40 protein-coding genes and 1 tRNA gene are annotated in these 46,151 nt (G+C 30.8%); 24 read left to right on the top strand and 17 right to left on the bottom strand.

Going from position 1 to position 46,151, the window contains the following annotated elements:
* From KPL55_RS18700 to larA, 3 genes are all read left to right on the top strand, one after another.
* Positions 1-205, top strand: a 205-nt coding sequence (locus KPL55_RS18700; protein WP_216308264.1) for a hypothetical protein, incomplete at its 5' end; no start/stop codon positions are given.
* 816 nt (positions 206-1,021) lie between these two features.
* Positions 1,022-2,545: an L-lactate permease gene (locus tag KPL55_RS18695; RefSeq protein ID WP_216308263.1), complete on the top strand. Its 1,524-nt coding sequence runs from the start codon at positions 1,022-1,024 to the stop codon at positions 2,543-2,545.
* 11 nt (positions 2,546-2,556) lie between these two features.
* Positions 2,557-3,831, top strand: a complete 1,275-nt coding sequence (gene larA / locus KPL55_RS18690; protein WP_216308262.1) for a nickel-dependent lactate racemase — start codon at positions 2,557-2,559, stop codon at positions 3,829-3,831.
* Between the two features lie 126 nt (positions 3,832-3,957).
* On the opposite strand, the gene KPL55_RS26085 is transcribed toward larA, so the two are convergent.
* Complete coding sequence (locus KPL55_RS26085) at positions 3,958-4,092, bottom strand: iron chelate uptake ABC transporter family permease subunit (protein ID WP_376770472.1); 135 nt, start codon at positions 4,090-4,092, stop codon at positions 3,958-3,960.
* Positions 4,093-4,183: 91 nt separating this feature from the next.
* Between KPL55_RS26085 and KPL55_RS18680 the strand changes: the two genes are divergently transcribed.
* Positions 4,184-5,503, top strand: a complete 1,320-nt coding sequence (locus KPL55_RS18680; RefSeq protein WP_216308261.1) for an MATE family efflux transporter — start codon at positions 4,184-4,186, stop codon at positions 5,501-5,503.
* Positions 5,504-5,563: 60 nt separating this feature from the next.
* Here the strand turns inward: KPL55_RS18680 and KPL55_RS18675 are convergent, their stop codons facing one another.
* From KPL55_RS18675 to KPL55_RS18625, 11 genes are all read right to left on the bottom strand, one after another.
* Positions 5,564-7,375, bottom strand: coding sequence for an urease accessory protein UreH domain-containing protein (locus tag KPL55_RS18675; RefSeq protein WP_216308260.1), 1,812 nt, complete (start codon positions 7,373-7,375; stop codon positions 5,564-5,566).
* A 154-nt stretch (positions 7,376-7,529) separates the two neighbouring features.
* Positions 7,530-9,542, bottom strand: coding sequence for a complex I subunit 5 family protein (locus KPL55_RS18670; RefSeq protein ID WP_216308259.1), 2,013 nt, complete (start codon positions 9,540-9,542; stop codon positions 7,530-7,532).
* Between the two features lie 17 nt (positions 9,543-9,559).
* A complete protein-coding gene (locus KPL55_RS18665) occupies positions 9,560-11,005 on the bottom strand; it encodes a proton-conducting transporter transmembrane domain-containing protein (protein ID WP_216308258.1) in 1,446 nt (481 codons plus the stop codon).
* 16 nt (positions 11,006-11,021) lie between these two features.
* Complete coding sequence (locus KPL55_RS18660; protein WP_216308257.1) at positions 11,022-12,497, bottom strand: complex I subunit 5 family protein; 1,476 nt, start codon at positions 12,495-12,497, stop codon at positions 11,022-11,024.
* Complete coding sequence (locus KPL55_RS18655; protein ID WP_216308256.1) at positions 12,481-12,858, bottom strand: sodium:proton antiporter; 378 nt, start codon at positions 12,856-12,858, stop codon at positions 12,481-12,483. Before KPL55_RS18655 ends, KPL55_RS18660 begins: the two co-directional genes overlap by 17 nt.
* Before the next feature lie 2 nt (positions 12,859-12,860).
* On the bottom strand, positions 12,861-13,583 hold the full coding sequence (gene mbhE, locus KPL55_RS18650) for a hydrogen gas-evolving membrane-bound hydrogenase subunit E (protein WP_216308255.1): 723 nt from the start codon (positions 13,581-13,583) through the stop codon (positions 12,861-12,863).
* Complete coding sequence (locus tag KPL55_RS18645) at positions 13,580-13,819, bottom strand: hydrogenase subunit MbhD domain-containing protein (RefSeq protein WP_216308254.1); 240 nt, start codon at positions 13,817-13,819, stop codon at positions 13,580-13,582. The genes mbhE and KPL55_RS18645 overlap by 4 nt, the downstream gene beginning before the upstream one ends.
* Complete coding sequence (gene mnhG / locus KPL55_RS18640; protein ID WP_216308253.1) at positions 13,806-14,126, bottom strand: monovalent cation/H(+) antiporter subunit G; 321 nt, start codon at positions 14,124-14,126, stop codon at positions 13,806-13,808. The genes KPL55_RS18645 and mnhG overlap by 14 nt, the downstream gene beginning before the upstream one ends.
* Positions 14,123-14,392: an MrpF/PhaF family protein gene (locus KPL55_RS18635; RefSeq protein WP_216308252.1), complete on the bottom strand. Its 270-nt coding sequence runs from the start codon at positions 14,390-14,392 to the stop codon at positions 14,123-14,125. Before KPL55_RS18635 ends, mnhG begins: the two co-directional genes overlap by 4 nt.
* Positions 14,385-14,858: a Na+/H+ antiporter subunit E gene (locus KPL55_RS18630; protein WP_216308251.1), complete on the bottom strand. Its 474-nt coding sequence runs from the start codon at positions 14,856-14,858 to the stop codon at positions 14,385-14,387. The genes KPL55_RS18635 and KPL55_RS18630 overlap by 8 nt, the downstream gene beginning before the upstream one ends.
* A 288-nt stretch (positions 14,859-15,146) precedes the next feature.
* Positions 15,147-17,138, bottom strand: coding sequence for a sigma-54-dependent Fis family transcriptional regulator (locus tag KPL55_RS18625; RefSeq protein WP_216308250.1), 1,992 nt, complete (start codon positions 17,136-17,138; stop codon positions 15,147-15,149).
* A 200-nt stretch (positions 17,139-17,338) separates the two neighbouring features.
* Between KPL55_RS18625 and KPL55_RS18620 the strand changes: the two genes are divergently transcribed.
* From KPL55_RS18620 to KPL55_RS18590, 7 genes are all read left to right on the top strand, one after another.
* Positions 17,339-17,722 (top strand): hypothetical protein, encoded by a 384-nt coding sequence (locus tag KPL55_RS18620; RefSeq protein ID WP_216308249.1) that lies wholly within the window; start codon positions 17,339-17,341, stop codon positions 17,720-17,722.
* Entirely contained in the window at positions 17,715-18,335 is a 621-nt protein-coding gene (locus KPL55_RS18615; RefSeq protein ID WP_216308248.1) for a DedA family protein, read from the top strand. The genes KPL55_RS18620 and KPL55_RS18615 overlap by 8 nt, the downstream gene beginning before the upstream one ends.
* Before the next feature lie 81 nt (positions 18,336-18,416).
* Positions 18,417-18,508 (top strand) — tRNA-Ser (locus KPL55_RS18610).
* 154 nt (positions 18,509-18,662) lie between these two features.
* Positions 18,663-20,669, top strand: a complete 2,007-nt coding sequence (locus KPL55_RS18605; RefSeq protein WP_216308247.1) for a methyl-accepting chemotaxis protein — start codon at positions 18,663-18,665, stop codon at positions 20,667-20,669.
* Between the two features lie 211 nt (positions 20,670-20,880).
* Positions 20,881-21,963, top strand: a complete 1,083-nt coding sequence (locus KPL55_RS18600) for an N-acetylmuramoyl-L-alanine amidase family protein (RefSeq protein WP_216308246.1) — start codon at positions 20,881-20,883, stop codon at positions 21,961-21,963.
* Positions 21,964-22,347: 384 nt separating this feature from the next.
* Positions 22,348-24,063 (top strand): YhjD/YihY/BrkB family envelope integrity protein, encoded by a 1,716-nt coding sequence (locus KPL55_RS18595; RefSeq protein WP_216308245.1) that lies wholly within the window; start codon positions 22,348-22,350, stop codon positions 24,061-24,063.
* 126 nt (positions 24,064-24,189) lie between these two features.
* A complete protein-coding gene (locus KPL55_RS18590) occupies positions 24,190-25,290 on the top strand; it encodes a DNA alkylation repair protein (protein WP_216308244.1) in 1,101 nt (366 codons plus the stop codon).
* A gap of 112 nt (positions 25,291-25,402) precedes the next feature.
* On the opposite strand, the gene KPL55_RS18585 is transcribed toward KPL55_RS18590, so the two are convergent.
* Positions 25,403-25,789: a thioesterase family protein gene (locus KPL55_RS18585; RefSeq protein WP_216308243.1), complete on the bottom strand. Its 387-nt coding sequence runs from the start codon at positions 25,787-25,789 to the stop codon at positions 25,403-25,405.
* Between the two features lie 178 nt (positions 25,790-25,967).
* Here KPL55_RS18585 and KPL55_RS18580 point away from each other — a divergent pair, with 178 nt between their 5' ends.
* Together KPL55_RS18580 and ilvD are read left to right on the top strand one after the other, a co-directional pair.
* Entirely contained in the window at positions 25,968-26,654 is a 687-nt protein-coding gene (locus KPL55_RS18580) for a FadR/GntR family transcriptional regulator (RefSeq protein ID WP_216308242.1), read from the top strand.
* 136 nt (positions 26,655-26,790) lie between these two features.
* Positions 26,791-28,461 carry a dihydroxy-acid dehydratase gene (gene ilvD, locus KPL55_RS18575; protein ID WP_216308241.1) on the top strand — a complete coding sequence of 557 codons (1,671 nt, stop codon included), beginning with the start codon at positions 26,791-26,793 and terminating at the stop codon, positions 28,459-28,461.
* A gap of 44 nt (positions 28,462-28,505) precedes the next feature.
* Here ilvD and KPL55_RS18570 read toward each other — a convergent pair whose 3' ends face one another.
* Positions 28,506-29,060 (bottom strand): flavodoxin family protein, encoded by a 555-nt coding sequence (locus KPL55_RS18570; RefSeq protein ID WP_216308240.1) that lies wholly within the window; start codon positions 29,058-29,060, stop codon positions 28,506-28,508.
* A gap of 197 nt (positions 29,061-29,257) precedes the next feature.
* On the opposite strand from KPL55_RS18570, the gene KPL55_RS18565 reads away from it, so the two are divergent.
* From KPL55_RS18565 to KPL55_RS18555, 3 genes are all read left to right on the top strand, one after another.
* Positions 29,258-29,539 carry a SoxR reducing system RseC family protein gene (locus tag KPL55_RS18565; RefSeq protein WP_216308239.1) on the top strand — a complete coding sequence of 94 codons (282 nt, stop codon included), beginning with the start codon at positions 29,258-29,260 and terminating at the stop codon, positions 29,537-29,539.
* A 70-nt stretch (positions 29,540-29,609) separates the two neighbouring features.
* Positions 29,610-30,527 carry a S66 peptidase family protein gene (locus KPL55_RS18560; protein WP_216308238.1) on the top strand — a complete coding sequence of 306 codons (918 nt, stop codon included), beginning with the start codon at positions 29,610-29,612 and terminating at the stop codon, positions 30,525-30,527.
* Positions 30,528-30,816: 289 nt separating this feature from the next.
* Positions 30,817-32,280, top strand: a complete 1,464-nt coding sequence (locus KPL55_RS18555) for a sensor histidine kinase (protein ID WP_246599643.1) — start codon at positions 30,817-30,819, stop codon at positions 32,278-32,280.
* A gap of 78 nt (positions 32,281-32,358) precedes the next feature.
* Here KPL55_RS18555 and KPL55_RS18550 read toward each other — a convergent pair whose 3' ends face one another.
* Positions 32,359-33,636, bottom strand: a complete 1,278-nt coding sequence (locus tag KPL55_RS18550) for an FAD-dependent oxidoreductase (protein ID WP_216308237.1) — start codon at positions 33,634-33,636, stop codon at positions 32,359-32,361.
* A 181-nt stretch (positions 33,637-33,817) separates the two neighbouring features.
* Complete coding sequence (locus KPL55_RS18545; protein ID WP_216308236.1) at positions 33,818-34,780, bottom strand: flavodoxin family protein; 963 nt, start codon at positions 34,778-34,780, stop codon at positions 33,818-33,820.
* A gap of 236 nt (positions 34,781-35,016) precedes the next feature.
* Here KPL55_RS18545 and KPL55_RS18540 point away from each other — a divergent pair, with 236 nt between their 5' ends.
* The 6 genes from KPL55_RS18540 (at position 35,017) to KPL55_RS18515 (ending at position 42,528) form a co-directional block, all read left to right on the top strand.
* On the top strand, positions 35,017-36,552 hold the full coding sequence (locus KPL55_RS18540; RefSeq protein WP_246599641.1) for a PucR family transcriptional regulator: 1,536 nt from the start codon (positions 35,017-35,019) through the stop codon (positions 36,550-36,552).
* Positions 36,553-36,859: 307 nt separating this feature from the next.
* Positions 36,860-38,599, top strand: coding sequence for a methyl-accepting chemotaxis protein (locus KPL55_RS18535; RefSeq protein ID WP_216308235.1), 1,740 nt, complete (start codon positions 36,860-36,862; stop codon positions 38,597-38,599).
* 115 nt (positions 38,600-38,714) lie between these two features.
* Entirely contained in the window at positions 38,715-39,680 is a 966-nt protein-coding gene (locus KPL55_RS18530) for a helix-turn-helix transcriptional regulator (protein ID WP_216308234.1), read from the top strand.
* Positions 39,681-39,902: 222 nt separating this feature from the next.
* A complete protein-coding gene (gene modA, locus KPL55_RS18525) occupies positions 39,903-40,736 on the top strand; it encodes a molybdate ABC transporter substrate-binding protein (RefSeq protein WP_246599639.1) in 834 nt (277 codons plus the stop codon).
* Between the two features lie 17 nt (positions 40,737-40,753).
* Entirely contained in the window at positions 40,754-41,437 is a 684-nt protein-coding gene (gene modB, locus KPL55_RS18520; RefSeq protein WP_216308233.1) for a molybdate ABC transporter permease subunit, read from the top strand.
* Between the two features lie 2 nt (positions 41,438-41,439).
* On the top strand, positions 41,440-42,528 hold the full coding sequence (locus KPL55_RS18515; RefSeq protein ID WP_216308232.1) for a sulfate/molybdate ABC transporter ATP-binding protein: 1,089 nt from the start codon (positions 41,440-41,442) through the stop codon (positions 42,526-42,528).
* Positions 42,529-42,557: 29 nt separating this feature from the next.
* Here KPL55_RS18515 and KPL55_RS18510 read toward each other — a convergent pair whose 3' ends face one another.
* Entirely contained in the window at positions 42,558-44,114 is a 1,557-nt protein-coding gene (locus KPL55_RS18510; RefSeq protein WP_216308231.1) for a hypothetical protein, read from the bottom strand.
* A 641-nt stretch (positions 44,115-44,755) separates the two neighbouring features.
* On the opposite strand from KPL55_RS18510, the gene nifH reads away from it, so the two are divergent.
* Both nifH and KPL55_RS18500 read left to right on the top strand, forming a co-directional pair.
* Positions 44,756-45,577, top strand: coding sequence for a nitrogenase iron protein (gene nifH, locus KPL55_RS18505; RefSeq protein ID WP_216308230.1), 822 nt, complete (start codon positions 44,756-44,758; stop codon positions 45,575-45,577).
* A 57-nt stretch (positions 45,578-45,634) separates the two neighbouring features.
* A complete protein-coding gene (locus KPL55_RS18500) occupies positions 45,635-45,961 on the top strand; it encodes a P-II family nitrogen regulator (protein ID WP_216308229.1) in 327 nt (108 codons plus the stop codon).
* Positions 45,962-46,151 lie beyond the last annotated feature (190 nt).

Here is a 46,151-nt window from a genome sequence, read left to right as displayed (position 1 = left end):
TCCAGATCTTAAAGAAGCAGGAAAGAATCCGTTTATATTAGATTCTAAAGAACCTACTACTTCATTTAGAGAATACTTAATGGGCGAAGTTAGATATTCTTCACTTGCTAAAAGTTTCCCAGAAGTAGCAGAAGAATTATTTGTTAAAACAGAAAAAGATGCTGTAGAAAGATTAGCAGGATATAAGAAGTTAGCTAACCAATAATAATATAAGAATTGTAACTAAAGGAAACCCTAAGTGGTTTCTTTTAGTTTAAAAAGATACTAGATTAACATGTAGTTCACGTTTAATTGGTATTAATAACAATAATAACAGTGTTAAAATATTATCATTGTCGTCCTTATCATGTAAACGTTTTAAGAAATTTTTACAATATATTAAGTTATATTACTTCCAGTATAAATTTTGTTGCAAAAATACTATAACATTCTGTGAGTAAAAACATTATGTTGTTAGCACTGTATTAGTGTTTTATGAAATTCTTATTATTATGTTAAACATTATAAAAATGAAAAAAATAAATATATAATTTATTAATATTAAGGAATAGCTTATGATAAAGCCGTAGTTAAGGGGCTTGGAGAGATCATAAAGAATAAGATATAGTGATTTTAATAAAGGTATAAAGATATTCTAGTTGTCGAACACTTAGGTAATTGTTATTTCAGTTAAGTTAAAATCATAAAGGTATAAGTAATATTAAAAGTGAGAGTATTAATAAATATAATAATTTTAACAAATTTTAAAAATAAACATTGTTAACTAGTTAACTAATATAGAAATATTCTAAATAGTGTGTTAGTATTAATTAATAAAAGGTCAGACCATGATACCACTAATTAATTTTTAGAATTATATGCATAATGCAGGAGGAAAATTAAAATATATGTATATTGCAAACGTTTAAAGATATTAAATTATATCGCCAATATCGTTAAAGGTGTTGGCTATCTATAATGCTTTCATGTAGTCGATTTCAAAAATGCAACTAATCTTACTAATTAAAGGAGATAATAAGATATGAATATTTATTTATTATTTTTCATTGCACTTATTCCAATTGTATGGCTTATGGTGTCACTAGGTGTTTTAAAAATGCCAGGACATAAAACCTGTACTATTACACTTTTACTTACAATAATACTGGCAATAGTAGTTTGGAAGATGCCGGTAGGACAAGCGCTTACAGCAACTCTTGAGGGCGCAGCACTGGCATTATGGCCAATTATTGTTGTAATAATAGCAGCAGTGTTTACCTACAATCTTTCTATTCATACAAAAAGTATGGATGTTATTAAGAATATGATGACAGGAATTACAACTGACAGGAGAATATTAGTTTTAATTGTTGCTTGGGGTTTCGGAGGCTTTCTTGAAGCCATTGCAGGATTTGGTACAGCAGTTGCAATACCAGCAAGTATATTAGCCGCACTTGGATTTGATCCAATATTTGCTGCAATTATTTGTCTTATTGCAAATACAACACCAACTGCTTTTGGAGCTATTGGGTTACCTGTTACGACACTTGCAAAAGTTGCAGCAATTGATCCAGTTACTTTAAGTTATGCAGTTGGAATTCAATTATTTGTATTAATTGTGATTGTGCCCTTACTTTTAGTAATGCTCACAGGTAAAAGTGTTAAGGCAATTAAGGGAGTAGTACTTATTTCACTTGCATCAGGATTAGCTTTTGCAATACCAGAACTTTTAGTTGCAAAATATATGGGAGCTGAACTTCCAGCTTTAATTGGTTCACTGGTATGTCTTATTGTAACAGTTACAATAGCTAAAGTATTTTATAAAAAAACCGCAGCTAAAGATAAGGTTCTTATATCTACAAAGCAGGCAATAGTAGCGTGGGTACCTTTTATATTAATATTGACTTTTATACTAGTTACAAGCACTTTAGTTCCAGCAATAAATAAACCATTATCAACTATAAAAACTTCTTTTCAAATATACACAGGGCCTCATGCGAAGCTTAGTACCTTTACATGGATTGCAAATCCTGGAACACTTATAATTCTCGCAACATTTATAGGGGGACTTATTCAAGGGGCAAAGGCTAGCGAAATAGTAAAAGTATTTACAGATACATGTAAACAAATGTCTAAATCAGCAGTAACAATACTTGCAATAGTAGCTCTTGCAAAGGTAATGAGTTATAGTGGAATGATAACATCTATAGCTGTAGTTTTAGTTGCAGCAACCGGAAGCTTTTACCCTTTATTTGCTCCAATCATAGGAGCGCTAGGTACATTTGTAACTGGTAGTGATACATCTGCTAATGTATTGTTCGGTCCACTTCAAGTTGAAGTTGCGAAAAATCTGCATATGAGTCCCTATTGGTTAGCGGCTGCTAATACAGGGGGAGCAACAGCCGGAAAAATGATATCACCTCAAAGTATTGCAGTTGCCACAGCAGCCACAGGAATAGTAGGTGCTGAAGGTAAGATATTAAAAGCAACACTTAAATTTTGCCTAGTGTATGTAGCAATCCTAGGATTAATTGTATACTTTGGTGCAAAATACTTTACAATGTAGGAGGAATATAAATGACTAAAATCAAAATACCATATTCGAAGCGATTTTTAGAAATAGACGTTCCAAATAAAAATTTAAGGGCAATACTTGAATCAAAAGCTCATGCGTACAAAGTAGAAATAACTCAAGAAGAAATTGTTAATAAAGCACTTGATAATCCTATTGGTAGTGCAAAACTAGAAGATCTAGTTAAAGGTGTACAAAACTTAGTGTTGATAACTAGTGATCATACTAGACCTGTGCCAAGTAAAGTAACACTACCAATACTTCTTTCAAGAATTAGAAAAGCAAATCCGAACGTTAAAATAACTATATTAATTGCAACTGGTTTCCATAGACCTACTACAAAAGAGGAAATGATCAATAAATTTGGTCAGGAAATTGTAGATAATGAAGTTATTGTAAATCATGTATCAGAGGATTATAGCAGTATGGTCAGCGTTGGTACACTTCCATCTGGTGGAGAACTATTGCTTAATAAGATTGCGATGGATGCTGAGCTTCTAATTTCAGAAGGATTTATAGAGCCACATTTCTTCGCAGGATTTTCAGGAGGACGTAAAAGTGTGCTTCCTGGAGTGGCATCGGCTAAAACAGTTATGGCAAACCATTGCTCGGAATTTATAGCGAGTGAATATGCTAGGTCTGGAGTTATTGAAAATAACCCGATCCACAGAGATATGTTATATGCAGCTAAGGAAGCTAAGCTCGCTTTCATATTGAATGTTGTAATAGACAGTGAGAAGAATGTTATAAATGCATTTGCAGGGGATAGTGAACTTGCACATGTAGAAGGATGCAAATTTGTTATGGAACTAGCATCAGTTAAAGCTGTTAAAGCAGATATAGCTATATCAACTAATGGAGGATATCCACTAGACCAAAATATATATCAGTCTGTAAAAGGTATGACAGCAGCTGAAGCAACATGTAAAGATGGTGGAGTTATAATAATGGTGTCTGCATGTAATGATGGACATGGGGGTCAGTCATTTTATGACAATATAGCAAATGCTAAGAGTCCGAGAGAAGTTCTGGATAGGGTAATTAAAGTAGGAAGAAATGATACAGCACCGGATCAATGGGAATTTCAGATTCTTGCGCGTATACTTGACAAGTTTACAGTAATTCTTGTTACAGATATGTGTGACCCTGAAATGATAAAGAAAATGCATATGCAGCATGCATTTACCTTTGAAGAAGCACTTGAAAGAGCTTTCGAAATAAAAGGAAATGATGCTAGTATATCAGTAATACCAGATGGAGTTTCAGTTATTGTAAGATAACATTGAAACTTATAAGGTGAAAATAAAGTGAAGCAGACGTTAATCTCTGCTTCACTTTATTTTTGTTATTAATATAATTACTAGAGAGAAATATTTATACTAAGTTTAATAATTAAAGTTTAATAATTAGTCCTTCATAATTAAATAAATGAAGAAGAGTACACCTAATAATGCTGTTAGAGCGACAATAGGAGTTTCATGTTGATTTATCATCCTAGCTAATATATCGCTATAACAAGCAAATATGCGCACAAAACTAATGGAAATAATGGTATAATTTAATTCTATGATTACGAATTTTAGTTATAGCTTTTATATCTTTTACATATAAGAATGGATGGTGACTCTCTTAATGACAGACATGACAACTGGTAACATCTCAAAGCAGTTAATTCGGTTTACGATTCCGCTCATATTAGCAAATCTATTTCAGCTAAGTTATAATGCCGCGGATTCTATCATCGTTGGGAGGTTTGCGGGTACTGAGGCTCTAGCGGCAGTTGGTACTGCTAATCCAATTATAAATATCACTATTTTTTTTATAATTGGGATTTGCACCGGTGCTTCTGTTTTAATGAGTGAATATTTTGGAGAAGGCAATATAAAGAAATTTAAACGAGAGGTTTCTACTACTATGATAGCCGGATTTATATTTACGTTGCTACTGATTATCATATGTGTAATTCTAACAAAACCAATTTTAAGATTAATTAATACACCAGAGGAAATCCTTCTTGCGGCTACAAGTTACCTTAGAATTATATTCTTTGGACTAATTTTTACTTTTCTATATAATGTCTTTGCTTCAACACTACGCAGTATTGGAGATTCAAAAACTCCACTAATTTTTCTAAGTATAGCTTCAGTTTTAAACGTTGTAATGGATCTTATGTTTGTAATTATCTTTAAAATGGGGGTAAATGGAGCCGCTATTGCTACAGTAATTGCTGAAATGCTTTCAAGTATATTTTGTTTTATTTATGTTTATAAAAAAGTTCCTATGCTCCATTTTTCAAAGGAAGAAATAGTTCTAGATAGGGCCCTTCTTAACATTACAGCAAAATACAGCTGGGTTAGCGCCATGCAACAAACCTGCCTGTATGTTGGCAAGGTTTTAGTCCAGGGTGCAATTAACCCATTAGGAGTAGATGCTATTGCAACTTTTAACGCAGTTAATCGTGTAGATGATTTCGCTTTCACGCCACAGCAAAGCATAGCGGTTGCAATGACAACATTCCTAGCTCAAAATAGGGGGGCTAAAAAACATAAACGTATTAAACAAGGTTTCTGGATAGGCATGAAATTAGAAACTATATATTGGGGTTTAATTGGGATAGTGGTATACTTTGGAGCTCAAAATCTTATGCAATTATTTGTGCCAAGCAAAGACTCGAAGGTTGTAGAGTTTGGCGTAATATATCTTCAGCTTATGGCTTTTTTCTATATACTACCAAGTTGGACCAATGGAATACAAGGATATTTTAGAGGCATGGGGGATTTAAAAGTTACTTTACGGTCAACTTTCGTACAAATAGTTGCAAGGGTACTATTTGCATATTTACTTATTCCTAAGATGGGAATTGTTGGAGTTGCACTAAGTTGCTTAGCTGGATGGATAGTAATGTTAACATATGAAATTCCGCTTTGCATAAAACATAGAAGCACGTACTAGTAAAAAATAGGCATATGAAACTGAAAATATTATATTTTCAATTTCATATGCCTATAAAATTTAATTGCCTACATAATCTTGTCTAATCTTTTCTAAATCAGCATTTTTTAAATCATCTATAACAAGTACACCACCTACAATATTGCCATCCTTTATAATTGAGTAGATACCAGTTTTAGCAAAAGGAGTGTTTATCTTAACAGTACCTTTTTTACCTTCAAAGGTAGTAATATTTGTACCGGTGTCTGATGAAGCAATTTCAAAGGTTCCTTGCGGATTGTCGAAATCAACTAAATCAAAACTCATGGTTGTATTAACATTTTTGGCTACCACCGCAATTAATGGCTCAAATTCATATCCTGTACCTTTAATTGAAATAGTTTGATTGCTTCCTAAAATCACAGCTTTTTTAATCAACCTACTAGTTTCAACTTTACTAAGGTCTGTACCATAAATGCTTGTGGTTTGGGGAGTGTTATCAGTCGAGGCATCTTCGGTGCAACAAGACATTCCAGAGGATGGGGCAGGCACAGAAGAATCAACTTTTGAAGTATCAACAGTTTCTATATTATCAACCACTTTAATTACTCCGCGGATCATACCCATTCCACAGCTGAAGTTTATATCTTTGTCCTTTGGCGTAAATTCAATTACATTTTCGCCAGGTTTTAAGTTTTTTTGAATATCCAATGAAGGTGCAATTATTTGACTATTACAGGAATTTAATGCTTTGCCATCTATTATCCATTTCACAGGAATGTTTTTTTGAACATATAGGCCATTAGGTGTGTACCCAGCGCCATCGGCTGTCATTCTAATTATTTGAACTCCATTTTCTATAGTTGGTTTGGTAGGGGCAGTTGAAGTTTTCTGTGATGTTTTGTTACCCGAAAGGCTAGCAGCTATAGTAGAAGTTGATGGTACATTTATGCCTGCTAGTGCTAGTCCTCTAGTTCCCATTATGATACCTAGAACTACAACTAATATTCCGCTAAATTTCAATAGAGTTTTTGTATATCCTTTGCTAATGAGACCTGATAAAACACCAAAAGTTAACATTAAAGGTACTGTTCCAAGAGAAAATACTAACATTGATAATGCACCGTTTAGTGCGCTCCCAGTTCCTAAAGCATATAGTTGCATTGTTTGAAGTGGACCACAGGGCATAAGTCCATTTACAACACCTACTAAGAAAGGAGCTTTTGGCTTTTTCTTAATTGAGCAAGATGACCAGGGAAGTTTTATATTTAACTTTCTAAAAATACTATAGCCACCCATATTAAGTCCCATTACTATCATAAAGACCCCAGCAAAGATTTGAAGCCCTGCTTTAATTGATATTGAAAGTGAAAGTACTGAACCTAGAGCACCAACTAGTCCACCGATTATTGTATAAGATATAACTCTACCTGCATTGTATAAAAGGGCAGGTTTTATGGAATCAAATTTACTTTTGCTATCTTTATTTATGCTTTGAGATAGTGCTATTCCTCCACACATACCTACGCAATGTATTGATGTAAGAGCCCCAACAATGAATAGAACGAAATATGTAGCACCATTTAGTTTGGATTCCATATCAATTCCACCAGAGGTATTTCCAATTAATGCAATTGCGGCAACAATTATAAGCATACCTATTATTTTGTAATTATTAGAGCTTTCAGTGCTATAACCGGCCAATTTTATATTAGTTTTAATCTTTTCGGAGCTACATAGAACTGTATCATACTCTACATTTAGAAATTGACCACTGAAATTTGCCTTAGCTGTTTTTACACCGACTATTTTCTTAACGGCTTTTTCAACTCTTGACTCGCAGGATATACACGTCATGCCAAAGACTTTAATTTTTTCTTTTATAATGCTCACACTTTTCCCTCCTAAAACCTTTATTAGAATATTTTATATTTTATTCAATGAATTTTTATCATAAAAGTTTTTTGAATATGTAACTATAATTATTATAGAAAAAAGATGTGTAGATTATATAAAGATAAATGATTTTAATAAATATATAAATTTATTAAGACATTAGAAATATTAAGCAGACTATGAGAACAATTCCAAATATAAATAGAGAATAAGTTAAACTGTTCATGTTATAGCCTATGTCTTCTATTTTTCTTTTTATATTTATTAGTTCTGACGTTTCCTTATGCTCATCAATTTTAAATTTGTTAATATCTCCACGGCTAAATAAGGTAATAAACCGACTTTTCATTTTTATAATAATAGATTTTCCATAATCAATTTCCATTTTGCTAAATGAATCAACACCATTACCTATAAAAGCAACACTGTTAATTACTGCACCATCAACTATATGGAAAATATATGTGCTAATAAAAATTACACTTTTTCCTATTGGTACATATATATGTTTCTCTAGATTTAGCCAGTTTAGTGTTGGGTTAACATAATACCAATTACTTCCTTCACCTTTTTTTAGTACTCGCCTTATAAATACTGTATATATCATGATACCGATTAATATTATAATTATCGAACTTTTAACATTAGTGAAAGTGTAGAAATCAACAGCTATTGGGTGTGCATTCCCAAATGGCTTTAAAGATTTATCCAATACATGTAATATTGTGTTAGGGTTAAATCCAATATAAACACTCAATAAACTTAACATAATCATTGGAAAAAGTGTAATTTTAGTTATCTTTGCCTTTACCTTTTGGATATCATTAGTGCTTTTATCTATAAATACAGCTACAAATAATTTAAGTAAATAAGCTACTGTAAAACTACTACTTATTATAAACACAACTTCACATGATTTGAAAAATATTCCTCCATACATATGCTGAGCCTCAATAAGAGCCTCATGTAACAGAGTTTTGCTAGTGAAACCATTGAAACCAGGCATCCCTATAACTGATAAAACACCTATAAAAAATATCATCTTTAATAAGGGTTTATTAATACCAAAACCACCTATTTTATTTATACTAACCTCATTTAATACCATATAAATGGTGCCTGTACCCATAAATAATAAAGCCTTAAAAATTCCATGATTTATAACATGATACAATGTACCATAAATAGCGATAGTTCTGTGTTCCTTCAAAATGCCTATGAGTCCTATTCCAACAAGAATATAACCAATTTGGCTCATACTACTATATGCGAGAATTCTTTTAATATTTCGTTGCATAATTGCTAGAAAACCACCAATAAACATATTTAGAAAACCCAGAACTAGAATAATAATGGATATTATAAAATCACCACTCATAATTACTTCAATAGTTACTATAATTCCAAATATTCCTGTTTTAGCTAAAATAGCAGATAAAACAATTGTTGCAGGTGTGGGAGCTGCTGTATAGGCCTTTGGCAACCATATATGCAGGGGTACCATACCCGCCTTTACGCCAAATCCTATGATGATCAAAGTTACAATAAGATACTTTATATTGCCTAAATGTCCTACGCTAGAGCTAAGTTCGCTGATGTCCAACGTTTGCGTAGAATTGTATAGCAGGAATAATCCCATAAGTAAAATAAGCCCACCAGTCACGGCCATTACAATGTAAGTATTGCCCGCTTCATGCGAATATTCATCTTCGTCGTTAATTATTAGTGCATATGACGTAAAAGACATAATTTCGAAAAAAGTAAATAAATTTAAAAAATTTTCTGATATGAAAATACCAATAGCGCTTCCTAGGGTTAACATAAAAAACAAATAATACCTATTTCTATTTTTATGATTTACTAAATACTGTGTTGAGTATATCGTAGTTAATAACCAGATTACAGATGTAAGCCAAACAAACACATATCTAAACATGTCTAATTTCAAATGAAGACCCTTACCCATAACATAAGGTATAGATACTTCTATCGTTTGTACTGAAACATATTTATACAACATGCTAGTAACCAAAAATATAATAGTTGTCATAACAACATTAAAGATATCTCTATACTTTTCACTTCTCATTCCTATAGCGAACCCTATAAATGATCCTATTAAAGGGAATAGCAAAATAAATAGTAAATAAATAGTTGAATTCAATATAATACCCTCCTCTCCTAAAGTACATCGCTAGCAATTTCTTGTATAAATGGGATAACCATATTAGGAAATAATCCTAGTAAAACAACTATTACGGTTATCAAAACTATAGGAATTAACATTTTAATTGGTGCATCTTTAACTATAATATCATCCCCTTTTTTAAAAAAGGCTTCTGTTATAATCGGCAGGAGGTATAAGGCAGTTAATAATGCGCTTAAAAGCAATATTGCAGGAAAGATCATTTTCCCTGATGTAAGTCCACCTTGCGCAAGATACCATTTACTAACAAAACCATTTGTTGGGGGGATACCTATTAGTGATATGGAAGCTATGGCAAAACAGCCCATTGTTATTGGCATCTGTTTGCCAATACCTCTGATTTGACTAATATTAGTTTTACCTGTAGTGTACATTATTGCTCCAACACAGAAAAACAGAACAATCTTAATTACTGCATGATTAATTAAATGAAGCAGACTTCCAACAAAGGCGTCTTCATTTAGCAAAACGATACCTAGTAGAATATATCCTAATTGGCTAATAGTTGAGTAAGCTAATCTCTTTTTTAAATTTTCTTGATGCAATGCTAAGAATGATCCCATTAAAATTGAAAGTACAATTAGAATACTTAAAAATATATTTACATGAAGATCCCTAATTATTTCTGCTCCGAATATAAAATAGCTCATACGAAGAATAGCAAAAATACCTGATTTTACAACTGCCACTGCATGAAGAAGTGCACTGACCGGTGTTGGTGCAACCATTGCTGCAGGTAGCCATGAATGAAAGGGAACCAGTGCTGCTTTAACCCCAAATCCTAAAAACATAGCAACATAGCTAACTAAATATAGACCTTTATTATCGCCTGTAAGTGCTGGCAAAATACCATGGGCATTAAATGTTGTATCATTAGTAACACTGAACAATAAAACCATTCCAAGCAAAACCAATGTAGCTCCTACAAAGGAGTATATTAGATATTTTTTACCACTTTTCAAAGCTTCTTTTGAGTCTGCATGGATTACGAGTGGAAAGGTCGATAGTGTAAGAAACTCATAAAAAGCATAAAGAGTTATAAGATTTCCTGAAAAGGCAATTCCCATTGTTACTCCTAGTGTTGCAAGAAAAAAAGTATAGAATCGTCTTTCCTTACCTTCGTGTTTCATATATTCCATGGCGTAGAAGGTAGTAAAAATCCATAAAATTGCGACTAATAAAGAAAATACTATGCTTAATTTATCTATCTTAAAGTAAATATCTAAAAATCCATTTATTTTAATTAGATGAACTCTACTTTTCCCAAATATATAAAATATAGTAACTAGAAAAATAAAATTTAATATAACACCAATGCTAACAAAAACATTTCTTTTTTTTTCACCTAAGTCCATTGTTGCCATAATTATTGCTAATATAAATGGAAACAATATTGGTATTATGATTGCTATATTATTCAATTGATAAGCACCTCCTCTACTGAAATCCTAGACTAATTAAATTTATAATACCGCTAGAGGCGAGCCCTACAGAAATCATAGAAATCACTAGGAAAATTACGGGCATCAATTCTTTTAAAGGTTTGCTCTTAGATTTATATATTTTACCTTTTAAATTGTCTTCTCCAAAATAACCATTTATAACAATTGGGAAGTAATATACAGCATTTAATAAACTGCTTATCAAGATTACTGCAATTAAAATAGTGTTTCCAGCTGATATAGATGCTAAAGATAAGTGCCACTTACTAATAAATCCAGGCAATATTGGAATTCCTATCATAGATAAAGCACCAATAGAAAATAATCCTAATGTAAAGGGCATTTCTTTCCCTATCCCCTTTAGATGATCTAGGCTTTTGTGGCCAGTTTGTTCTATCATTGCACCAACTGATAAAAATAGAGCCGATTTTGTTAGTGCGTGACCAATAATATGAAATATAGCAATTGAAACTCCTATATCACTACCAAGACCTATACCTAAAAATATATAACCCATTTGCGCCACAGTAGAATAAGCTATAACCCGTTTTATATTCTTTTGAAAGATAGCAAAAATCGAGCCCATTATCATGCCTAGACTTCCTAATATAAGGATGATATTTAATACTGAAAAGTGATTAAGTATTTCAATCCCAAAAACTCTATATAATACCTTAATCATAAGTAAAACAAATGCTTTTAGGACTAAGGAAGATAAAATTGCACTTGAAGATGATGGTGCACTTGAATGTGCGTCCGGAAGCCAGTTGTGAAGTGGAAACATAGCACTCTTAACTCCGAGACCAATAATGAATAAAACAATTGCAATTAGTACTGCATTTGGGTAATTAAGGTATGTTTTAATTAGTTCTTTATGGATGTAGTTTATATTCAAATGTCCAGTCATTGAATATAAATAAGCAATTCCCATGAGAACAAGGCCTGATCCTAAACAACTCATAATTAAATATTTTAAAGTTGCTTTTATATTTTCTTTTTTGTCTTTAACGATAATAGTGCCACAGGATGCTAGGGTTCCTACTTCTATAAACACAAAACAATTAAATAAATCATTAGAATATACTACTCCTAATAAGGAACCTATTAAAATGTTTATAAGTAAATAGTATAAAGATACTTTCGATTCTTTAATTTCCTTTTCTATAACATAGACTGAATACCAAATTATCATAAGTGCAACAAATGAAAAAAGTAAACCCATCATAGCCTCAATTATTCCAATACGAAATTCAATTCCATATGGTGCATTAAAATGTCCAATTCTATATAAATATTCACCGTTATTAATAACAAAAACTAAATTTATTAGCGCTAAGATCATTGATAAAGACATTGATATTAAACTAACGCCCTTAACAATCTTTGTTTTTTTTATTAAAGGCATTATAAATGCTGTAATAAATAATATTAGTATAATAATAAGTGGAAAACCTTTAATGAAGCTCATCATACTCACCCCTTGTTTTCATAATTTCATCTAATTCAATGGTACCGTATCCTTCATACAATTTTATTGTTAACGCAAGTGCAAATGCTGTTGTACTAACAGCTACAACTATACCAGTAAGCATTAGGGCGGAAGGGACAGGATTGATATAACCTTGAACTCCTTTATGCACGCCTATAATAATTGGAGCATCGAGTCCTATGATATATCCTTTGGCAATAAAAAATAAAAAAACTGCTGTATCCATTATATTCATTCCAATTATTTTTTTTATTAAATTATTATGCAATAATAGTATTGCAAACCCAATTCCGAATAATATAATTGAGCCAGTTTCATAATAATTATTTATTATACCTTCCATAATTAAATTTCTCCTCCGTCAAATAAAGTGAAAAAAAAGTATATAGTAATTGCAACAATAAGTCCTACTAATATGTTTAATGGTAATAAGAAACCACCACTTAGTATATTACCTGCTGTGCCTAAACCTGGCTGAGGCATGTCAAGATGGTTTCCACCAGTTATAAAACTATATCCTTTTAGTAATCCATAAAAAATAATTGCTCCGCACAGGTAGTTTATTAATATTGAGTATGGTAATTTTTTATCTGTAAATTTTTTTCCATAGACGATTCTATATAAGATAAAACTTGTTCCTATAATTGTTCCACCTGCAAATCCACCTCCTGGGCTTAGATGCCCATAAAAGATTATATAAATGCCAAAAATCTGAATGCAGGGTATTAACACTTTACTTACTTCTTTTAATATAGTACTTTTAATGACAGTAACATCAGAAATAGTATCTGGTGAGGGTTTTTCCTTTTTTAAAAGTAACAAGACTATAATTGAAGCAGTAAACAATACACTTGCTTCAACAAAAGTGTCAAAGGCACGGTAATCCAAAATAATACCTGTAACTATATTCATAGCACCAGTTTCTTCTGGGGTTTTTTCAATATAATAATGAGAAACTTCATTATTAGCAGGGTTATTATATTGTCCAAATTTAGGCAACTCATTAACTCCTAAAAGTAAAATTATAATTAATGTTATTGTAATTCCAATAGATAAAAGTTTTTTCATTTTCTTACTCCTTTAATCCTCTTTAGTGTAAGTATAAATAAAATTGTTGTGATGCCTGCGCCTACTGCGGCTTCTGTTATTGCTAAATCTGGAGCATTTAGCTGTTGCCATAAAATTGTCATTAGTAGGCTGTAAACCATAAATACTATTATTGCACCAAGTAAACTTTTTATAGTAGAAACTGATATTGCAGAGCCTATTAAAAATATCAGCATTATTATACTAAAGACCTTCATGTTTTTTCACCCCGTTTATTTTCCCGATGGATGATTGCCTTGTAAACTCAGCCTTAGCAATTAAGTGCGTAGCTGTTGGACTCGCAATCCAAACAAATATAAGAATTAATATAATTTTTAAGCTAACCATACTAAAACCTTTAAATATTACTAATGAAGATAGGCATAGAATTGCCCCTAAAGTATCACATTTAGAAGCACTGTGGGCTCTTGTAAACACGTCTGGAAATCGTATAATACCTATCGATCCAACCATGAAAAAGAATAACCCGCCCAAAAGAAATATAGTTACAATAATATCTTTCATATATTTTTACCTCCTGATTTTTCAATAAATTTAGCTATTACAATAGAGGACAAAAAACTAATTAAAGCATATACTATAGCTACATCAACAAAATATGTTTCATTAAGTAAAAATGAGACTATAAGAATAAGTACAATAGTTTTAGTACCTATGACATTAATTGCAATTAGTCTATCAGCGGCGCATGGTCCTTTGATTGCTCTGTACATGCATATAAGAATTGTACAGGCTAGAAATAAAATAGAAAAAGTAAATATTTTATTCATAAATGTGTTCCTCAACTTTTAAAATTATTTTCTCAAAGATCGAATTAGGTAGTTCTTTTGCAAATTCCTCTTTCAAACAATGTACAACAATATTATCGTTATCCATTGAAATAGTTAAGGTTCCAGGAGTTAATGTTATTGAATTAGCATAAATTGCTTTATGAAAATTTGATTTTATTTTTGTATTAATCGTTATTATTTGTGGTGTTATTATCATTTTAGGGCTTAAAACTATTTTTGCCACATTCAAATTAGAAACCACTATTTCTTTAATTAGCACGAGTGTGTAAGATATCCACCTCGCAATATTTTTATAATTAAAGAGTTTATGTTTACTCATTAAATCCTTATTTAAACCTCTAACTAATAAACATATTATTATGCCGATAAAAAGAGTTTCAGTTTTTATATTTTCTGATAAAATAATCCAGAATAACAGATATACATATACTATCCAATAATACATTCAAGAAATCCCCCTATAAATTAATAAATTACTTTATTATATATGATAGCAATAACCATGCCAAAAATTATATGAAAAAAAATAAGGTTACAAGCCATTGAATTTCAACGGTTTGCAACCTGTTATTTTTTATTGTGCGTAAATAATTAAAAATAAAAATATTTGTTTTTACATAAGTGTATCAAAATGATGCACTTAATCGTTTTCAACAGCAACCACATGTATCATTTCGATACATGTGTATCGTAGTGATACAGAGTCTGTGATTACATAAAACAGTATCGTATACTATATAGTGATGTTGTATTTTTCAATCTTTCTATAAAGAGTACTTCTACCTATACCCAATATTCTAGAGGCAGCTGCCAGATTATCATTTACATCAATAAGTGTTTGCATTATAGCATTTTTTTCGATTTGATCTAAGGTTAGGAGTTGTCTTGTATCACTTAATACACCAATATTTTCCTTGTAAATTATATAACTAGGTAAATTCTTACTTGTAAGTATGCTATTATTTTCAGCTACATTCAATACGAGTTGCATAACGTTTTGGAGTTCTCGAACATTGCCAGGCCAATTATAATTAATCATACCTTCATAAAAGCTCTGACTTACTTTGTTTATGTTTTTATCATTAGTTTCTATAAATTTTTCGTAATAATAATCAATAAATGTCTTGATATCCTCTTTTCTTTCTCTAAGTGAAGCAATATAAATTGGCATAACATTTATTCTATAAAATAAATCACTTCTGAAAGTTCCTAGGTCAACTTCTTTTTTTAAATCTTTGTTTGTAGCGGCTATAACTCGAACATTTATTGGTATAACATCATGACCTCCAACCCTTACAACGTTTCGTTCTTCTAAAACCCTAAGCAAACTTATCTGAGCGTCAAGTGGCATATCTCCTATTTCATCGAGAAATATTGTGCCTCCATCTGCAAGTTCAAATTTACCTGGATGTCCTCCTCTTTTAGCACCAGTAAAAGCACCTTCAACATATCCAAATAATTCACTGGAAACTAGATCTCGAGGAATAGCTCCACAATTTAAAAATACAAATGGTCTATCTTTTCTACGACTAGCATTATGAATAGCTTGTGTAAACATTTCTTTGCCTGTGCCACTCTCGCCTTGAAGTAGTATAGTATCATCAGTCTTAGCTGCAATTGTTGCAAGGTTAATTGAATGGGCTATACTTTTACTTTTTCCAAATATGTCACTAAAGGTATATCTTGCATTAGCTCCAACAATTTTATTAATCATATTTAGAACTACTTTGTTTTCTTTAAAAGTAATTATAACTCCACCTAGGTCCGTTGAACTAAAAAACTTAATGGGGGTAACATTAACTATACAAGTTTTGTTTCTACCCATTTTTGTAGTGAAATCTAACTCTTCTTCTTGATACTCGCGTCCTTTATTTAAAACATTGATAATATCCTTACCGCTATTTGTAGATAGGACGTCATTTATACGCATATTATTAATTTCTTTTACACTATACCCTAAAAGTTTTCTTGCAAATCTATTCATACTAGTTATATTACCTTGATTATCTATTCTAATAATGCCTTCAGAAATTGATTCCGTAATTTGATAGAACTGTTCATTAACTCTTTTTAACCTTTTATTATAGTATTCTAACTTCATTTCTTTTTCTATGGCATTTGCTGCGGCGATTACCATACCTAAAGTGTGTGGATGTACAAATTCGAAGTGGCCTGTGATACTTAACACTCCTAAGATACTACCTTTTTCATCTTTTATTGGGCAGGCAGACGAAGTCCAATTATGGTACTTATGTAAATAATGTTCTCCACCAAGTACTTGTATAGGCTCGCCAGTTATTAATGAAAGCCCAATAGCGTTAGTGCCTATTACTTCTTCTTTTATATTATATCCATCTTGTAATACCAGAGATTTATCTTGCTTTATTAAACTATCTTCTCCAATATGATCTAGCACATATCCATCTCGATCAGTTAAACGAATCATAAAATCTGAATTTTGTATTAAATTGTACAGTGTTTGCATAAAAGGTTTAGCTGCCGCTAAGAGAGGCATAAATTCTTTATATTTATTTTTTAAATCATCTTTAGTGAGTTCAATTAAAAAATCCTTTTTAAAGGGATCAATACCATATTGTTTGCTTCGCTCCCAAGATTGGAAAATAATATTCCTAAGTCCATTTTTATTTAAAACACCTTCAGCCACGAATAAGCGCCATTTTTTAATAATATCTTCATCATTATCAAGTAGTTTTTTATTTGGCAAAAAAATTCTCCTCTTATAGGGATTTGACTTAATTATATATAAATAATTATAACTGTTACAATTTATTTTGTCTAATTATAAAACATTTATTGAAAAAATTTTTAATGTAACTACGACAGTACAATAGATCACTTATTGAATATACTTTCATAGTATATTATAATATAATTAATATAATATTTTTAGCGTGAGGGGATTTAATGAAAAAGAATGTAAGAATTAGTATTTTATCAATTTTTATTGTAATAACAATATTTATAATAATAAGACAATCTACGATAATATATTTCCAAATAAAAAACATTAATATACCCAATAAAGAAAATAGACAAATAAGAGATATGAGTACTCATAAATGGATAACCGTAAAAAAGTTATCAAAGCGGTATAATATGGCTGAAGAAGCTATTTTTAAAACCCTTGAAATTACACCTAGTAGTGGTGATGAAAATTTGTATGTTAAAGACTTGGCTGACAAGTACAACAAAACTCCTGATGAGATGAAGATTAATTTGAAGAAAATAATTGAAAGCGATAAAAATATAGAAAATGATATAAATATAGAAGGTAAAAAAAATGAGTGAGTTTAGTGATTTTTTAATAGAATGTTTTAGGAACTATAACATTTGGTTTTTAGGAATAATAATTGTCTTGCAGTGTATAGGAATACCAACAGGGGCATCTTTAGTTGTCATAGCATCTGGCGCATTTGCTTATGCAGGTGAATTTAATGTTGTAGTTATCTTATTTGAGGTATGGTTTTTTGCATGGCTTGGAGACAATATCTCATATATTATGTGGAAAATTATTGGTGGGAAAATTTTAAATAGACACATTAAAATAAGGAAATATTTTGACTCTAAAATATCAAAAGCTGAAAATTATTTAAATAAATATGGACGAAGCACGGTTTTTTTTACTAGATTTATAATGGGGGCTATGGGACCGTTCGTGAATGCTGCTGCAGGGATTACGCAATATAAATTATGGACATTTAGTTTGTTTGTTGCATTAGGTGAATTGTTTTGGACTTGTATATACCTAGGACTCGGATATTGGTTTGGAGATTCTTGGGAGAGTATAGTACCCATAGTAACACAATTTGGACAATTCTTAACTTATATGACAATATTAATTATAGTTTTGTATTTTTTTATTAAATTAGTTAGAAATAAAAAACATAAAACTAATAATTAAATCCAAATATAATCTAATACATAAAAAGTTATTTTAAAAAATATCCAAATATGTTATAATACTATAGGAAACTTAATATATGGAGAGATGTCCGAGTGGCCTATGGTACCTGCCTCGAAAACAGGCGAACGCTTTATCGCGTTCCGGGGGTTCAAATCCCCCTTTCTCCGCCAAAGTTAAAGAACTCGCTGTGAAGCGAGTTCTTTTATTGCGTTAATTTATTATGAGGATTTGAACCCGTATTTTTTGAAATAACTTTTATTTGACTAATTTTAAGGCTTGAAATATTACTGTAGTTTATATTGCCTAGTAAAAGGGGGATGCGTTATGAAATTATCAAATAAAATTTTATTACCTATAATTGTTATAATAACATTGTGCCTAGGTATTTCAGGTACATACACTTATTTTCAAACTAGAGATAATTTAGTGGTAAATATGGTTAATTCAAGTTTGGATAGTCAGATGAATACCTTGATTGATTCTATAAATGGAAATAACGAGACTAGAAAAATAGTAGAAGATGAGTTAAATAGTAAAAATATCGCTTTATCCAAATCAATTGCTGAATTAATTGCTGTAGATAAATCTATTTTGAGTACTGATAAGATGCTAGAATTAGCAAATAAACTTAAAGTTTCAGAAATTCATGTTACAGATGATAAAGGGATTTTAACAAATGGATCCATTAAAGGATTTATAGGGTTTGATTTTAATTCTTCAGATCAGACTAAACCATTTTTAAAGATAATAAATGATAAGGAATTAACTATTGCACAAGAGCCATCATTAAGAGGAACTGATAAAACTTTGTTTCAATATATCGGTGTCTCAAGAATTGATAAGCCAGGAATTGTGCAAGTGGGAATAGAACCTAAAACCATACAAAAATTAATGAACAAAATGGAATTACAAAATCTAATTGATAAAATCCATATTGGTAGTTCTGGATATGCATATAGTGTTAATAAAAAAGGAATTATATTATCACATAAAGATAAAGCTCAAATTGGTAAGAGTATTATAAAGGAGACTTGGAGTAAGGAGATTTTATCAAATATTGAAGGTAAGTTTACTTACAGTTACGATGGATCTTTGAATTATGCTTCTTTCAAAAATGTGGGGGATAATATTGTTATACTTGTTTACCCTCAGACTGAATTTATATCTCAACTTAATGCTTTGCGATTTACCAATATAATCACTATATTAATATCAATACTTATACTGATTTTTTGTATTGGTTTAATTATTAAATTTCAAATTACAAAACGGCTAGATGCACTTATGGCGGCTATGAAAAAAGCTGGTAATGGAGAATTAAATACCAGTGTAGTTGTAAAATCTAAGGATGAAGTAGGAGAATTATATAACGATTTTAATAAAATGGTATTTAATATGAAAAACTTAATACTTGAAATAAAAGGTAATTCTGAAACTATTGCTAAGAGTACGGATGGCTTATCTGCAATTTCGGAGGAGATGTCTTCCTCTGCTACAGAGGTTTCAAGTGCAATTCAAAGTATGGCAAGTGGTACGAGTTCTCAAGCAGAAAACTTATTAGAGATGTCGGCTAGTATTAATAAATTTGGGGTCAGCTTAGAACAGATTGTATTATTAACTGAAAAAACAAATACTAATGCTTTAAATATAAATGATCAAGCTAAAATAAATAGTGAAAATATGGGATCAGTAAATCTTTCTATTGCTAGTATAAGTGATTCTTTTAAACAAGTTAGTAATAAGATTAATGATTTAGGAACAAATATCAACAAAATAAATGATATTACAATAATGATTAAAAGCATTGCAGACCAAACAAATTTGCTAGCTTTAAATGCTGCTATAGAAGCGGCTAGAGCAGGTGAATTTGGGAAAGGATTTGCAGTAGTGGCCGATGAAATTAGAAAACTCGCTGAGCAATCTAAAATATCATCAGAAGATATAAGTAACCTTGTATCGGCTATTTCAAAAGAGACATATGCAGTTGTTAATACAACTGAAGTAGTTAATGATGAATTGGATAATCAAGTAAGCATTATTGAAGTTTCAATAAGCTCATTTAAGGAGATCATAATATCAATAGAAGATATTATACCTCAGATTCAGGAAATAAATAAAGAGGCTCTTGATATAAGTAAAGAGAAGGATAGTATTATCAAAAGGGTAGATACTTCGTCTAATGTAGCTGAGGGTAATTCTGCTATTTCACAGCAAATCGCAGCATCATCACAAGAACTTGATGCTTCTTCACAAGAGGTAGCTTCTACTGCGAGTAAATTGGATGATATGAGTAAGGATATGATAAAATCAATAGACAAGTTCAATATTTAAATAATAGCAAAGAAGAACGCAAATCAATTGATTTGGGTTCTTCTTTGCTATTATTTGTTAGTGTGAGCAAGTAGTAATTATAATATTAAATATCTATAGAAGAAAAATATGATATAATATTATTATAAGTACTAAATAGCTTAGTGTAATAATAGAAAAAATATAGGTTTTGTGGTTTAATCATAATAGTATATTTAAAAGGAGAGAACTAATGATTAATATCCGCCCAAAACATAAACACAAACACAAACTAAAAACTAAATACTTAATTAGAAGATTAGTCACTGTTTCGGTATTTTTACTTTTAATACTGATGATCAGTTCTTTATTTGTAAAAAATGGAAGTAAGAATGAGGCAAAAGGGGTTTATAATGAACTTGATATAAGTAAGACTGGAAGTATTGCCTTTGTAGAAAATGAATTCTATAAAAAGTATACTATAAATTGTACTGAAATTATAAATGAGATTAACTCTAAAGAAGATAAGAGTAAGTTTCAAATTACAATAAATAAATCTGAAATATCAGATATTGATATTAAAAAAGTAGCCAAAGATAGTTTAGGTGAAATTAATATCGAAGAAAATAAAGACCTTATTATAATTAATTTTAAAAAGTTAACAGAGGTCGATAACTATGTACATTTAGATTACAAAAATCACAGTAAAGTAATTATCTTTATAAAAAAGAATAAAATTCCTTTTAAATATAATGTAGTAGTAGATCCCGGACATGGAGGGGTTGATGTTGGTACATATTACGGTAAGTTATTCGAAAAGGATCTAACTCTAAAAATTTCTAAATATATGGTGGATAATTTGAGATATAACGGATGTAATGTTACTTTTACAAGAAGCACAGATGTTTTATTGGACAAGCTAGTTAAACAAGATTTAATTAAAAGATCTAATTTGGCAAATGATGAAAAGGCAGATGTATTTGTGTCTGTACATATTAATTCAAATACAGAAAATGAGTATAACGGTGTATCAACCTATTACTATGGTGAGGCTAGTAATCAACAAACGGAGAGGGCTAAACTTGCTCAAGCTATTCAAAAGGAGATGTTAAGGAACGATGCATGGAAAAACATAAGCACACATGGAGATGATTTATCAGTTTTAAGAAACACTAAAATGCCAAGTGTACTTGTGGAATGTGGCTTCATTAGTAATTCTTTAGATAGAAAAAAACTTTCTAATGAGACGACTTTAGTGAACTTTGGTCAAAATATCTCTAATGGGATAATAAAATATTTAGCTGATGCCGAAATTGAAAATAATAACACAAAATAATGTTATTGCATATATCTAAAACCCCAATTAAAAATGCCACTAGCAGAGTAATCTTGCTAATGGCATTTTTTATACAATTTTTACTGGTGTTCCTATAGGTACTAAATTGTAAAGCTCAATATCAATTGTGAAGATGTCGTGGAAGATATTATATTAAAGTTTAATCCAAGGAGAATGAAACAAGTGTCTATAGCTTTATGCAGTCTTTGTAATAATACTTATTGTCAGAAAATGTTGAAATATGCATATATATATGGTAAGGTATGTATGTAACATTCTGAATTTTAAGAATATTATAACAACGCACTGGATAACATAGGTTTATTAAAATAACTTCTTTGAGAGTATTTACGATAGTTAATTTCAGGAATGGAGGAGGAAGTTATGATTGAAAAGTTAACCAATTCTATTTTATTTAAGTATACTCAGCAACTAATATGTAGGTATAAAAATGATGATTTACCTTCACTAAGTGCACAAATAACATATTACTTAATTTTAGCATTTTTCCCTTTTTTACTTTTTTTAATTAATTTAGTAAGTTTTACGCCTTTTTCAAGTGAAATATTGATAACAAACTTTAATACATTTCTTCCTGATGAAACAGGTATTTTAGTTAAGGATATAATAGTACAAACATTACAAGCTAAAAGCAAAACTATGCTAATTATAGGTATGTTAGGAAGTCTTTGGGCGGCGTCTAAAGGTATATCTGCTATTACAAGAGGGCTTAATAAGGCTTACAATATAAAGGAAAATAGGAACTTTGTTAAACTAAACTTACTGGCTATTGGTTCGATTATTGGAATAACGATTATGATAATATTTTCATTTACTATGATTGTATTTGGGAAGATTATAGGAACTTATGTTTTCGGCTTAGTGGGGGCTAAGAATTTGTTTAATATTATTTGGTCAATATTAAGATATTGTATCCCACTTACAATAATGCTTATTACATTCTCTTTGATATATCAATATGTGCCTAACAGAAGGTTAAAGTTTAATAATGTTATAGTAGGTACTATTTTTACAACTGTTGGATGGGTTACTACCTCTTTACTATTTTCTTTTTACGTAAATAGTTTTGCAAATTATGAAAAGGTATATGGAAGTTTAGGTGGGGTAATTGCTTTAATAAGTTGGCTATATATAAGTACCTTAATAATTCTAATTGGTGGAGAATTAAACTCTATTAATTTCTCTTTTAAAAATATAGGAAAAATTAAAAAAAATGATTCTACTAAATTAAATAAGGAGGCAAAGACAATGAGTATGATTATTATGAAGGATGGTACGCAGATTTATTACAAGGACTGGGGAACTGGGCAACCAGTTTTATTTAGTCATGGTTGGCCACTGAATTCTGATAGTTGGGAGGCTCAAATGTTGTTCCTTTCTGCAAAAGGGTATAGATGTATTGCACATGACCGCCGTGGTCATGGACGTTCAAGTCAGCCATATGAGGGCAATAATATGGATACATATGCAGATGATTTATCAGAGATTATCGAAACATTAGACCTAAAGAATATTGTTTTAGTTGGATTTTCGGCTGGTGGTGGTGAAGTTGCTAGGTATATAGGAAGACACGGTACAAAACGGGTGGCTAAAACAGCACTTATATCAGCTGTAACTCCACTTATGATAAAAACACCTTCTAATCCAAATGGGTTATCAATAGATGTGTTTGATGGAATTCGTGAAGGATCAAGAAAGGATCGTTCACAGTTTTATAAGGACCTAGCGAGTGGGCCGTTCTTTGGCGCAAACAGACCAGATTCCAAAGTATCACAGGGAATGATTGACTCATTTTGGCTTCAGGGTATGCAGGCAGGTGGAAAGAATACATTTGACTGTATCAAGGCGTTCTCGGAGACTGATTTCACACAGGACCTTAAGAAGTTTGATATTCCTACACTTATTGTTCATGGTGACGATGACCAAATTGTACCGATAGTTGCAGCGGGACTACAAGCATCTAAGCTTATAAAAGGTTCGATTTTGAAAGTATATCCTGGTGCACCTCATGGAATTGCTTATACACATAAAGATAAGCTTAACGATGATTTGCTCGAATTTATTAAAAAATCATTATAATACAATAAAGAAGCATCTTATACGTAATATGTATTAGATGCTTCTTTTTACATTGCAATTATAATAAGATATCATTGTCAATTAATAATAGTTATAATAAAGTATAGACAAAAGGAGGGCAAGAAAATGGCTGAAGCTTTAAAGAATATGTATAATAAAGAATTTTTAAATCAGTTTGCTCAAAAGGTTCGTCTTGTCTACAAACCTTTTGATATTGGAGGATTTATAGGATCTACGATAGATGATACTTGGGATGAACTTAAACTAATGGACAGGATGAGAAAAATTACAAATAGCCTTGCGGCATATTTGCCACAAGACTACGCCAATGCGCTGAAAATTTTGTTTTTAATTGATGAGACATGTGTTGGATTTCCGTATTTATTCTTTCCAAATTTTGTGGCAGTTTATGGTCAATCAGATGAGAATTGGGAGCTTTCAATGAAAGCACTTGAAAGATTTACTATAAGGTCATCATCAGAATTTGCTGTAAGACCATTTATAAAACGTAATCCTCAAAGGATGATAGAACAGATGATAGAATGGTCAAAAAATGACAACGAGCATGTAAGAAGGCTTTCAAGTGAAGGATGTCGTCCCCGCCTGCCATGGGGGGATGCACTAGCTATGTTTAAGAATGATCCAGGGCCTGTGCTTTTGGTTCTAGAGCAATTAAAAGAAGATCAGTCCATTTATGTACGCAAAAGTGTTGCTAATAACTTGAATGACATCTCTAAGGATAATCCATTGATGGTTGTTGAAATAGTAAGGCGACTAAAAGGATTGAATAATTATACTGATTGGATATTAAGGAAGGGATGCCGGACTTTAATACGAAGTGCGAATCCTGAGGTGATGAGTTTATTTGGGTATGGTGAATCTGTAGATAGACCCATTACTACAAGTGCGATTCTGTCAGTAGATCCTCTCGAGCTAAAAATTGGTGAGAGTTGTAATCTTAAGTATAAGCTTTGCATACGCCAAGGTGAACCTATACATATAAGAATTGAATATGGAATTTATTTTGTTAAATCTAGGGGGAAGACGTCTCGTAAATTATTTTTATTATCAGATAAAATAGTGCCCGGTGGAAAGTGTATCATTGGAACTAAAACGCATAGATGGGTAGAACTTACAACAAGACGCCATTATACAGGAGAACATAAAATAGTAATATTAATTAATGGTTGTGAAGTAGCATCTACATTAATGAAGTTGAACTTGTAACTATAATATGATTTCTAAAATAACAAAAGGGTTATCTTAAAATAAAATCATTATTTTAAGATAACCTTTAAAAATATAAAAAATGTAATTATATTTTATAATTGATGATTATTTAGCGTACTGTTCTTTTGAGAAAGTCTTCAGCATTTACTATGTATCTTGTATGAGTTCCTTGACCTATTTTACCCAAATCATCGTATGCTTCAATCTTAAAGAATAGTTTTTTGCCTTCTACCTTTTCAAGTAATGCTTCGGCTCTAACTACAACACCAATAGGAGTTGCTTTTATATGTTTAACACTAATTTCCGTACCAACAGTTGTAAAGCCATCAGGAAGACCCTTTAAAACACAGTTTCTTGCTGCATTCTCCATAAGTGCTGTCATACCTGGGGTTGCATAAACATCTAGATCTCCAGATCCGTATGAATTTGCTGTATCCTCATTTTTTACAGTTATCTCCATAGAGAATTTTAAGTCTTTATCAAAATTAAATTCCAATTAAATCACTCCAGTCTGTATATTATTTTTTAAACTTCTAATAATTATTATACTATACTAACACCGTTATTGGAATTAATTAAGTAATTTAACAATGATGATTTAGACATCAGACATCTCCCTTGAAAAAAAACAAATTTTATTATATGATATAAGAATAGTAAAAGGGGGTTAACTTATGATAAGGAAAGAAAAGAGTTTATCTCAAAGTGTTGCTGATGATATCCTTGCGATGATTAATATAGATAAAAGATTTGATATTGGAGACAAACTACCAAATGAAAACGAGCTATCTAGGCAGTTAAAAGTAAGTAGAACTACTCTTAGGGAAGGAATACGTATTCTAACTGCTCATAATATACTTGAAATTAGGAGAGGCAAAGGAACATTTGTAGCAAATCATGAAAAACTTAATGGTGGGTTTGGGTTAGAAGAGTTTTCTACATTAAAAATGAATGTGAAAGATCTATATGAAATGAGATTAATATTTGAACCACAAACTGCCTATTATGCTGCAAAACGTGCGACAGATAAGGAACTGGAGAGAATATTATACTACGGTAAATTAGAGGAAGAAAAAATTCTGAAAAAAGTGGATCGTACTGAGGCTGAGCAAGCTTTTCATAAATCAATTGCAAAAGCGACCCATAATGAATTCATGAATAAGTTAATGCCCATATTATATAAGGCCATTGATAAGGGGGTAATTTTATCCTATGAAAATGAAACTATAATTCAGGATACGCTAAATGATCACCATATGATTATGGAATTTTTAGAAGCTAGGGATGCAGAGGGTGCAAAAACAGCAATGAAACTTCACATTTTAAGGGCTATGCGAGGGCTTGGAATATCTAATGAATAAAATTAAGTGCTAATTTCTTATATGATAAGAGTTAGCATTTATTTTTAAATAGTATATTATAATATTGACAACAGACATCATACAACGTACAATTAAAACAAACAACTCTATATTAAAATATAAAGGTGGTAATGTTATGAGAAGTGATGTAGTAAAAAAAGGGACAAGCAGAGCACCTCAACGTGCATTGTTTAATGCTTTAGGTTTTACAAAAGAAGAAATTGAAAGACCTCTAATTGGTATTGTTAGTTCGAAGAATGATATCGTACCAGGTCATATGAATTTAGATAAAATTGTAGAAGCTGTAAAGATTGGTGTAGCAATGGCTGGAGGTACTCCAATCGTTTTTCCTGCAATTGCCGTATGTGATGGAATTGCTATGGGACACCAAGGGATGAAGTATTCACTTGCTACAAGAGATTTAATAGCAGATTCCACAGAAGCAATGGCAATGGCACATGCTTTTGATGCATTAGTAATGGTTCCTAACTGTGATAAAAATGTACCAGGACTATTGATGGCAGCAGCAAGAGTTAATGTACCAACTATTTTTGTAAGTGGTGGACCAATGCTTGCTGGAAAGATTGATGGATGTAAAACAAGCTTTTCAAGCATAGCTGAGGCAGTTGGTGAGTTTAATGTTGGTAAAATTACTGAGGATAAGTTAGAAGAATTTGAGAATAAATGTTGCCCTACCTGTGGCTCTTGCTCAGGTATGTATACAGCAAATAGTATGAATTGTTTAACGGAAGTTCTTGGAATGGGACTTGGTGGTAATGGGACCATCCCAGCAGTTTACTCTGAGCGAATAAGACTTGCAAAACATGCTGGCATGAAAATTATGGAGTTAATTGAAAAGGATATAAGGCCAAGAGACATTATGACGGAAGGTGCATTTATAAACGCTTTAACTATGGATATGGCACTTGGATGTAGTACAAATAGTATGCTTCATTTGCCAGCAATTGCACATGAGGTTGGAATTGATCTAAATGTGGATATGGCAAATGCTATTAGTGATAAAACGCCAAATCTTTGTCACCTTGCACCTGCAGGACATACCTATGTTGAAGATTTAAATGAGGCAGGCGGCGTTTACGCTGTTATGAACGAGATAAATAAATTAAATTTATTAAATACGGATTTGATTACATGCACAGGCCAAACTGTTGCAGAAAATATTAAAGGATGCGAAATCAAAAATACAGAGGTTATTAGAACAATAACTAATCCTTATAGCACTACAGGTGGTATTGCTGTTCTTAAGGGTAACCTTGCTCCAGATTCATGTGTTGTAAAACGTTCTGCAGTTTCACAAGAAATGCTAAAACATGAAGGACCAGCAAGAGTATTTGATTGCGAAGAAGATGCGCTAGGTGCTATAAATTCAGATAAAATTATACCGGGAGATGTAATTGTTATTCGCTATGAAGGGCCAAAGGGTGGACCTGGAATGAGAGAAATGCTTAATCCAACATCTGCAATTATGGGAAGAGGTTTAGGCAATAGTGTTGCTCTTATAACGGATGGACGTTTTAGTGGCGCAACCCGTGGTGCTGCAATTGGTCATGTTTCTCCAGAAGCAGCAGTTGGTGGAAATATTGCATTAATTCAAGAAGGAGATATTATATCAATAGATATTAATGCAAATTCTATTAATTTTAATGTTAGTGATGAAGAACTTAAAATAAGAAAAGCAAATTGGAAACCAAGACAACCGAGTATTACTACAGGTTACCTTGCTAGATATGCTGCATTAGTTTCATCAGGCAACAAGGGTGCTATTTTAGAAATACCTAAATTTTAAAAATAACCCTCATCTTAAAATTAAGATGAGGGTTATTTTTAATTCTATACATTTAAGCTTAGTGCCATACATTTTGCAGCATTTCTTATGGTAGTTAGCTTGTACTCTTTGTTTCTTTGGGTTACTCCTATAAAATCATATTTTACACCTTTAACATGGTCTACAAATCTTTCAAATGAGGCAAGAGTAGAAATGCATCCATTACCAGTTCCTCCAGGAGCTGCAACACATATAAAAGGTTTGCCTACTAAGTTATTTTCAATCCCTTTAGTTGCCTCACATCTTCTGAGTCTATCAATAAATGATTTTAAGGATTCACTCATTTCACCCCAGTAAACAGGTGTGATAATTATGTAAGCATCAGCTTTGGATATTTCTCCATGTAGTTTTTGAAAATCATCTTGAACTTGGCAATCATGTTTAGTTGCACATGTACCCCATGCATTTCCACAAGCATTACAGGCTGGAATATTTAATGAGTTAAGACTAGTTATTGATGCGTTAGCAGAACCCATTTCTACGCCTAACTTTGCCTCTTTTCCACAAGCAGCAGTTAAACCATCAGTGTTAGGACTTGAAGTAATTATCATTATTTTCATTTTGACCCCTCCATAATTAGATTGATAGTGAAAAATATCTTTGTTTTATACTTCTTTTACATTTTTATTTTAATACATTATACTATTAGTAGCAAATTAAGCCCCATATGAATCAAATTTATATTGTTGTTTTTTTTATGTGTTCCATATATAATTGAAATGGATTATAGTTAACTTTTATTTGGAAGGAGATCTGTATGCAAACAAATCAATCAGAAAATAGTGAAGAAAAAACACCACAGAAAAAGACCAATATGTTAGTGGCATCTTTTGTATTATTTGTTTTCCCAATAGCGGCTGTGTTTATAGGAGTGTTTTTAGGACAATATTCAGGGAAATTAATCGGAGCCCCTATTCAGATTTCTCGAATTATTGGAGGAATAATAGCATTTGGATTAGCTATTGTATTAATCAAATTATTTGATAAACATGCTGTGATAGATGTTAAAGAAGAGAGGCTTCATTGGGAAGATTTGTAGGTCTTAATTAAAATAATGAATATTATAGATAGATATATATTTTTCAAATTAATTCAAGGAAGTGTTAATAATGTTGGGAAAAAGATTATGCTTAGGGAACACTATTGGGCTTATTTCTCCCGCTAGCCCAGAAAATGCATTAGCAATAAAAAATGCAATTTTATTTTTACAAAATCAAGGGTTTAATGTATTAGAGGGAAAACACTTATATGATAAGTGGGGATACCTTGCAGGCTCGGATAAAGACAGAGCAACCGATGTTATGGACATGTTTGAAAATAACAAAGTTGATATGATACTCTGCGTAAGAGGTGGATATGGTTCAAGCAGAATACTTCCCTATATTGATTTTGATGTAATTAAAAAACACCCAAAGATATTTGCAGGATTTAGTGATATAACAGTTTTTCTAAATAGTTTTTATGAAAAATGCGGGCTTACTACATTTCATAGCCCTATGGGGACTTCAAATCTAGAAGATACTCAGACATTAAAAAGTTTTATGTTTACACTTATGCATGGAGATAAACCACATACTATTAAAAATCCATTAGGATATCTAACTAAATGCATAAATAGTGGCACGGCAGAGGGCAACCTTATAGGTGGTAATCTTAGTTTGATGTGTAATTCACTTGGAACTGCCTACGAAACTAATATGAGAGATAAAATACTCTTTATTGAAGAGGTTGGTGAGGCACCTTATAGGGTTGATAGAATGCTAACTCAACTTTTATTATCTAATAAACTTCAACAATGTGCGGGTATTATTTTAGGGCAATTTAAAGATTGTGATTTACCCCATTATGAAAGAAGTCTCACCCTAGAAGAAGTTCTAAATGATAGATTATATAATTTGGATATCCCTATATTTTCAGGGTTTTGCTCAGGACACGATTACCCGAAACTCACGTTGCCAATTGGGGCAAGGGTAAATATGAATGCAGATTGCGGAACTATAAATGTATTGGAATCAGTAGTAGAATAAGTAAAAGACTTGTAAATATTAAATTTACAGGTCTTTTACTAAGTTCTTATGCATCTAATATACAATATTTATAAATTATAATAGATTTATATTAATAGTTTAATGTCGCTATTTGGCATAATAAGAATATTGTAAAATGTAACACAATGTGGTAAAATGTTACAAGAAACCATGACTTACAATTATTGTATAGAATACATTTTTTTTTAGTGAAAACCATTACTATGTATTTGCTGCAACTATTATTTTTATTGTGGTAGAATTTTTTTGTGAAGTGAGGATAGTTATTATGAGAAAATGTGGAAATAATAGTAGACAAGTCATGATGTTGGGATATATATCAATTAGACTTTTATCGCTAGTTATAATGGTATTTAGTATTTGTAGTATAAATAAAGTACGCAGAGATTCGGATTTTATTATCACAACAATACTTCCAGCAAGAATATTTTCAATGGAGATTTTAACGTCACTAATTAATCAGGAAACAGGTATTAGGGCTTACATAATTTCACAGGATAAAACTTTTTTAGAACCTTATTATTTAGAGGAAAATAGGATGCAAGGTTATTACGATTCATTGAAAGAGTTAAAAGATACAGGATTAAATGTCGAGACTACTAATCAACTCAGCCAGCAGATGATAACAATTCAAAATTTTTTTGATCAACAAATAGCTTTAGTTGATAATAGTAATATATATGAGGCAAAAATGAATTTAAATCAAGGTAAAATATTGGTTGATAAATTTAGGATAATTAATAAGGTGCTACTCAATAAAATTGAGTTAGATGTAAACAGTTCACGAGAAAAAGTTGAAAATACTCAATTAATTCATCAGCATGTGTTAATTTTTTTAGGTGTTATACTTATTTTTGTTAACTTTATATTTATTAGGTTTATTTGGAATGACAGACATGATGAGGTTAGAAAAAAAGATCAAGTTAACAGAGAATTGGAAAAATTACTGCTTACACAAGAAGAGTTTATTGCAAATATATCACATGAACTAAAAACACCTTTAAATGTGATTTTTTCAGCTGTTCAGTTATTTCAATTATACTGTTATAATGGGTCGTTAGATGAAAAGCGTGAAATGATAATTGAATATATTGAATCAATGAAACTAAATTCATATAGGTTATCGAAACTTGTAAATAACATTGTTGATTCATCAAAAATTAAAGCAGGGGTTTTTGAACTTAACTTATCAAATAATAATATAGTGTTAGTTGTTGAAGGCATAGTTATGTCTGTATCTGATTTTACTAAAAGTAAAGGATTAAATATCATTTTTGATACTGAGATAGAAGAAAAAATGATTGCATGTGATCCTGAAAATATCGAAAGGGTATTATTAAACCTTATTTCTAATGCAATTAAGTTTTCAGAAAAAGGCAAAGAAATATTTATTAATATTCATGAAAAAAAAGAATTTGTGGAAATATCAGTTAAAGATAATGGAATAGGTATTGAAGAAAGTTACATTGATGTAATTTTCGATAGGTTTAAACAAGTAAATAAATCATTATCGAGAAGTGCTGAAGGAACAGGAATTGGCCTAAATTTAACTAAGTCTATTATTGAACTACATGGGGGAGAGATATTTGTTGAAAGTGAAGTCGGTATTGGGAGCAAATTCACATTCACTATTCCATCCAAACTAGTAATGGATGAGAAAGCGTTAGTTAATAATATTTTTAAAAATAAAAATGAACATGTACAACTGGAACTTTCAGATATTTATAGATAATATTCATTATGAATGTTAAATTACAAAAATTAATATGAAAAAGGCCAGACTTTGATGTCGACCTTTTTATTTAATCATTTATATAAGTTTTTCATTGAAAACATTAGTTAAATTTAAATTTTCTACTTTATCCTTTATCTCTTTTATATTCAAAGTGTAAAGACCAAGATCCTGCATTCTTTTAAAATATGATGCTCCCGCAAAGGTGAATCGTATTCTTCTTCCTTCACTAGATTTCATTGTTTCATTTGCAGTTGCTATTATATCACCAGCGGCAAGGGACCTTGGTAATATTAGTAGAGGGTCTCCAAGGTAGCTTTTAACAGCATTATATCCTGCCAAGGCACCGGTTACCATAGCTTCAGTATGACCAATAAATAGACCGGACTTTTCGCCAGCGCAGAACAAATTGTCTAAATCTACAACCTTCATACTATCAGTTCTTGGAGCTATAGACAGGTATCTTATTGAGTTACCTATACCTCCAGAATATGGGTCTACATATTTTGCGTTTTTAAACCCCTTAATTTTCCTTAGTTTTTCTAATGGATAAAATGGAGTCATAAGCTTAACGTCACCTGTGTCTATCAGAATTACATTTTCGGCAAATTCTTTTAGAGCATACTGCTGGCACACCTTTTGTTTAAGTTTATCTAAATTAACATCTTCATCTGGAACTTTTACTATAACAACACCGGTTTCATCCAGTTGTTTTGTAATACCTTCATCTAAAGAACCTTTGGCCAATTTACAAGAACCACTAAAAGCCCCATATACGCCGTCATCACGTTCTCCTTTTAAGTCTTCAATACCAGCTTTATTGCTTATACTTACCCGTCCACCAAAAGAAGGACACCTTAGAACACACATTGCACAGCCGTTTCCATACTTTACACAATTATTCATAGGCCCTGTTGAACCTGTAGTTTCTATAAATACATCACCTTCAACATAACTCTTATCAGATAAATATATTCCTTTTATTTTATTTCCTTCTTTTTTAATATCAACTACTCTAGTTATCATATTTACGTCTATATCCATTGCTTTTAAATGTTCTGCAACTGCTGGCTCAATTTTGTTTGTATTATAAAGCCAGGCATGTTTATGCCCCGGGAAATCAATATTTTTATGTTTGGTATTTTCATCAGTAATGTGTATAAAATCCCCTGCACCCAATGCTATAAGTTCTTCTGCTGCAGTATATCTCCCGTTATTTCTCATTATACCGCCTACATTACCAAGACCTAAAAGCATGTCTGTTTTTTCATATAATATTACCTCTGCACCAGCTTTTTTTGCTGTAATTGCCGCAGTGCAACCAGCCCATCCACCACCAATTACTATAACTTTCAAAATATTACCCCCTCTATCTTTAAAACATCAATTACTTTATTTTTGACTCCTTTTAATTCTATTGCAAAAGTCGTAGTATTATTACTTGTATTTTTGATTTAGAATTTATATTTACGCTAATAAAACATACTTCCAACAAATAAGTTGGAAGTATGTTTTATTAATTTATAATTAAATATATTTAATTATTACTTCTGTCAATTTCAATTGTAGGGAATTTTAAAGCTTTATATTTAACAAATTTCTCTTTAACAGTTGATAAATTTTCCTTTGTATAAAAACCACCTTGTGTATGACTAATTTCTCTAACATGGTGAGTTCTACCTTCCACAGTAGTACGATCACGGCATAATCCATCCTCGGCTATAACAAATTTCCATTTACCCTCTGATGTTTTTTCTAGGTTTCCACCAGCACCACAAACTTGACATTCAATTGGGAATTGTAATCCATCCCATTGAACTTCTCCTAAGATTAGAGCGTTAGAATGGCAATTTGGACACCATCCCATATTTTCATCACCTAACCATTCTCTTTTTTCTACTGGTGTATTTAATGATTTTATAATGTTATTCCCAATTATGTGTGCTCTATCTATCATATCATCATGTAGTAGACATTGTTTTGGTGCTGGTACACGAGTAGCTAAATACATATCAATAATTTTAAAATCATTTGTAAAAGCAGTTGCCTGAATAGATTCTAATGCCATTGACTGCCATGAACGAGTTGAACCACCAACAGCAATTAGAGCTCCTACCCTATCCTTATGCTCAATTGCACCAATAGATTCTAAAAATGCAGATTCATAACTTAAGTTTCTATGCATAAATTTTAAAAATGTTGCATTTGCCATTAAATCATAGGTGGGTACTGCAAAAATAACAGCATCTTGAGCTAGCATAACTTCCATAATTGCTTTTTTATCATCTTTTTTATCTAATGTACAACCAACATATTTACCACTCGTCATACCATGTGTACATGCTGTACAGCCTGTACAGTCAAGAATGTTGTAGTCTCTTAGATTAATCATGGTGATTTCTGCACCTTGATCTTTGCAAGCTAGTAGTGATTCTTTTAATAAAATTTCAGAATTGGAATCTTTTCTTCCTGATGTTACACCCATTACTTTAAAACTCATCTTAATATCTCCCTTTATGATCGCATATGTATTAGTCAATTATTGCTAATTAATAATAATATGATTATTTTAATATACATTTTTATATTAAAATATATATTTTGCTAAATCATTAAATCAATCTATTTAATGTTATCATAGACAAATAGAATATTCATCAGAAAAAAATATGAAAAATATATAATTATATGATGTTATATTAGAAATTTTTCTGAATAAAATGAGGAGGAGATTTTTTGATAACGGTAAAAAGATTAATGGATTTTATTGAAAAAGGCACTAATAATAAAATTTCAGGTAAATATAATCATGATTTAATTATTGATGAAGTGTTATTTTTAGATGATGATAAGCCACTTTCTCGCAGTGCTCTATATCTGACAACACAGATTGAAAAAGCTTTATTAATTAAGGAAGATAATGTTTTAGTTGTTGTAGATACAACGAAGGAGAACGTTCAGGTGCTCCAGTTAGAAACTAGAAAAAGCATTGATGAAATATATAAAGTGATTTGTAAATTTATGTTTAAAGAGTATAAATTATACGAGAAAAAATGCAATATTTATAATGAACTTTATAATAGTGATGATATTAATAAAATTTTAAATATAAGTGAAGCATATTTAAATAATCCAATATTCATTTTAGACACTAGCTATCATATTATAAGTCGTTCAGATCTTGCAAGTTCAATTACATCTTCTATAGATAAGTATAATGACGAATCTTATTTAGTCATTGATATTATAAATATTATGAAAAAGGATAAATGTATAGATAACATATATAATTCAAGTACAGCCTTCTTTCACTTTTCTGATCAAAACCTTATATTTTGTGGTGTTCGTATTAATAATATTACAATATCATATATATGTGTTTTGAAGGAATATCGAGATTTTATTGAAGAAGATTTGGAACTAACAAACACTTTAGCACAAACTATTTCTCTGCAAATGCAGAGGGATAACTTGTTTATCAACAGTTCAGGACTTGAAGAAGAATATTATCTAATGGATTTATTGATGAATCGAATTGAAAATCTTGAGTATATAGAAAAGAGACTACAGAACATAGACTTTAAATTAAATAAAAATATATTACTAATAGTAATCCCTTTTTATCAAATTTATCAAAATTATCGTCATAATTTTGCTTTAAACCAATTGATTAATGATGTTAAAAAAATATTTGGAAATTGTATTTCTGCATATTATGAAGATAAAATTATATTTATGATAAGTAAAGAAGAGGATGAAGTTATTTCCGAAAACACAAAAGAAAATTTTCTTGATTTTTTAAAACTTAACAACTTGATGGCTGGAATTAGTTTTATATTTGAAAATCCATCTGAAACGCCAAAATTTTATAGTCAAGCAATGTATGCATTGGAATTATCAGAAAAATTGAACATTAAAGGTCATATGTTTTATTTCGAAGATTATTTAGAATATTATTTATTTTTTGCAAACCAAAATACTGACAAAAATTCTAAAAGAATCGAATTGGATTTATTGATTCATCCATTAATTAATAAACTTTTAGAGTCAGATAAAAAAAAAAATACTGAATTACTAAAAACATTAAGGACTTATTTAGAAAATAATAGAAATGCAAATAACACTGCTAAGAAGTTAAACATTCATTGTAGTACATTCTTTTATCGTTATCATAAAATAGAAGGGTTGTTAAATATATCTTTAAATGATAGCGATATATTGTTTAAGCTAGAATTATCATTAAAGATTTTAAAATATAAAAAGCATAGATAAGTATTAGGAGAGTATAGACTTTAATAATGATATTTTTTAAAAACTTATGTAAAGAAAATAATAGTTTGGACGATAATAAATTATTGGATTATGCAAAAATTTAATTAATAACCTAAAATAATATTCATAAAACTTGTACAACTGGAGTTGTATGAGGTGAAAAAAACAATAGTTATTCAGGTACAAATATAAATCATAACTACAAATATTTATAATGGTTGTGGTTGTGATTTATGAAATATCTGATAAATTAAGTGCGCCAAGAAAAAAATCAAAATGGATTCATTAACAAATAGGAGGAATTAATATGTTTAAAAATATTAAAATATTACAAAAGTTAATTGCAATTAGTATAATAAGTTCCGTATTTTTAATTATTGTAGGTATTGGTGGATTAAATGGAATATCTATTATCCATAACAATGGTCAATACATTTATGATAATAGTCTAATTAGGTTAAAATATATGTACACGGTTCAAGGTAATAGTTATAAGCAAAAAATAGACATAGAGCATATACTTAATGCTAAATTTAAAGATGTACAATCCAAAGATGGTGACATGGCTAGTATAAAAGACAAAGTTGATGATATGGCGAATTTAGAAATAGAGAATGATAAGTTATTTGCGTTATATGAGAAAATACCATTTGCGAGTGCAGAAGAAAAAGTAGATTATGAAAAATTAAAGGCAACTATTCCTAAGTATGAAGAGTCGATAGATAAAATAGTGCTCTTAGTAAATGATGCTAAGTATGAAGAAGCTACAAAAGAATATATTGGTGAATATTCAACACTCCGTCTACCGCTAAAAGAGGGTCTAACAGCAATAATAAATCAAAATTTAGATTCGGCTAAAACCAAATCTGATTCTAATAAGGTTGTTTATAAAAATACCTTTATAATTTCAATATCACTTATCGTAGTTGGGTTATTAGTTAGCTTCTCGATAGGAATAAAAATGGCGGTGTGGCTTGCTAAAAGAATAAAGAAGGTAGTGGAGTTTGCAGCTAAACTAAAAAATGGGGATCTATCACAGCAAATTACGATTACTATAAATGATGAATTGGGTAAAATGGAAACTTCTTTAAATGAGGCAACTTCTAATATGAGGGTTGTAATTTCAGAGATTATTTCGGGAACTGAAGACATGAATGCATCTAGTGAAGAATTAACAGCTACCATGGAAGAAGTTTCTGCAACTGTGATGAATATAGAGGAAGCAACTAAAGAAATTTCACAAGGAAACTCAGAGTTAAGTGATTCTACAGAGGAAGTAAGTGCAACTGCAGAACAAATAGGCAATCTTACTGGAGAGTTATATAACAAAGCAATAAATGGGGACAAGGCTTCTGAGGAAATAATGGAAAGAGCATTAAATATAAAAAACAATGCGCAGGTATCATCAACTAATGCGAATAAGTTATATGATGAAAAAGAAATTAAAATTAGAAAAGCGATAGAAGACATAAAAATAGTTGAAGAAATTGGTAATATGGCTGAATCTATAGGTCAAATAGCAGATCAAACTAATTTATTAGCACTTAATGCGTCTATTGAGGCTGCACGTGCAGGTGAGGCAGGTAGAGGATTTACTGTAGTAGCGGAAGAGGTAAGAAAATTAGCGGAGCAATCCGGAGATACAGTAACAAATATTAGAAGAATAGTGGGCGATGCCAATAATGCTATTAAAAACTTAGTGGATAACACTAATGACATATTAGGATTTATAGATACTCAAGTAAAACCTGATTATGAAATGATAAAGGCTGCAGGAAGTCAATATCAAGAAGATGCTGAGTTCTTAAGTAATATGTCAAAAGAAATATCGACATCAGCAAATGTTATAGCTAGTAGTGTTTCGCAGGTAAATACTTCAATGATAACAGTGTCTGCAACAACGGAGCAGGCAGCCGCAAGTTCAGAAGAAATACTATCAAGTATTTCTGAGACTGGGCGAGCTATTGAAGAGGTATCAAGGCAAGCTCAAAGTACTTCAGCTCTTGCTGAAAAACTATCTATGTTAACGCAAAAATTTAAAATCTAGTATTTTTTTGATAGACTTATATGGGGAATGATCGCGAGTGATACTTAATTATTGACTTTGACAATAGAGTAAGTATAAAATATAATAAAATACCCTATTTAGGGAGGTCATAAAAATGGAAAAAGATTTCGCGCTAACGCCTCTAGAGGTTGCAGAGTTACTTAAGATTTCAAAAAATACAGTTTATGAAATGGTAAAAAGGGGAGAAATTAATTCTTACAGAGTTGGTAACAAAGTAAGAATAGAGATGAAGGATATAGAAGAGTATAAGAATAAGTCTAAAAAACTTCAAAATATTAAACAAGGTAATGTAGAGCAGAAGAATTCTTATACGCCAATATTAAGTCCATATGAATCAGAAAAAATACAAAAAAGTTATGGATTTGTAATTTGTGGCCAGGATATTATGCTTGATATATTATCAAGGCATCTACAACAACACACAAATGGGTTTCAGGCTCTTAGGTCATATGTTGGAAGTTATGATGGTTTGTATGCTCTTTACCACGGTAATGTACAGATTGCTACAGCTCATTTATGGGATGGTGAAACAGGTCAATATAATATCCCTTATGTAAAAAGAATGCTTCCAGGAATACCGGCGATTATAGTTCATCTTGCGAACAGAAAACAAGGGTTTTATGTTCAAAAAGGTAATCCTAAAGGGATAAAAGGCTGGGAAGATTTAAAGCGCACTGGTATTACTATAATAAACCGTGAAATCGGAAGTGGTACAAGAATATTATTAGATGAACATTTGAAAAAAAATGGTTTAACTGGTAATAGTATAGATGGATATGAAAGAGAATGTTTTTCACATCTGGCTGTTGCCAGTACTGTTGCAAGGGGTGGAGCTGATATTGCAATTGGAAATGAAAAAGCTAGTGAGCAAGTTAAGGGAATTGATTTTATTCCATTACAAACTGAAAGTTATGAGTTAGTTATTAAAAAAGAAGATATTGATAAACCTCAGTTTCAGGCAGTGCTTCAAATTCTTAGATCTCAGGAATTTAAGCTTGAACTTGAGGGTATTGGCGGGTATGATTTGAAAAAATTAGGCGAAATAACTGCAGAAACATAATAGTAGAAGTGATCTAAAGTAATATTTAGATTGCTTTTTTTTATTATTATGAACTATTAAGTTAAAAAAGAGTTGATATTTATAAAAAATTAAGATACAATAAAAAACAATAAAACATAACAAAACATAACAAAACATAACAGCTAATGAAATTTATTTAAGAGTAGATGAGTTTTATTGTGTTTTGAACAAGAAAACAAATAAAATTAAAGAGGGAAAAAAATGAAGGAAAAGAAAATGAAGAAAAAGGCATGTTTTTTATTAGGTATGTTTTTAATAACAACGACACTTGCAATGGCGGGTTGCGGTAAGGAGGTTAAAACTTCTGAAACTGAAAAGTCTGCAACTGAAAAATCAGTTACATTAACAATTTCAGCTGCTGCAAGCTTAACAGAAGCTATGGGTGAAATTAAAACACTTTATAAAGATTATAATCCAAATGTCACTATAAATTACAACTTTGGTTCTTCAGGAACATTGCAACAACAAATAGAACAAGGTGCTAATGTCGATTTATTTTTTTCGGCAGCTACAAAGCAGATGACAACACTTGCGGATAAAGGATTATTAATAGATGGTACCAAAGTTAATCTTTTAGGAAATACTGTAGTGCTTATTACTAAGGTTGATTCTAAATTAGACATTAAGGGTTTTGAAGATTTGGAAAGCAATGATATAAAAAAAATTGCTTTGGGAGAGCCAAAAACTGTTCCTGTAGGACAATACTCTGAGGAAATATTGACATCATTAAAGATTCTTGATAAAGTAAAAGGAAAAGCTGTTTATGGCAAAGATGTTAAGGAAGTTTTAACGTGGGTTGAATCAGGAGATGTTGAAGTGGGGATTGTTTATGGTAGTGATGCTAAGACTTCTAAAAAAGTGAAAGTCCTAGCAGAAGCTGGAACGGAATTATATAAGAAACCAGTGGTTTATCCAGTCGCTGTAATTAAAGCTAGTGAAAATATAGAAGATACTAAAGCCTTTTTAAAATATTTGTCTAGTGATAAGGCAAAAGCAGTATTTGTAAAGTATGGTTTTAGTTTTATTGTAAAATAAGTTAGGAGTTGGATTGTATGTCAGAACTTTCACCGTTATGGATATCTATAAAAACCTCTTTTGCAGCTACTATTATAGTATTTTTTATTGGGATTGCAGTAGCTTGGTTTATGGCTAGCTATAAAGGACGCGCCAGAGGAATTATAGATGGCATTCTGACATTACCGATGGTGCTTCCTCCAACAGTTGTGGGTTTTATATTACTTCTAATTATTGGCAAGAATTTTCCGCTGGGAAAGTGGCTAAGTGGTTTTGGAGTTACATTGATATTTACCTGGTACGCAACGGTTATAGCTGCAACTGTGGTTTCTTTTCCACTAATGTATAGGACTTGCGTGGGTGCTTTTCGGCAAATTGATGTTAATGTTATTAATGCAGCGAGAACACTAGGAGCAAGTGAGTGGAGAATATTTTGGAAAGTTGCGGTGCCAATGGCTTGGCCAGGAATTGCTGCAGGAACGGTGCTATCATTTGCAAGGGCTCTTGGAGAGTTTGGCGCAACAATAATGATTGCTGGGAGCATTCCTGGTAAAACGCAAACTATCCCAATTGCAATCTATTTTGCGGTTGTGGCAGGAGAGAATGATAATGCGATTAAATGGGTTATATTAATATTTATAATATCTTTAACAGTTATGGTAGCTAGCGATAAATGGGCTGAGAAGCAAATGTTTTTAGTGACCTCTGCAAGGAGGAAATAATTATGAGTTTAGAAGTTAATATTACAAAAAACCTACCAGGGTTTAAACTTAAAGTTGAGTTTAAGGCTGATAATTATACTTTAGGATTCTTAGGGGCTTCTGGATCTGGGAAAAGCATGACTCTCAGATGCATAGCAGGAATTGAAACGCCTGATTCGGGCAAAATAGTATTAAATGGACGAGTATTATTTGATTCTGAAAATAATATCAATATTCCTATTAGAGAGAGGAAAGTAGGGTTCCTTTTTCAAAATTATGCACTATTTCCTAATATGACAGTAGAACAAAATATTGGTTTTGGACTGGATAAAAGCATTCCTAAAATTGAAAGAAGTAAGATAATTAATAAGAAGATTATGGATTTGCAGCTTAGGGGTATGGAAAAAAGATACCCATATCAATTATCAGGTGGACAGCAGCAAAGGGTTGCACTTGCAAGAGCTCTTGTAGTGGATCCGGAAATTATACTTCTCGACGAACCTTTCTCAGCACTGGATGAGCACCTTAGAAATAATATGATGTTGCAACTTAAAGAGGATCTTAAAGATTTTAAGAAAACTTCTATTTTTGTTACTCATAACATCGAAGAGGCATATCAACTATGCAATGATATAATAATAATAGCAGAGGGTCGTATTGATGCTTCGGGCCATAAAAATGATATATTTAATAACCCACCAACACTTTATGCAATGAAATTAACAGGTTGTAAAAATATTTCAAAAGCTAAAAAAATAGGAAATAATATATCAGGAATTACAGTAATTAAGGCTATTGACTGGGGATGTAGAATTACTTTTAATTCTGAATTAGAAGACAATATAACAGACATCGGAATTAGGGCCCATTATTTAGAGCTTAATGAAGATGGTTCTGATGTAAATACATTTAATTGCTGGATTGTATCTACTGGTGAGACCTTATTTAGAACAATGGTATATCTTAAATTTAGTGAACCTACAGCGAATAACAAAGATTACCATATAATTTGGGATATATCAAAGGAAGAGTGGGATTTAATTAAAAATATACCACTTCCTTTAAAAATAAGAATAAATCCAGATAAAGTAATAAAAATTAATGGAAAATAATAAAATAAAAAGTATGTTTAATGAAAAAATCATTTAAACATACTTTTTTCTAATTCATTGATAAGTTCTTCTTCGACCAAGTCTATATTTGTTTTTCCTATATAACCAAATTTTATTTGGTGAGTTCTTATAAAGCTCATAGACTTATAATAAGTAGCATGATTCATAAAACCTGAGTAGAAAAACACATAATCATAACTTGCTAAAACACTAGAATCAAAATTCTCATTGAAACCATGCAAGGATCTAATTTCAGGATATTTAGTTCTAAACCTTCTTCTCCATTCTTTAGTTCCACCTATGATTATAATCTTGTTATTTGTTAAATAATCATCTAATGTCTTTGTTTTAACTATAGGAATGGAATCACTGTTTTCTTTAAATATGTATTCACGTAAACCATTTAATTCATTTCTATATATTTTCTCTTGTGATAATTGTTTTTCGAGGTCGTTAATTTTAATTTGCATTTCAACTAATTGTGAAGTGTGCGATTTGTTTATTTTATTTATTTTGTTGTTTAATGTTTCTTCAAATCCTACATTTTCTATATTTAAATTATTAAGTTTAGCTGAGGTTTCTTTGTTTAATTTTATAGAATCGTTTAAATTTTCCTCAAGAGAAGAAATTTTAAAAAGTAATGTTTCTTGATTATTTTCAAAATATAAGTCCCTAGACTGTTTATAATCGTTAAGGAGAGACTTTATAAAAATACCATTTACAAGGGTTTGAAGTACTATTTCAGGTTCTATCGCATTATATCCCATTTTTATATAGGATAAGAGTATATCATCAATATTTAAAAAATTTGAATCTGAAAAAAGATGATTTATGTCAAGTTTATTAATAATGAACATATTTTCTAAAATACTACCTGCTTCTTGGATTGAATCAATACTACAGTTTAAAATATCTTTATAGCTATTAAATTTACCATACTCTCTCCTTAGCATAATTTTAATTTCTTGAATTTCAGATTTATGTATTAACAATTCTTCATCTATATTTCTTGTAATAGGATTATAGAATTCGAACATTTTTATATCATCTATAATTGACTTGAAAAAACCTTGATCAACTCTTTCTTCACTTCGGTATATACCAAAATAAAAATACACAGCAGCATCTAATCTTGCCTCAGTTATTCTAGTGACTTCATCCATTTGAAGATATCTTTTAGTTAAATCCCTTTTATCGTGTTTTTTAACTGCATTAAAAACTATAGGATAGTACTTTCGCAGGAGCTTAATTATAATGTTTCTTAAATTATAATCCTTCTCAGCGATCAAAAGAATACCTAGTGCCTTTCTTCCCTCAATTTCTTGATTGAGCGTACCCTCACTCATAATAATATGATTAGTACATAAAGAAATTTTAACCGCATTATAATACTTGAGGTTATCTAGAAGGTATAATTTATTAATATCTTTTTTCATTTGGGAATTTCTAACCATTGCAATACTTACATTTGCTAATATATAGTTTTCAAGGATATTTGGAGATACATTCCATGTTTCACATATCAGTTTTGAGAAAGTTGCTATATTAAAGTTTGAATTATCTAAGTTACCATTAACTAGTTCCATTTTAGGGTGTCTCCTTATGTAGTTTTTAAACTTTATTTATCTTTTTTTTATTATACAGTGGATAGTTAAAGGGAATGAGTTTGTGTATAGATATATTATAATGCTGATGATAATACAAATCAATAATGAAATTTTATAGATAGTCTAAATATTAAAATAAGTGAATTAACATGACGAAAAAAAATCATTTATTGATGGAAAAGTATGACATCGGTTTCAAAAAAAACGCATAAAAATGACATCGATTTCAAAGGTAAAAGCAATAAAAATGCAATAAAAACAAAACAAATATTGCAAAAACACTTGACTATATAACTAAAAAACAGTAATATTAATAAAAATAATCAATTACAAAAAAACAAATTATGACTAAATAATTTTAAACAACATTCAATTTTAATACAATTTAAAATAAATTTATTGATTTAAGGTAGTTTTAATTTAAATTTTATACTAAAAATGAATAAATATAATTATAAATAGTCATTTTTTATTTAAATGATGAATAGTATTATAAAATATCAATTTTAATATAAATGAATTAATTAATTATTAAAAATCATTTTACACTAATTTGCTAAATACTTTACCACAATTAAAGATGGTAAAGATTTATATATAAATATGAGGAGGGCTTTAAAATGAGACAAGTAGCTATATACGGAAAAGGTGGTATTGGAAAATCAACCACAACTCAAAACCTTACAGCAGGTCTTGCTGAAATGGGAAAACAAATCATGGTGGTTGGATGTGATCCAAAAGCTGATTCAACTAGACTTCTTTTAGGTGGTCTTGCACAGAAAAGTGTTCTTGATACATTAAGAGAAGAGGGTGATGATGTTGATCTTGAATCAATATTAAAGCCTGGTTACAGAAATATAAGATGTGTTGAATCAGGTGGTCCTGAACCAGGTGTTGGTTGCGCAGGGCGTGGAATTATTACTTCAATTAATATGCTAGAAAGTTTAGGAGCATATACAGATGATTTAGATTATGTATTTTATGATGTTTTAGGTGATGTTGTTTGTGGTGGATTTGCAATGCCAATGCGTGAAGGAAAAGCTCAAGAAATATATATAGTTGCAAGTGGTGAAATGATGGCATTATATGCAGCAAACAATATTGCAAAGGGTGTACTTAAATATGCAAATAGTTCTGGAATAAGACTTGGTGGTATTATCTGTAACAGTAGAAATGTTGATAAGGAAATAGATCTTTTAAAAGCATTCGCAGCAGAACTTGGAAGTCAGTTAATATATTTTGTACCAAGAGACAACATGGTTCAAAGAGCTGAAATACACAAACAAACTGTAATAGAATTTGATCCAGAAGCAGGACAGGCTCAAGAATACAGAAATCTTGCTCAGGCAATTGATCAAAATAAAATGTTTGTGATTCCAACACCAATGGAACAAGACAGACTAGAAGAAATATTAATGGAACATGGATTAATGGATATCTAAAAGTCAACTCACAAATATCCATACTTAATATATCAAATAGATAGGGGGAGTCAAGCAATGTTAATGATTAAGGCGATAATTAGACCAGAAAAAGTAGGTATAGTTCTCTCAGAGTTATGTGATGCAGGTTTTCCGGCAGTTACAAAGTTAGATGTAGTAGGACGTGGTAAGCAAAGAGGAGTTAAGGTTGGAGAGGTGCATTACGATGAACTTCCAAAGGAAATGCTAATGCTAGTAGTTAATGATGAAGATAAAGATGATGTTGTAAAAATTATAGTAAGAAGTTCAAAAACTGGAGTAAAGGGTGCTTTTGGTGATGGAAAGATTTTTGTTAGTGTTGTAGATGAAGTTTATACCATAAGTTCTGGAAATTCTGGATTATAAGGAGGGGCAATATTATGAAGGAAATAACAGCTATTATTCGAATGGATATGGTTAATAAAACGAAAGAAGCTCTTCTTAAGATAGTGTTAACTAACCTATGAAAAAAACACCTATTGGTAAAATTAGGATATAAGTTCTAAATTGGAAACTGGAAAATGATTTAGCTACAGAAAATATTAGTAGGAGTATC

The organism is Clostridium lacusfryxellense (genome assembly GCF_018861735.1).
In the GTDB taxonomy this organism is placed as follows: domain Bacteria; phylum Bacillota; class Clostridia; order Clostridiales; family Clostridiaceae; genus Clostridium_AD; species Clostridium_AD lacusfryxellense.
The sequence above is the reverse complement of the archived record's forward strand: the minus strand, read 5'-3'. Positions and strand labels throughout refer to the sequence as shown.

Excerpts from the sequence above, each read along its gene's own strand:
- KPL55_RS18695 (WP_216308263.1), top strand. The coding sequence starts at position 1,022 with ATGAATATTTATTTATTATTTTTCATTGCACTTATTCCAATTGTATGG.
- larA (WP_216308262.1), top strand. The coding sequence starts at position 2,557 with ATGACTAAAATCAAAATACCATATTCGAAGCGATTTTTAGAAATAGAC.
- KPL55_RS18680 (WP_216308261.1), top strand. The coding sequence starts at position 4,184 with ATGACAGACATGACAACTGGTAACATCTCAAAGCAGTTAATTCGGTTT.
- KPL55_RS18660 (WP_216308257.1), bottom strand. The coding sequence starts at position 12,497 with ATGATGAGCTTCATTAAAGGTTTTCCACTTATTATTATACTAATATTA.
- KPL55_RS18655 (WP_216308256.1), bottom strand. The coding sequence starts at position 12,858 with ATGGAAGGTATAATAAATAATTATTATGAAACTGGCTCAATTATATTA.
- mbhE (WP_216308255.1), bottom strand. The coding sequence starts at position 13,583 with ATGAAAAAACTTTTATCTATTGGAATTACAATAACATTAATTATAATT.
- KPL55_RS18645 (WP_216308254.1), bottom strand. The coding sequence starts at position 13,819 with ATGAAGGTCTTTAGTATAATAATGCTGATATTTTTAATAGGCTCTGCA.
- mnhG (WP_216308253.1), bottom strand. The coding sequence starts at position 14,126 with ATGAAAGATATTATTGTAACTATATTTCTTTTGGGCGGGTTATTCTTT.
- KPL55_RS18635 (WP_216308252.1), bottom strand. The coding sequence starts at position 14,392 with ATGAATAAAATATTTACTTTTTCTATTTTATTTCTAGCCTGTACAATT.
- KPL55_RS18630 (WP_216308251.1), bottom strand. The coding sequence starts at position 14,858 with ATGTATTATTGGATAGTATATGTATATCTGTTATTCTGGATTATTTTA.
- KPL55_RS18620 (WP_216308249.1), top strand. The coding sequence starts at position 17,339 with ATGAAAAAGAATGTAAGAATTAGTATTTTATCAATTTTTATTGTAATA.
- KPL55_RS18615 (WP_216308248.1), top strand. The coding sequence starts at position 17,715 with ATGAGTGAGTTTAGTGATTTTTTAATAGAATGTTTTAGGAACTATAAC.
- KPL55_RS18605 (WP_216308247.1), top strand. The coding sequence starts at position 18,663 with ATGAAATTATCAAATAAAATTTTATTACCTATAATTGTTATAATAACA.
- KPL55_RS18600 (WP_216308246.1), top strand. The coding sequence starts at position 20,881 with ATGATTAATATCCGCCCAAAACATAAACACAAACACAAACTAAAAACT.
- KPL55_RS18595 (WP_216308245.1), top strand. The coding sequence starts at position 22,348 with ATGATTGAAAAGTTAACCAATTCTATTTTATTTAAGTATACTCAGCAA.
- KPL55_RS18590 (WP_216308244.1), top strand. The coding sequence starts at position 24,190 with ATGGCTGAAGCTTTAAAGAATATGTATAATAAAGAATTTTTAAATCAG.
- KPL55_RS18580 (WP_216308242.1), top strand. The coding sequence starts at position 25,968 with ATGATAAGGAAAGAAAAGAGTTTATCTCAAAGTGTTGCTGATGATATC.
- ilvD (WP_216308241.1), top strand. The coding sequence starts at position 26,791 with ATGAGAAGTGATGTAGTAAAAAAAGGGACAAGCAGAGCACCTCAACGT.
- KPL55_RS18570 (WP_216308240.1), bottom strand. The coding sequence starts at position 29,060 with ATGAAAATAATGATAATTACTTCAAGTCCTAACACTGATGGTTTAACT.
- KPL55_RS18565 (WP_216308239.1), top strand. The coding sequence starts at position 29,258 with ATGCAAACAAATCAATCAGAAAATAGTGAAGAAAAAACACCACAGAAA.
- KPL55_RS18560 (WP_216308238.1), top strand. The coding sequence starts at position 29,610 with ATGTTGGGAAAAAGATTATGCTTAGGGAACACTATTGGGCTTATTTCT.
- KPL55_RS18555 (WP_246599643.1), top strand. The coding sequence starts at position 30,817 with ATGAGAAAATGTGGAAATAATAGTAGACAAGTCATGATGTTGGGATAT.
- KPL55_RS18545 (WP_216308236.1), bottom strand. The coding sequence starts at position 34,780 with ATGAGTTTTAAAGTAATGGGTGTAACATCAGGAAGAAAAGATTCCAAT.
- KPL55_RS18535 (WP_216308235.1), top strand. The coding sequence starts at position 36,860 with ATGTTTAAAAATATTAAAATATTACAAAAGTTAATTGCAATTAGTATA.
- KPL55_RS18530 (WP_216308234.1), top strand. The coding sequence starts at position 38,715 with ATGGAAAAAGATTTCGCGCTAACGCCTCTAGAGGTTGCAGAGTTACTT.
- modA (WP_246599639.1), top strand. The coding sequence starts at position 39,903 with ATGAAGGAAAAGAAAATGAAGAAAAAGGCATGTTTTTTATTAGGTATG.
- modB (WP_216308233.1), top strand. The coding sequence starts at position 40,754 with ATGTCAGAACTTTCACCGTTATGGATATCTATAAAAACCTCTTTTGCA.
- KPL55_RS18515 (WP_216308232.1), top strand. The coding sequence starts at position 41,440 with ATGAGTTTAGAAGTTAATATTACAAAAAACCTACCAGGGTTTAAACTT.
- KPL55_RS18510 (WP_216308231.1), bottom strand. The coding sequence starts at position 44,114 with ATGGAACTAGTTAATGGTAACTTAGATAATTCAAACTTTAATATAGCA.
- nifH (WP_216308230.1), top strand. The coding sequence starts at position 44,756 with ATGAGACAAGTAGCTATATACGGAAAAGGTGGTATTGGAAAATCAACC.
- KPL55_RS18500 (WP_216308229.1), top strand. The coding sequence starts at position 45,635 with ATGTTAATGATTAAGGCGATAATTAGACCAGAAAAAGTAGGTATAGTT.